This is a genomic window from Roseobacter sp. FCG-D35, from assembly GCF_033436665.1.
In the GTDB taxonomy this organism is placed as follows: domain Bacteria; phylum Pseudomonadota; class Alphaproteobacteria; order Rhodobacterales; family Rhodobacteraceae; genus JAWQFO01.
Map to the genome: position 1 here is coordinate 137,292 of NZ_JAWQFO010000008.1, position 56,039 is coordinate 193,330.

50 protein-coding genes and 1 riboswitch (2 of these 51 cut by a window edge) are annotated in these 56,039 nt (G+C 66.4%); of the genes, 32 read left to right on the plus strand and 18 right to left on the minus strand.

Annotated features, from left to right (window positions below; translation table 11 throughout):
- Window positions 1-120 carry the 3' end of a Do family serine endopeptidase gene (locus tag R5H30_RS17790; protein WP_412105151.1) on the plus strand. 1,284 nt of this gene lie to the left of the window's left edge, so the window shows 120 of its 1,404 coding nt (coding positions 1,285-1,404); its start codon lies off the left edge, out of view; the stop codon is at window positions 118-120.
- 25 nt (window positions 121-145) lie between these two features.
- On the opposite strand, the gene R5H30_RS17795 is transcribed toward R5H30_RS17790, so the two are convergent.
- Window positions 146-592, minus strand: coding sequence for an OB-fold nucleic acid binding domain-containing protein (locus R5H30_RS17795; protein ID WP_318329937.1), 447 nt, complete (start codon window positions 590-592; stop codon window positions 146-148).
- 143 nt (window positions 593-735) lie between these two features.
- On the opposite strand from R5H30_RS17795, the gene R5H30_RS17800 reads away from it, so the two are divergent.
- Window positions 736-1,059, plus strand: coding sequence for a 2Fe-2S iron-sulfur cluster-binding protein (locus tag R5H30_RS17800; protein ID WP_318329939.1), 324 nt, complete (start codon window positions 736-738; stop codon window positions 1,057-1,059).
- Window positions 1,059-1,775, plus strand: coding sequence for an FG-GAP repeat domain-containing protein (locus R5H30_RS17805; RefSeq protein ID WP_318329940.1), 717 nt, complete (start codon window positions 1,059-1,061; stop codon window positions 1,773-1,775). Before R5H30_RS17800 ends, R5H30_RS17805 begins: the two co-directional genes overlap by 1 nt.
- 4 nt (window positions 1,776-1,779) lie before the next feature.
- On the opposite strand, the gene R5H30_RS17810 is transcribed toward R5H30_RS17805, so the two are convergent.
- Both R5H30_RS17810 and purD read right to left on the minus strand, forming a co-directional pair.
- The gene (locus R5H30_RS17810) at window positions 1,780-2,652 is read right to left on the minus strand and encodes a lysophospholipid acyltransferase family protein (protein WP_318329941.1); all 873 of its coding nucleotides are present in this window, start codon (window positions 2,650-2,652) and stop codon (window positions 1,780-1,782) included.
- Between the two features lie 93 nt (window positions 2,653-2,745).
- On the minus strand, window positions 2,746-4,014 hold the full coding sequence (purD, locus tag R5H30_RS17815; protein ID WP_318329942.1) for a phosphoribosylamine--glycine ligase: 1,269 nt from the start codon (window positions 4,012-4,014) through the stop codon (window positions 2,746-2,748).
- Between the two features lie 179 nt (window positions 4,015-4,193).
- Between purD and xseA the strand changes: the two genes are divergently transcribed.
- Window positions 4,194-5,735, plus strand: a complete 1,542-nt coding sequence (xseA, locus tag R5H30_RS17820) for an exodeoxyribonuclease VII large subunit (RefSeq protein WP_318329943.1) — start codon at window positions 4,194-4,196, stop codon at window positions 5,733-5,735.
- A 19-nt stretch (window positions 5,736-5,754) separates the two neighbouring features.
- On the opposite strand, the gene R5H30_RS17825 is transcribed toward xseA, so the two are convergent.
- Entirely contained in the window at window positions 5,755-6,150 is a 396-nt protein-coding gene (locus R5H30_RS17825) for a hypothetical protein (protein ID WP_318329944.1), read from the minus strand.
- A 310-nt stretch (window positions 6,151-6,460) separates the two neighbouring features.
- Between R5H30_RS17825 and R5H30_RS17830 the strand changes: the two genes are divergently transcribed.
- The gene (locus tag R5H30_RS17830; RefSeq protein ID WP_318329945.1) at window positions 6,461-8,161 is read left to right on the plus strand and encodes an NAD(P)H-dependent oxidoreductase subunit E; all 1,701 of its coding nucleotides are present in this window, start codon (window positions 6,461-6,463) and stop codon (window positions 8,159-8,161) included.
- 85 nt (window positions 8,162-8,246) lie between these two features.
- On the plus strand, window positions 8,247-9,689 hold the full coding sequence (gene ftsY / locus R5H30_RS17835) for a signal recognition particle-docking protein FtsY (RefSeq protein ID WP_318329946.1): 1,443 nt from the start codon (window positions 8,247-8,249) through the stop codon (window positions 9,687-9,689).
- A gap of 18 nt (window positions 9,690-9,707) precedes the next feature.
- Here the strand turns inward: ftsY and R5H30_RS17840 are convergent, their stop codons facing one another.
- Window positions 9,708-10,190 carry an MgtC/SapB family protein gene (locus tag R5H30_RS17840; protein WP_318329947.1) on the minus strand — a complete coding sequence of 161 codons (483 nt, stop codon included), beginning with the start codon at window positions 10,188-10,190 and terminating at the stop codon, window positions 9,708-9,710.
- 69 nt (window positions 10,191-10,259) lie between these two features.
- On the opposite strand from R5H30_RS17840, the gene R5H30_RS17845 reads away from it, so the two are divergent.
- Together R5H30_RS17845 and R5H30_RS17850 are read left to right on the plus strand one after the other, a co-directional pair.
- Window positions 10,260-11,171 carry an EamA family transporter gene (locus R5H30_RS17845; protein WP_318329948.1) on the plus strand — a complete coding sequence of 304 codons (912 nt, stop codon included), beginning with the start codon at window positions 10,260-10,262 and terminating at the stop codon, window positions 11,169-11,171.
- A 20-nt stretch (window positions 11,172-11,191) separates the two neighbouring features.
- The gene (locus tag R5H30_RS17850) at window positions 11,192-11,800 is read left to right on the plus strand and encodes an inner membrane-spanning protein YciB (protein WP_318330008.1); all 609 of its coding nucleotides are present in this window, start codon (window positions 11,192-11,194) and stop codon (window positions 11,798-11,800) included.
- Here R5H30_RS17850 and R5H30_RS17855 read toward each other — a convergent pair.
- On the minus strand, window positions 11,770-12,660 hold the full coding sequence (locus R5H30_RS17855) for a lipase family protein (RefSeq protein WP_318329949.1): 891 nt from the start codon (window positions 12,658-12,660) through the stop codon (window positions 11,770-11,772). The genes R5H30_RS17850 and R5H30_RS17855 overlap by 31 nt on opposite strands.
- A 189-nt stretch (window positions 12,661-12,849) precedes the next feature.
- A riboswitch (SAM riboswitch) is annotated at window positions 12,850-12,926 on the plus strand.
- 73 nt (window positions 12,927-12,999) lie between these two features.
- Between R5H30_RS17855 and metZ the strand changes: the two genes are divergently transcribed.
- The 5 genes from metZ to R5H30_RS17880 all read left to right on the plus strand — a co-directional run bounded on the left by metZ (window position 13,000) and on the right by R5H30_RS17880 (window position 18,961).
- Window positions 13,000-14,181, plus strand: a complete 1,182-nt coding sequence (gene metZ / locus R5H30_RS17860) for an O-succinylhomoserine sulfhydrylase (RefSeq protein WP_318329950.1) — start codon at window positions 13,000-13,002, stop codon at window positions 14,179-14,181.
- A 113-nt stretch (window positions 14,182-14,294) separates the two neighbouring features.
- Window positions 14,295-15,398: a GTP cyclohydrolase FolE2 gene (folE2, locus tag R5H30_RS17865; protein WP_318329951.1), complete on the plus strand. Its 1,104-nt coding sequence runs from the start codon at window positions 14,295-14,297 to the stop codon at window positions 15,396-15,398.
- Between the two features lie 209 nt (window positions 15,399-15,607).
- Window positions 15,608-15,847: a DUF1127 domain-containing protein gene (locus R5H30_RS17870; RefSeq protein ID WP_318329952.1), complete on the plus strand. Its 240-nt coding sequence runs from the start codon at window positions 15,608-15,610 to the stop codon at window positions 15,845-15,847.
- 77 nt (window positions 15,848-15,924) lie between these two features.
- On the plus strand, window positions 15,925-17,373 hold the full coding sequence (locus R5H30_RS17875) for a TrkH family potassium uptake protein (protein WP_318329953.1): 1,449 nt from the start codon (window positions 15,925-15,927) through the stop codon (window positions 17,371-17,373).
- A gap of 1 nt (window position 17,374) precedes the next feature.
- Window positions 17,375-18,961, plus strand: a complete 1,587-nt coding sequence (locus R5H30_RS17880) for a 5-guanidino-2-oxopentanoate decarboxylase (RefSeq protein WP_318329954.1) — start codon at window positions 17,375-17,377, stop codon at window positions 18,959-18,961.
- Window positions 18,962-19,034: 73 nt separating this feature from the next.
- On the opposite strand, the gene R5H30_RS17885 is transcribed toward R5H30_RS17880, so the two are convergent.
- Window positions 19,035-20,798 (minus strand): trypsin-like peptidase domain-containing protein, encoded by a 1,764-nt coding sequence (locus R5H30_RS17885; protein ID WP_318329955.1) that lies wholly within the window; start codon window positions 20,796-20,798, stop codon window positions 19,035-19,037.
- A gap of 167 nt (window positions 20,799-20,965) precedes the next feature.
- Here R5H30_RS17885 and R5H30_RS17890 point away from each other — a divergent pair, with 167 nt between their 5' ends.
- The 9 genes from R5H30_RS17890 to glmM all read left to right on the plus strand — a co-directional run bounded on the left by R5H30_RS17890 (window position 20,966) and on the right by glmM (window position 32,361).
- Window positions 20,966-21,904: a glycine--tRNA ligase subunit alpha gene (locus R5H30_RS17890; protein ID WP_318329956.1), complete on the plus strand. Its 939-nt coding sequence runs from the start codon at window positions 20,966-20,968 to the stop codon at window positions 21,902-21,904.
- A complete protein-coding gene (locus tag R5H30_RS17895; RefSeq protein WP_318329957.1) occupies window positions 21,901-22,455 on the plus strand; it encodes a DUF6446 family protein in 555 nt (184 codons plus the stop codon). The genes R5H30_RS17890 and R5H30_RS17895 overlap by 4 nt, the downstream gene beginning before the upstream one ends.
- Before the next feature lie 43 nt (window positions 22,456-22,498).
- A complete protein-coding gene (locus R5H30_RS17900; RefSeq protein WP_318329958.1) occupies window positions 22,499-23,368 on the plus strand; it encodes a DUF1206 domain-containing protein in 870 nt (289 codons plus the stop codon).
- A 109-nt stretch (window positions 23,369-23,477) separates the two neighbouring features.
- Window positions 23,478-25,565 carry a glycine--tRNA ligase subunit beta gene (gene glyS / locus R5H30_RS17905; RefSeq protein WP_318329959.1) on the plus strand — a complete coding sequence of 696 codons (2,088 nt, stop codon included), beginning with the start codon at window positions 23,478-23,480 and terminating at the stop codon, window positions 25,563-25,565.
- A gap of 52 nt (window positions 25,566-25,617) precedes the next feature.
- Entirely contained in the window at window positions 25,618-28,188 is a 2,571-nt protein-coding gene (locus R5H30_RS17910) for a putative PEP-binding protein (RefSeq protein ID WP_318329960.1), read from the plus strand.
- 158 nt (window positions 28,189-28,346) lie between these two features.
- Complete coding sequence (locus R5H30_RS17915) at window positions 28,347-28,979, plus strand: cell wall hydrolase (protein WP_318329961.1); 633 nt, start codon at window positions 28,347-28,349, stop codon at window positions 28,977-28,979.
- A 105-nt stretch (window positions 28,980-29,084) separates the two neighbouring features.
- The gene (locus R5H30_RS17920; RefSeq protein WP_318329962.1) at window positions 29,085-30,005 is read left to right on the plus strand and encodes a dihydroneopterin aldolase; all 921 of its coding nucleotides are present in this window, start codon (window positions 29,085-29,087) and stop codon (window positions 30,003-30,005) included.
- Window positions 30,006-30,008: 3 nt separating this feature from the next.
- Window positions 30,009-31,022 (plus strand): dihydropteroate synthase, encoded by a 1,014-nt coding sequence (gene folP, locus R5H30_RS17925; RefSeq protein ID WP_318329963.1) that lies wholly within the window; start codon window positions 30,009-30,011, stop codon window positions 31,020-31,022.
- Entirely contained in the window at window positions 31,015-32,361 is a 1,347-nt protein-coding gene (gene glmM / locus R5H30_RS17930; RefSeq protein ID WP_318329965.1) for a phosphoglucosamine mutase, read from the plus strand. The genes folP and glmM overlap by 8 nt, the downstream gene beginning before the upstream one ends.
- Before the next feature lie 6 nt (window positions 32,362-32,367).
- Here glmM and R5H30_RS17935 read toward each other — a convergent pair whose 3' ends face one another.
- Entirely contained in the window at window positions 32,368-33,324 is a 957-nt protein-coding gene (locus tag R5H30_RS17935; protein ID WP_318329966.1) for a DMT family transporter, read from the minus strand.
- A gap of 78 nt (window positions 33,325-33,402) precedes the next feature.
- Between R5H30_RS17935 and R5H30_RS17940 the strand changes: the two genes are divergently transcribed.
- Complete coding sequence (locus tag R5H30_RS17940) at window positions 33,403-33,564, plus strand: hypothetical protein (protein ID WP_318329967.1); 162 nt, start codon at window positions 33,403-33,405, stop codon at window positions 33,562-33,564.
- Window positions 33,565-33,922: 358 nt separating this feature from the next.
- Here R5H30_RS17940 and ilvC read toward each other — a convergent pair whose 3' ends face one another.
- Window positions 33,923-34,945: a ketol-acid reductoisomerase gene (gene ilvC, locus R5H30_RS17945; protein ID WP_318329968.1), complete on the minus strand. Its 1,023-nt coding sequence runs from the start codon at window positions 34,943-34,945 to the stop codon at window positions 33,923-33,925.
- A 136-nt stretch (window positions 34,946-35,081) separates the two neighbouring features.
- Between ilvC and R5H30_RS17950 the strand changes: the two genes are divergently transcribed.
- From R5H30_RS17950 to R5H30_RS17960, 3 genes are all read left to right on the plus strand, one after another.
- Window positions 35,082-35,537 carry an Lrp/AsnC family transcriptional regulator gene (locus R5H30_RS17950; RefSeq protein ID WP_318329969.1) on the plus strand — a complete coding sequence of 152 codons (456 nt, stop codon included), beginning with the start codon at window positions 35,082-35,084 and terminating at the stop codon, window positions 35,535-35,537.
- On the plus strand, window positions 35,534-35,992 hold the full coding sequence (locus tag R5H30_RS17955) for an Lrp/AsnC family transcriptional regulator (RefSeq protein WP_318329970.1): 459 nt from the start codon (window positions 35,534-35,536) through the stop codon (window positions 35,990-35,992). Before R5H30_RS17950 ends, R5H30_RS17955 begins: the two co-directional genes overlap by 4 nt.
- An 83-nt stretch (window positions 35,993-36,075) precedes the next feature.
- Window positions 36,076-37,203, plus strand: coding sequence for an aminotransferase class V-fold PLP-dependent enzyme (locus R5H30_RS17960; protein WP_318329971.1), 1,128 nt, complete (start codon window positions 36,076-36,078; stop codon window positions 37,201-37,203).
- A gap of 74 nt (window positions 37,204-37,277) precedes the next feature.
- Here R5H30_RS17960 and R5H30_RS17965 read toward each other — a convergent pair whose 3' ends face one another.
- On the minus strand, window positions 37,278-38,477 hold the full coding sequence (locus tag R5H30_RS17965) for a UbiH/UbiF family hydroxylase (RefSeq protein WP_318329972.1): 1,200 nt from the start codon (window positions 38,475-38,477) through the stop codon (window positions 37,278-37,280).
- A 54-nt stretch (window positions 38,478-38,531) separates the two neighbouring features.
- The gene (locus tag R5H30_RS17970) at window positions 38,532-39,176 is read right to left on the minus strand and encodes a pyrimidine 5'-nucleotidase (protein ID WP_318329973.1); all 645 of its coding nucleotides are present in this window, start codon (window positions 39,174-39,176) and stop codon (window positions 38,532-38,534) included.
- A gap of 105 nt (window positions 39,177-39,281) precedes the next feature.
- On the opposite strand from R5H30_RS17970, the gene R5H30_RS17975 reads away from it, so the two are divergent.
- Window positions 39,282-39,935, plus strand: coding sequence for a GntR family transcriptional regulator (locus R5H30_RS17975; RefSeq protein WP_318329974.1), 654 nt, complete (start codon window positions 39,282-39,284; stop codon window positions 39,933-39,935).
- Here the strand turns inward: R5H30_RS17975 and R5H30_RS17980 are convergent.
- From R5H30_RS17980 to R5H30_RS17990, 3 genes are all read right to left on the minus strand, one after another.
- Window positions 39,932-41,800, minus strand: a complete 1,869-nt coding sequence (locus R5H30_RS17980; protein ID WP_318329975.1) for a glycosyltransferase — start codon at window positions 41,798-41,800, stop codon at window positions 39,932-39,934. The two genes, R5H30_RS17975 and R5H30_RS17980, sit on opposite strands and share 4 nt — an antisense overlap.
- Before the next feature lie 107 nt (window positions 41,801-41,907).
- Window positions 41,908-45,006: an efflux RND transporter permease subunit gene (locus tag R5H30_RS17985; RefSeq protein WP_318329976.1), complete on the minus strand. Its 3,099-nt coding sequence runs from the start codon at window positions 45,004-45,006 to the stop codon at window positions 41,908-41,910.
- A gap of 4 nt (window positions 45,007-45,010) precedes the next feature.
- Window positions 45,011-46,174, minus strand: coding sequence for an efflux RND transporter periplasmic adaptor subunit (locus R5H30_RS17990; protein WP_318329977.1), 1,164 nt, complete (start codon window positions 46,172-46,174; stop codon window positions 45,011-45,013).
- Window positions 46,175-46,743: 569 nt separating this feature from the next.
- Between R5H30_RS17990 and R5H30_RS17995 the strand changes: the two genes are divergently transcribed.
- The 4 genes from R5H30_RS17995 to R5H30_RS18010 all read left to right on the plus strand — a co-directional run bounded on the left by R5H30_RS17995 (window position 46,744) and on the right by R5H30_RS18010 (window position 51,398).
- Window positions 46,744-47,610, plus strand: a complete 867-nt coding sequence (locus R5H30_RS17995) for a UTP--glucose-1-phosphate uridylyltransferase (protein ID WP_318329978.1) — start codon at window positions 46,744-46,746, stop codon at window positions 47,608-47,610.
- 217 nt (window positions 47,611-47,827) lie between these two features.
- Entirely contained in the window at window positions 47,828-48,328 is a 501-nt protein-coding gene (locus R5H30_RS18000) for a FecR domain-containing protein (RefSeq protein WP_318329979.1), read from the plus strand.
- Window positions 48,325-50,121, plus strand: coding sequence for a CHASE2 domain-containing protein (locus R5H30_RS18005; RefSeq protein ID WP_318329980.1), 1,797 nt, complete (start codon window positions 48,325-48,327; stop codon window positions 50,119-50,121). The genes R5H30_RS18000 and R5H30_RS18005 overlap by 4 nt, the downstream gene beginning before the upstream one ends.
- Window positions 50,122-50,345: 224 nt before the next feature.
- Entirely contained in the window at window positions 50,346-51,398 is a 1,053-nt protein-coding gene (locus tag R5H30_RS18010) for an AI-2E family transporter (RefSeq protein ID WP_318329981.1), read from the plus strand.
- On the opposite strand, the gene R5H30_RS18015 is transcribed toward R5H30_RS18010, so the two are convergent.
- From R5H30_RS18015 to R5H30_RS18030, 4 genes are read right to left on the minus strand one after another with little or no spacing between them, the layout of a single operon-like run.
- Window positions 51,332-52,885, minus strand: coding sequence for a phospholipase D family protein (locus R5H30_RS18015; RefSeq protein WP_318329982.1), 1,554 nt, complete (start codon window positions 52,883-52,885; stop codon window positions 51,332-51,334). The two genes, R5H30_RS18010 and R5H30_RS18015, sit on opposite strands and share 67 nt — an antisense overlap.
- Complete coding sequence (locus R5H30_RS18020; RefSeq protein WP_318329983.1) at window positions 52,885-54,600, minus strand: histidine kinase dimerization/phosphoacceptor domain -containing protein; 1,716 nt, start codon at window positions 54,598-54,600, stop codon at window positions 52,885-52,887. Before R5H30_RS18020 ends, R5H30_RS18015 begins: the two co-directional genes overlap by 1 nt.
- Window positions 54,601-54,606: 6 nt before the next feature.
- Window positions 54,607-55,164: an RNA polymerase sigma factor gene (locus R5H30_RS18025; RefSeq protein WP_318329985.1), complete on the minus strand. Its 558-nt coding sequence runs from the start codon at window positions 55,162-55,164 to the stop codon at window positions 54,607-54,609.
- On the minus strand, window positions 55,161-55,325 hold the full coding sequence (locus tag R5H30_RS18030) for a NepR family anti-sigma factor (RefSeq protein WP_318329986.1): 165 nt from the start codon (window positions 55,323-55,325) through the stop codon (window positions 55,161-55,163). The genes R5H30_RS18025 and R5H30_RS18030 overlap by 4 nt, the downstream gene beginning before the upstream one ends.
- A gap of 110 nt (window positions 55,326-55,435) precedes the next feature.
- Between R5H30_RS18030 and R5H30_RS18035 the strand changes: the two genes are divergently transcribed.
- Window positions 55,436-56,039, plus strand: partial view of a response regulator gene (locus tag R5H30_RS18035; protein WP_318329987.1) — the 5' portion only. 212 nt of this gene lie beyond the right edge of the window; 604 of the gene's 816 nt are visible here — the first part of the coding sequence; it begins with the start codon at window positions 55,436-55,438; the stop codon falls past the right edge of the window.

Consider the following 56,039-nt stretch of genomic DNA (forward strand, 5'->3'; position numbering starts at 1 on the left):
CAGCTTGAAGAGCGTGTACAGGCGGCGCGGGACGCGGGGCGCAAGTCGATCCTGCTGCTGGTGCGCCGCGCCGGCGATCCGCGCTTCGTGGCATTGTCGCTGGAGGAGGCGGAGGAGTAATCCTCACGTCTTTCGGCGAAACGGTTCAGGGCGTCCCGTCGGGGCGCCCTTTTTCATGCCGCGCGACCGGGGCCGCGCCGGCGTGCGGGCGGAAGTCGGGGTCGGCCAGCAGGTCGAGCATCGGCGAGATGTCCTCGATCGTCTCGGCCAGCACGTGGGTCACGCCGTGATCGCGCTGCAGCCGACCGGTCACGCGCAGCATCCGCCCCGCGATCACCGCGCGGCGGAAGCGTTCGTAGACATGGCGCCAGACGATGACGTTCACGACGCCGGTCTCGTCCTCGAGGGTGACGAAGATCACCCCCTTGGCCGTGCCCGGGCGCTGGCGCAGGATCACCAGCCCCGCCACCGCGATGCGGGCGCCCTGCGGCGGCTCGTCGAGCCGGCCTGCGACCAGGCAATGCGGCGGACGCGGCCAGTCGGGCCGGGGAAAGGCTTGCGACAGGGGCGGGGCGGTGGCGCGATCGAGCATGAGAACAAATATAGAACATATGGACGAGCGCGCAAGTCTCGCAGCCCTCGCCTCAAAATCCCCGACCTCTCGCAAAAGGGGCTGGAATCCCCTATATGCGCCCGGTAGACAGGTACGGATCGACCGAAAGGGCAGGAAGATACATGGCGAAGATCACCTATATCGAGCATGGCGGCACCGAGCATGTCGTCGAGGTCGCGAACGGTCTGACCGTGATGGAAGGCGCGCGCGACAACAACATCCCCGGCATCGAGGCCGATTGCGGCGGTGCCTGTGCCTGCTCGACCTGTCATGTCTATGTCGATCCGGCCTGGGTCGAGAAGCTTCCCGCCAAGGAAGACATGGAAGAGGACATGCTCGATTTCGCCTACGAGCCCGACCCGGCCCGTTCGCGCCTGACCTGCCAACTCAAGGTCACCGACGCGCTCGACGGTCTGGTCGTGCAGATGCCCGAAAAGCAGATCTGATGCGCCGCGGCCCCGAGCGCATCGCCCGGGCCGCCCTTGTCATTTCCGTCCTCGCGCATGCTGCGGCGGCGCAGGAGATTTCTGCCGCCGAATACATCGAGCCGACGACGCGCTATGCCCATGGCGTGCTCGGCGACGCCATCGAGCATGGTGCCTTGCGCCTGACGTTATCGAACGGCGCACAGCGCACCCTGCGTCTGCCCGAAACCTCGGTCTTCGAGGACACCGCCCCGCGTCTGGCTGACCTCGATGGCGACGGCGCGCCCGAGGTCATCACGGTCGAAAGCAGCCTGACCCTTGGCGCGCGGCTTGCGATCTTCGATGCCACCGGCCGGGTGGCGGCGACCCCTTGGATCGGCCAGCGCAACCGCTGGCTGGCCCCGGTCGGTGCCGCGGACCTCGATGGCGACGGCCATGTCGAGATCGCCTATGTCGACCGGCCGCACCTTGCCCGGATCCTGCGGGTCTGGCGATTCCGCGCCGGCGCGCTGGAGCATCTCGCCGATTACCCGGGTGTCACAAACCACCGCATCGGCGAACGCGATATCTCGGGCGGGATCCGTACATGCGACGGAGCGCCTGAAGTGGTGCTGACCGATGCCGGCTGGTCCCGGCTGCTGGCACTCCGCTTCGACGGCGGATCGTTTGCCGCGCGGGAGATCGCATCGCGCACGACGCCTGATGATTTCGAGGCCGCGCTGACCTGTGGCGGCTGACGCGTTACGCGCTCAAGGACCGGACCCAAAGCGGGCGGCGGGTCATGTCGACAAGGCTGACCGTGGGCGCATGCCGCCCACCCAGCGCCAGTGTCGCGCGGTGCAGCAGCGCGATCCCGTCCTCCGAACTCGCCGGGAGCGCCCTGGCCGAGACCGGCTCTCCGATCGTGAGTCGGAAAGGCTGGTGGCTCTTGTTTAGTGTCTCGTGGAACAGCGCGATGTCCCGCAGGCTCGGGTGCAGCCTGTCGAAGAGGTAGAACAGCACCGAGTTGCGCGCGCGGATGTTGATGGGAATGACCGGCAGGTCGAACTTGCGTGCGATCATCGCCGCCGAGGCCATCCAGGGCCGTTCATGAAGCCGCAGTCCGCGGCGCTTCGCCAGGCGTCCGGAGGGGAAGATGACACCGATCCGACCGTCCGCGATCGCCCGTCGTGTCTGCTCCATCGTTTCGCGGGTCTTGCCGCGCGTGCGCTTTTCGTGCCGCCATTCGACGGGCACGATCATGTCGGCCATCTGCGGCAGCACGCGAAGGATATCGGAGTTCGCATAGAAGAACGCGTCGCTGCGCAAGCTGCCGAGCGCATGGTGCAGGATGATCCCGTCCGCGATCCCGGTGGGATGATTGGCAACGATCAGGGCCGGCCCGTGGCGCGGGATATGGTCCAGTCCCTCGACGATCACGTCACGGGCGAGCAAGCGGCCCATCGTCGCCATGATATCGGCTGTGTCCCGGTCGCGGAAATGCTCGGCCAGAGCCAGCGTCCGATCGTAGCCCAGCAACCGCATCAGCGCGGCGCGCGCCGGTGCGGCCCAGAGGGTATCGCCGAACAGCCACGCAGCCCGTTCGGCGATCAGCGGATCGAGGCGGTCTCGCATGCCGGCGGCATAGACCAGCCCGGCGAACCTTTTGTGACGTCTGGCAGAGTGGGACCGTGACCTCCGGGACGCTCTCCGTCAGTCCTTGGTGGTTTATCCGTCAAGTGCGCGCCAGCCGATGTCGCGCCGGCAGAACCCGCCGGGCCAGTCTATCGCGTCGACCATCGTGTAGGCCCGTTCGGCGGCCTCGGAAAGGGTGTCGCCGCGGGCGGTGACGCTCAGCACCCGGCCACCAGCCGAGACGATCCGCCCCTCGTGCTCGGCGGTGCCGGCGTGAAACACCATGTTGCGGCTGTCCTCGGGCAGCGCGTCGAGCCCGCCGATCATCTCTCCCTTGGCGTAATCGCCCGGGTAACCCTTCGCGGCAAGCACCACGGTCATCGCGTGATCCTCGGCCCAGTTGACCCGCGCCTCGGCCAGCCGTCCTTCGGCCACCGCCTGCATCAGGTCGAGCGCCTGCGCACCGAGGCGCATCATCAGCACCTGGCACTCGGGATCGCCGAAGCGCACGTTGTATTCGACCAGCCGCGGCTGGCCGTTCTCGATCATCAGGCCGACGAAAAGTACGCCGCGATAGGGCGAGCCGCGGCGCGCCATCTCGGCCATCGTCGGGCGCACGATCTCGTCCAGCGCCCGGCGCGTCACGTCTTCCGACATCACCGGCGCCGGCGAGTAGGCACCCATGCCGCCCGTATTTGGCCCGGTGTCGCCTTCGCCGACACGCTTGTGATCCTGCGCCGTGCCGACTGGCAGCACCGTTTCGCCGTCGCAGAGCACGAAGAACGAGGCTTCCTCGCCGCGCATGAACTCCTCGATCACAACCTCTGCCCCGGCCGCGCCGAAGCTGCCGCCGAACATCTCGTCGAGCGCCGCCTCGGCCTCGGCGACGGTCTGCGCGATGATGACGCCCTTGCCGGCGGCGAGGCCATCGGCCTTGACCACGATGGGCGCACCGGTCTCGCGCACGTAGACCTTGGCCGCCTCGGCGTCCGAGAACCGCGCCCAGGCGGCGGTCGGCGCGCCGGCGGCGTCGCAGATTTCCTTGGTGAAACCCTTGGAGGCTTCGAGCCGGGCGGCCTCGCGGCTTGGCCCGAAGACCAGCAGGCCGGCGTCGCGCAACCGGTCGGCGATGCCGGCGGCCAGCGGCGCTTCGGGCCCCAAGATGACGAAATCGATCGAGTTTTCCTCGGCGAAGGCCACAACCGCGGCCCCGTCGAGAATGTCTAACGCGGCGCAGGTGGCGATGGCCGCGATGCCGGCGTTGCCCGGCGCCACGATCAGCTTGTCGCATTTCGGATTCTGCATCACCGCCCAGGCCAGCGCATGTTCGCGCCCACCGCCACCGAGGATGAGAATGTTCATGCGGTCGCTCCTTCGCCCCAGCTTCGTTACGGGCACGCGCATAGCCCGGTTCGCCGCCCCAGAGCAAGGCGCAGGGCCCTTGGGACAGACTGGTGTCGCGGCAACAGACGGACGCCGAGGGGTTTCCCTTCTCCCGACGCGCTGTATAGGGTCGGCGCAACGGCAGGCGCGGACGCTTCATGGACCTCATCGACGACACTTCCGGCAATACACCCGAGTTCTCCGTCTCGGAGCTTTCGGGCGCGATCAAACGCGTGATCGAAGGCGAATTCGGCTTCGTGCGGATCAAGGGCGAGGTCGGGCGCGTCTCGCGTCCGCGTTCCGGCCATGTCTACCTCGATCTCAAGGACGACCGGGCGGTGATCTCGGGGGTGATGTGGAAAGGCGTCGCCGCACGCCAGCAGACCCAACCCGAGGAGGGTATGGAGGTGGTGGCGACGGGGCGGCTGACGACCTTTCCCGGCCAGTCGAAATACCAGATCATCATCGAGGATATCCGGCCCGCGGGTCTCGGCGCGCTCATGGCGCTGCTGGAAAAGCGCCGCACCCAGCTTGCCGCCGAGGGCCTGTTCGATGCCGGGCGCAAGAAGGCGCTGCCCTACCTGCCCGAGGTGATCGGGGTCGTCACCTCGCCCTCGGGCGCGGTGATCCGCGATATCCTGCACCGTCTGCGCGACCGGTTCCCGCGCAAGGTGCTGATCTGGCCGGTTGCCGTGCAGGGCGAGCGCTGCGCGCCGGAAGTGGCCCGGGCGATTCGCGGCTTCAACGCGCTGACACCGGGCGGTGCGCTGCCGCGGCCCGACCTTCTGATCGTCGCGCGCGGCGGAGGCTCGGTCGAGGATCTCTGGGGCTTCAACGAGGAGGCCGTGGTGCGCGCTGCCGCCGACAGCGCGATCCCGCTCATCTCGGCCGTGGGCCACGAGACCGACACCACGCTTGTCGACCTCGCCGCCGACCGGCGCGCCCCGACCCCGACGGCGGCCGCCGAAATGGCGGTGCCGGTGCGCCACGAACTGATGGCGGCGCTCGACGGATTCGGCGCACGGATGAGCCAGAGCCTGTCGCAGACGCTGGTGCGCAGGTCGCAACGCCTGCGCGACATGTCGCGGGCGCTGCCACGGCCCGACAGCCTGCTCGACGGCCCGCGCCAACGTCTCGACGCGCGCGGAACGCAGCTCGGTCCGGCACTGATCGCTGGCGTGCAGAAGCGCAAGGTGGCGCTGGCGACGAAAAGCGGCTCGCTTCGGCCCGCGGCCCTGCGCCGCGCCGTGGCCGACGAAGGGCGCCACCTGCGCCAGCTTGCCGCGCGGCTCGCTCCGGCGCTCGCAAGGCAGGTCGCCGAGCGCCGCGAGCGTCTCGACGACCGGGTAGCCCGGTTCCGGCCGGACACGCTGACGCGCGACACGGCGCGCAAGACAGAGGCATTCGCGGCGGTGTCCGGGCGGTTGGGCAAAGCGGGGGCGGCGCAGGTATCGACGCTGCGTCAGAGGCTCACTGCACTCGACCGACTGCGCGAGACACTGGGCTACAAGGCGACGTTGCGGCGCGGCTATGCCGTGGTGCGCGACGGCGCGGACCGGCTTCTGACGACAAAAGAAGCCGCGGCGGAGGCATCGGGGCTCGAGATCGAGTTCGCGGATGGCCGACTGAAACTCGCCGGCGGCAAGGTTTCGGCAAAATCCGCGGGTGGCAAGACACCCGAGCAGGGGTCGCTTTTCTGAGTGTGGTCGCGCGGCGCGCTCAGACGCCGACCTTGGGGCCGAGGCACAGCATCTCCTCGTCGAGATCCTGCGCCTCGTAAAGTTCCTGTTGGGCCGGGTCGTCCTCGAACCTTGCGACCAGCCCGGCGGCCCCTTCGCGAAAGTTCCAGCACTGCGGCTCCGGCGTATCCTCGTAGACGAAGCAGATCATCCCGGCCTCTTCGTACCAGTGGCCATCCTTGCACTCCCCGTCGAGGAACGACCAGCGCACGCGACGATTCTCGAGGTAGACCTCGGCACCGTAGGGCGCCCCGTTCTGGCTGAAGAACAGCGTCTTGCCGCGGGTGTAGGCGTCGAAATCCTCGGCCGACATGGAAGGTTCGGCCGTGGCCGGTGCGGCGAGAAGCACGAAGGCGAGGAGCGTCTGGCGGATCATGGCGCGATGTTGCCAGAACCCTTGCCGGCCCGCCAGTGACACGGGCGTGATCGTACCGGTTGCGCACAAAGGACCGAAACCAATGTCTTGATCGACTACGCTGAACCGGGCGTTCAGAACGCATGTGCGGGCGGAACAATGGCCGGTGCGCAGCCGATGCGCGCGTCATGTTCCGATCGGCGTCGGCGGCAACGCAAAGGGCCGCCGCAGTGTCGCATTTGATCGTGTCCGCGCGATCCGGGGCCTGATAGGTTGCGCCCTGTAATCATTTTGATCCGCCCGGTTTCCCGGGCGGCGGCGGAGGCGGCGAATGGCGCTGGACAACAAGTCGGGACCCGATGGCAAGGGCGTCTGGAAATCGGGCAAGGGCAGGGGGCGCACCCATCCCAAGGGCCGGCAGCTCGACGATGCAGCGCTCGAAGAGGTGCGCGCACTGCTCGGCGACCGCCCGCGCCGCCGCGACCTGCTGATCGAATTCCTGCACCTGATCCAGGATGCGCACCGCTGCCTCTCGGCCGCGCATCTGCGCGCGCTCGCGGAGGAAATGCGGCTGTCGCAGGCCGAGGTCTATGAGGTGGCGAGCTTCTACGCGCATTTCGATGTCGTGAAAGAGGGCGAGACACCGCCGCCGGCGCTGACCATCCGGGTCTGTGACAGCCTGTCGTGCGAACTGGCCGGCGCGCAGGAATTGAAAGCGGCGCTGGAACGCGGGCTTGATCCGGCCGAGGTCCGCGTGCTGCGCGCGCCCTGCATGGGGCGCTGTGACACCGCGCCGGTGCTGGAGCTGGGGCACAACCATATCGACCACGCCACGCCGGAGAAGGTCCAGGCGGCCATCAAGGCGGGCGAAACGCACGCGCGCATCCCCGACTACGAGGCCTATTCGGCCTATCGTGCCGCCGGAGGATACGACACGCTTCTGGAACTGCGCCGGGACGGCGACCCGGTGGCGCAAAAAGAGCGGGTGCTGTCCTCGGGCCTGCGCGGGCTGGGCGGCGCCGGCTTCCCGTCGGGCAAGAAATGGGAATTGGTCCGGGCCGAACCGGGCCCGCGGTATCTCGCCGTTAACGGGGACGAGGGCGAGCCGGGCACCTTCAAGGACCGCTACTACCTCGAGCGCACACCGCACCTTTTTCTCGAGGGCATGCTGATCGCCGCCTGGTCGATCGAGGCCGAAGGCGTGTTTCTCTACATGCGTGACGAGTACCCGGCGGTACTGGAAATCCTGCGGTGCGAGATCAAGGCGCTGGAAGACGCGGGGCTCGTCGAGGCGGGTTACATCGACCTGCGCCGCGGCGCCGGGGCCTACATCTGCGGCGAGGAAAGCGCGATGATCGAATCGATCGAGGGCAAGCGCGGCCTGCCGCGGCATCGCCCGCCTTTCGTCGCCCAGGTCGGGGTTTTCGGCCGCCCGACGCTGGTGAACAACGTCGAGACACTCTACTGGGTCGCGCGCATCTGCCGCGAAGGACCCGAAGTGTTGTCTTCGGTCGAGAAGAACGGACGCAAGGGGTTGCGCAGCTACTCTGTCTCGGGCCGGGTCGCGTCGCCGGGCGTCTACCTTCTGCCCGCGGGCTCCACGATCCTCGACATCATCGAGGCGGCGGGTGGCATGGCCGAGGGGCATGTCTTCAAGGCCTATCAGCCGGGCGGCCCGTCCTCGGGCCTGCTGCCGGCCTCGCACGACGACGTGCCCCTCGACTTCGACACGCTGCAGCCGCATGGCTCGTTCATCGGCTCCGCGGCCGTGGTGATCCTGTCGGACCAGGACAGCGCGCGCGAGGCTGCGCTGAACATGCTGCGGTTCTTCGAGGACGAAAGCTGCGGGCAGTGTACCCCCTGCCGCGTCGGCTGCGAGAAGGCGGTCAAGCTGATGCAGGCCGAGCACTGGGATCAGGGACTGCTGGAAGAGCTGAGCCAGGCCATGGTCGATGCCAGCATCTGTGGGCTGGGGCAGGCGGCGCCGAACCCGATCCGGCTGGTCATCAAGCATTTCCCCGAGGAAATCTGACCCGCCTGTCCGGCGGGCCGCACTTTCCCTCCGGGGGCAGAACGCCTAGATGAAGGGCGGACCCCACCCGGAGGCTTGATTTCGCATGGCATTCTTCAAGAAGCTCAAGGACCGTCTCTTCAAGTCCTCGTCGAAGATCGACGAAGGACTCGAGGCGATCGTCGAAGACGGCGGCGTCGAAGAAGAGATGACGGCCGCAGAGACCGCCGCCGGCGATCCGCCTGCCGTGCCCGACCCGTTCCCGCGCCCCACCGATCCCGCGCCGGCATCGCCGCCCGACGAGATCGTCCCGCCGTCGCCCGACGAGACGCCGCCATCCACGCCGCAGGAAATCGAGCAGCCCGACGCACCGCAGGAGATCGAGCAACCCGACGCGCCCGATCTGCCGCCCACGCCGAAGCCCGAACCGGAGCCCGAGGCGCCGCCGCAGCCCACACCGGAACCCGATCCGGTGCCGCAGCCGCCGACCCCGGAGCCCGAGCCCGAACCCACGCCGATCCCCGATCCGCTGCCGGAACCGGGACCGGACACAGACCCGACGCCCGTTCCGCCGACACCGGCGCGCGGTGGCGTCATGCCCTCGGCAGTTGCGACCATGGCGCCGCCGGTGATCGAAGACGCGCCCGCGCCAGAAAAGCGCGGGCTTCTCGACCGCATCCTCGGGCGCCAGGCGCCCAAGACCGTGGTGCGCCGCGTGCTCGACGACGACATGCTCGAGCAGCTCGAGGAGGTGCTGATCTCGGCCGACATGGGGGTCGACACCGCGTTGCGGGTCACTGCGAACATGGCCGAGGGCCGGCTGGGCCGGAAACTCTCGGTCGAGGAGATCAAGCGCCTGATGGCCAGCGAGATCGCGCGGATCATGGAGCCGGTCGCGCGCCCGTTGCCGCTTTACCCCAAGACGCCGCAGGTGGTGCTGGTCGTGGGCGTGAACGGGTCGGGCAAGACCACGACAATAGGCAAGCTCGCCAGCCAGTTCCGGGCCGCAGGCAAGAAGGTGGTCATCGCCGCTGGCGACACGTTCCGTGCCGCGGCGGTCGAGCAATTGCAGGTCTGGGGCGAACGGGCCGGCGTGCCGGTTCTGACGGCTCCGCAGGGCACCGATCCGGCGAGCCTTGCCTTCGACGCCATGACGAAGGCGCAAGAGGAAGGGGCGGATCTTTTGATGATCGACACCGCCGGACGGTTGCAGAACCGCGCCGACCTGATGGAGGAACTGGCCAAGATCGTGCGGGTGATCCGCAAGAAGGACGAGACCGCACCGCACAACACGCTGCTCGTGCTGGACGCGACGACGGGCCAGAACGCGCTGAACCAGGTCGAGATCTTCCAGAAGATCTCGGATGTGTCGGGGCTGGTGATGACCAAGCTCGACGGCACGGCGAAGGGAGGCGTACTGGTCGCGCTCGCCGATCGCTTTGGCCTGCCGATTCACGCCATCGGCGTCGGCGAGCAGGTCGACGACCTCGCGCCGTTCGACCCCGAGGAGTTCGCCGCGGCCCTGACCGGGCTCGAACTGGCGCACTGACGCGGCGCTGCCTTGGCGCTAATGCGTGCCCATCTTTCTCTCGAGCCACCGCAACCCCATCAGAACGGATACCACGATGCCAGTCGCAAGTGCGGCCAGCGGAACCTGTCCCGCCCCGCAGCAAAGTCCGATCGCCCCGGCCAGCCACATGCCGGCACCAGTGGTGATGTTGCGAACCTCGCCGCCTGAGGTGAAGATCGCGCCTGCGGCAAGAAAGGCCACGCCCGCCGTGACTGCCTCGATCAGGCGCAGCGGGTCAATCTGGGTGTCGTCACCCGATCCGAAGGGTATGGCGGCGAGGCTCTGGCTGACCAGAATGAAGAGGCAGGCGGCCATCGAGACCAGCATGTGCGTGCGCAGCCCGGCCGCCTTGCCGCGGTGCTCGCGTTCAAACCCGATAACACCGGCAAGGGCCAGCGCCGCGAGCAAACGCACCGCGGCAATCGTGATCGGAACCTCCGAAAACGATCCCGACATCTCGTTCAGAACGATCTCCCACATGGCTGACCCCCGAAATTCCTTCAATAAATCCAACGCCAAGCTGCGTGACCGGTTCCCCCGAGGTGCCGCGTGAGCGACTGGATCCTGGCCGCCGAGGGCACCGAGGCCGGTCATCGGATCGCGCTCATGCTTGCGATCATGGCGGCGGTCCTGCATGCGGTTTTCGGTGCGCTTCAGAAGGGCCGTCACGATCCCTGGCTGACGCGTGGCGCGATCGACATCTCTTACGGGGTGATGGCGGCTCCGGTGGCCCTGTTCGTGGTGCCCTGGCCCGAACCGCATATGTGGATCATCTTCGCCACCGCCTGGGTGATCCACGTCGTCTACAAGTTGCTGCAGGCCTGGGCCTATACCAAGGGCGCCTTCACGGTGGTTTATCCGGTGGTGCGCGGCACCGGGCCGCTTTTTGCCGTCTTCGGTGCCTGGATCGTCTTCGGAGAGGTCTTCACGCCGGTGCAATGGCTGGGCGTCGCAGTGCTGCTATCCGGCATCTTCGGGCTTGCGCTTTACAACATGCGCCACCTGGTCGCTGCGCGCGAAACCCTGCACGCGGCCCTTGGCCTCGCGGTGATCACCGGGCTCTTCGTGGCGCTCTACACCACCTATGACGCCTACGGTATTCGCGCCACGGCCGACCCGTTCACCTTTCTCGCCTGGTTCTTCATGATCGACGGGTTCGTGATGCCGCTGATCGCGTTGCGGCGCTGGACGGGCATGCCGCCAGACTTGCGCCCGGCCCCCGGACCGCTGATGCTGCGCGGCTTTCTCGGCGGGATCATTGCATTCTTCAGTTTCGGTGCGATCATGCTCGCCACCCGGCTCGACAAGGTGGGGGAGGCGGCGGTATTGCGCGAGACATCGACCGTGTTCGCGGCGCTGATCGGCGTCGTCTTCCTGAAAGAGACGGTGGGTCCGCGCCGCGTGGCGCTGATGACACTGATCGCGGCCGGCGCGGTGATCGTGGAAATGGGGGGGACATGACGACGGAGAAGGAAAACGAGATGGCAGGACCGCGCAAGATCAATCCATGGCTCAAGGCCGGTCTCGAGTTCGGGCCGATCCTCGCCTTCTTTGTGGCCTACCTGCGGCTCAAGGACCAAAGTTTCGTTCTGGGCGGGACCGAGTACGACGGGTTCATCCTGGTCACCGCTGCCTTCGTCCCGCTGCTGGTTGCCTCGACGCTGGTGCTGTGGCGGCTGACGGGACACATATCGCGCATGCAGGTGGCGACCATGGTGCTGGTGGTGGTCTTCGGCGGGCTCTCGGTGTGGCTCAACGACGACCGTTTCTTCAAGATGAAGCCGACGATGATCTACCTGCTCTTCGGCGGGCTGCTCGCATTCGGTCTGATGCGTGGGCAATCCTACCTCAAGTTCGTCATGGAAGAGGTGATGCCCCTGCGCGATGAAGGCTGGATGATCCTCACCAAGCGCCTGATGCTGTGCTTTTTCGGTCTCGCGGTGCTGAACGAGCTGGTCTGGCGCACGATGAGCACCGAATCCTGGGTTTACTTCAAGACCTTTGGCCTGACGCTTGCGCTGTTCGCATTCTTCATGACCCAGGGGCGGCTCTTGCAGACCTACGCGGTCGAGCAGGAAGGCGAGGGCTGAGCGCGCCGCGCGACACGTGACGCGATCCGCAGGGCCCCGGGGAGACGCGGGCGGGCAAGCGGCAGTTTCACCGGGCGGAACCGTGACCAGCGCGCGGCGGTATCGCCGGGCAATGCGGTTTGCAGCAGCGACAGCGGAAGGCTGTCGGGGCGGCGCATCAGGCGGGCATAGAACTCCATCGCGCCCGGCCTTGTGTAGGCCGACCAGTGGCTGACACGCCCCAGCGGCGGCGCGATCCCGATCCCGAGCCTCTGCAAAGCCTCGAGGCTGCGCGGACAATCCAGCTGCAACGTCAGCGCATTCGGCGCGGCGATGCCGTGGCCGATAGCGCAATCGCCGACGCGGCGGGACGGCACAAACCTCTCGAAGGCGGCATCAAAAAGATCGTTCTCGCGGCTGGTCACGTTCAGCACCTCGACCGACCTGCCTGCCGGGGTCGCCAGCATCGCCTCGGCATGGCTCTTGTGACTTGCTCCCGTCAGCAGCACGATCCGGTCAATGGCACCCCGGGCGAGGTGCGCCAGCGCCGACAGCGCGATTTCCGACCCCAGCGAATGGGCGATGACATGGACTGGGCGGTCGGGTGCGGTACCCTTCAGGTGCGCGACGATTCGGGCAAGCTGGCCCCCATGCGCCCGCGCCCGTGCATGCGCATCGCGCAGCGAGCAGCGTGCCGCCCAGCCAAGCGCGATTCCAAAGCCGCCGGTCGGGCTGCCGATCCCCAGCGCGTCGGGCCAGCTGAACCGGCCGCCCGGCGACAGCAGCGTGCGGTGCGGACAATGCACGGGGTCGCCCGGTGCGTAGCGGTAGCCGTGCAGCATGATGATGATCGGCTCGCGTCCGCCGGAGAGACGCGCCATGCTTCGCGCAAGCGGTGACTGCATGAGATGCGGGCGCAGGCCGCTTTCTGTTGCGTTGATTCTTAGCAGCGCCATGTCCCGACAACCTCAAGATGTTGTGGATTGCGATCGAATTAACCATAGAGCCGCCGGATGAAGTTTGTGTTACGCCACCGTGACGGTGTTGACCTGTGACCGGTTTGCTTCTATCGCTGCCGACGTGGCGATTTGTTACCGGATTGCGGGCCACGTGAAACAAGCCGCTAAAAGGTCACCGAACGGGACTCTCTGAACGAAACTCCTGTCGCGATGACCGCGTCTGGAGTTTTTTTGTGCCCGGTCGGGCCAAGAGAGGACATGATGAAGAACGACTGGAACAAGCGCACCCGCGCAGTTCATTCCGGCATCCGGCGCAGCCAGTACGGCGAAGTCAGCGAGGCCATCTTTCTCACCCAGGGCTTCGTCTACGATACCGCCGAGGACGCCGAAGCACGGTTTCTCGAAGCCGGTCCCGACGAGTTCATCTATGCGCGCTACGGCAACCCCACGGTGTCGATGTTCGAACAGCGCATCGCGGCGTTGGAAGGGGCCGAGGATGCCTTTGCCACCGCTTCCGGCATGGCCGCCGTCACCGGAGCACTCACGTCCATGCTCAAGGCGGGCGATCACGTGGTTTCGGCTGGGGCGCTCTTCGGCTCCTGCCTTTACGTGCTCGAGGAAGTCCTTACCCGCTTCGGGGTCGAGGTCAGTTTCGTCGACGGCTCCGATCTCGACCAGTGGCGCGCTGCGCTGCGTCCCGAGACCCGCGCGGTGTTCTTCGAATCGATTTCCAACCCGACCTTGCAGGTGGTTGATATCGCGGGCGTCTCTGCGCTGGCGCATGACGTCGGCGCGACCGTGATCGTCGACAACGTCTTCGCGACCCCGGTCTGGTCCGACGCCATCGCGCAGGGTGCGGACGTGGTGGTTTATTCGGCCACCAAGCACATCGACGGTCAGGGCCGGGCGCTGGGCGGGGTGATCCTCGGCACGCGCGAGTTCATCCGCAAGACCGTCGAGCCTTACATGAAGCACACAGGCGGCTCGATGAGCCCGTTCACGGCTTGGGTGATGCTGAAGGGGCTCGAAACGATGGACCTGCGCGTGCGCGCCCAGACCGCGAACGCGCAAGAGATCGCCGAGGCGCTTTCGGGGCACGAGAAGCTCGCGCGCGTGATCTACCCCGGCCTTGCCGATCATCCGCAGGCCGAGCTGGTCAGGCGCCAGATGGGGAAGGGCGGTACCGTGCTCTCGATCGATCTTGCCGGCGGCAAGGAGGCGGCCTTCCGGTTCCTCAACGCGCTCGAGGTGGCGATCATCTCCAACAACCTCGGCGACGCCAAGACGATCCTCACCCATCCGGCCACGACCACGCACCAGCGCCTGCCGCAGGACCAGAAGGACGCGCTGGGCATCACGCCGGGACTGGTGCGCATCAGCTGCGGCATCGAGGATAGCCAAGACCTGACGCGCGACATGCTGGCAGCGCTCGCGCGCGCCTGACCCTGCTGTCGCGGGTTGTCAGTGATCCGTCGTTCAGGCGGCGCGTATACCTTTGATGTGATGGTATTTGGCCGGCAAATGCCTACATTGGGATCGCACCCTGGGGGATATCCATGAACATTCACCTGCCTGTTCGCAATGAAGCGCCCGACCGTGAAGATGCCGAGGCGGCGCTCGAGACGCTGCGGGCCTGGGCCCGTTCGGCCACGGACGCCGAAGTCGGCGCGCTCGATCCCGCGGTCGCCAAGCTGCTGCCGGACGCGCCGGGGCAGGGCTATCCGACGCTTTCGCGGCGCTACCCCGAGGGTTTCGCGGTCGACGACGGCTACAAGTCCTCGCTGCCGGACCTGCAGAATGGTCCGTCGAGCCTGATCCGCGGGGCGCGCAGACAACTCCAGCACGTGGGCATCTCGAATTTCCGCCTGCCGATCCGGTTCCGCAACCGCGACGCGGGCGAGATCACGCTGGAAACCTCGGTGACCGGAACCGTCAGCCTCGAGGCCGACAAGAAGGGCATCAACATGTCGCGCATCATGCGCAGCTTCTACAAGCACGCCGAGCGCACCTTCAGCCTCGACGTGATGGAGGCCGCGCTCGACGACTACAAGGCCGACCTTGAAAGCCTCGACGCGCGGATCCAGATGCGATTTTCCTTCCCGATGCGCGTCGAGAGCCTGCGCTCGGGCCTGTCGGGCTACCAGTATTACGACATCGCGCTCGAGCTCGTCGAAAGCGCTGGCGCGCGCAAGCGGATCATGCACCTCGATTACGTCTACTCGTCGACCTGCCCGTGCTCGCTGGAACTCAGCGAACATGCCCGCGCCACGCGCGGCCAGCTCGCGACGCCGCATTCGCAGCGCTCGGTGGCACGGGTGTCCGTCGAGATCGACAGCGATGCCGGTTGTTTGTGGTTCGAGGATCTCATCGAAGCCTGCCGGCGCGCCCTGCCGACCGAAACCCAGGTCATGGTCAAGCGCGAGGATGAACAGGCCTTTGCCGAGCTCAACGCCGCGAACCCTGTGTTCGTGGAGGACGCCGCGCGGCTCTTGTGCGAACAGTTGCAGGCCGATGTCCGGATCGGCGATTTCCGGATCGTCGCGAGCCACCAGGAAAGCCTGCACAGCCATGACGCGGTGAGCGTTCTTGTCGAAGGCGACACCTTCGCGGCGCAAAGCCTCGATCCGAAGCTGTTTGGCACTTTGTTCCACGTCGGCTGAAGCCCCGTCGGACCCGGGACGCGCGGATCCTGTCAACCCTGGCCTGCAGGGTGACGTGGCGCCTGCGCGCGAAACGCAGCGTCACTGCGCACCGGCTATGCCGCGATGCAGCGAAAACGGAAGGCGGGTATGCAGTATTGTCGGTTCTCCCTGAAATTCAGGGGTTTATCTAAGGGACAAGACAAACAGAACCGCAATCGAGACTCACAATGGCACAGCAAGCTACCGTTCAACACTCCTCCGCGACCCAGACACTCAACGCCGCCGGCGCCGCCGTCGGACGTTTTTTCGGCGCCATCGGTCGCGCCATGATGCATGCCGCTGAATCCAACAGCCGCCTGCAGCAGGTCCGCACCCTGCAGTCGAAGTCGGACGCCGAACTGGCGCGTCTCGGCATCAAGCGCGAAGAGATCGTGACCCGCGTCTTCAGCGACCTCTACTACCTATGAGTTGACCACGCGGCCGCGCGCCCCGAGGCGGGCGCGGGCCGCTTGACAGCGCGGCGGCGCGGGGCCAAGCCTGCGCAATGCTCGACCTGCGCCCTGTCGGATACGTGATCGGATTGCTGGTGGCCGTCCTCGGCCTCGCGATGATCCTTCCGTTGCTGCTCGACATCGCAGGCGACCGGAACAACTGGTCGGTCTTCGCGCGCAGCGCGCTCATCACCATCCTGTCGGGAAGCCTGATCGCCCTGTCGTGTTCGAACGGGGTCAAGGAAGGCCTGAGCATCCAGCAGACGTTTTTGCTGACCGTGACGGTCTGGATCGCCCTGCCGCTTTTCGGTGCGATCCCCTTCATGCTCGGCGCGACCGAGTCGCGCTTTGTCGATGCCTTCTTCGAGGCGATGTCGGGGCTTACCACGACCGGCTCGACCGTTCTCGAAGGCCTCGACGAGTTGCCGCGGGGCATCCTGCTCTGGCGGGGGATCCTGCAATGGCTCGGCGGCATCGGCATCATCGTCGTGGCGATGGTTTTTCTGCCCGAACTGCGCGTCGGCGGAATGCAGATCTTCAAGTCCGAGGCTTTTGACACGATGGGCAAGATTCTGCCCCGCGCCGGCCAGATCGCCAGCCAGATCTCGACCATCTACATTGCCCTGACGATGATCTGCGTACTGACCTACATCACGCTCGGCATGAGCACCTTCGATGCCACGGTGCATGCCCTGACCACCATCTCCACCGGCGGCTTCTCGAATTACGATGCCTCTTTCGGCACCTTTTCCGGTCGCATGGAATATGCCGCATCGGTATTCATGATCCTCGCAGCGCTGCCTTTCGTCCGCTATGTCCAGCTGATCAACGGGCACGCCCGCCCGATCTGGCGCGACACGCAGGTCCATGCCTTTCTCGGTACGATCGCCGTTCTGGTCTTCGTCATGGCCCTCGTGCTGACCAACATCTTTCCGCACCACTGGGAACAGGCGGTGCGCGAGTCGCTGTTCAACATCACCTCGATCATGACCGGAACCGGTTATGCCTCGGTCGACTACATGGGGTGGGGCCCGTTCCTGATCTCGCTGTTCTTCTTCGCAGGATTGATCGGCGGTTGCGCGGGCTCGACCGCCTGTTCGATCAAGATCTTCCGGTACCAGCTGCTTTTCGCGTCGATCCGCATGCAGGTCCGCAAGATCCGCTCGCCCAACGGGGTGTTCGTGCCGCGCTTCAACCGCCGGCCCATCACAGAAGACGTGCTGAGTTCGGTGATGTCTTTCTTCATGTTCTTCGTCCTGACGCTCGGCCTCGTCGCCGTTGCGCTCAGCCTGACGGGCCTCGATTTCATCACCTCGATCTCGGGGGCCGCGACCGCCTTGGCCAATGTCGGCCCGGGCCTAGGCGACCAGATTGGTCCCGCAGGCAATTTCGCGGGTCTGAACGACACCGCGAAGTGGATCCTCGCCTTTACGATGTTGGTCGGCCGCCTCGAGGTCATGGCCGTCTACGTTATCTTTACCGTCCGCTTCTGGAGAGCCTGACATGACCAACCGCCCGCTCGGCGCACAGATTTCGCACATGCTGAAGGCGCGCGGCGTCGACGTGATCTTCGGGATCCCCGGTGTTCATAACCAGGAAATGTACCGCGGAATCGAGGAAGCGGGCATCCGGCACGTCCTGGCGCGGCACGAGCAGGGCGCAGGGTTCATGGCCGACGGATATGCGCGGGCCAGCGGCCAGCCGGGGGTGGTCTACGTCATCACCGGGCCGGGCCTGTGCAACATCATGACGCCGATGGGGCAGGCCTATTCGGACAGCGTGCCGATGCTGGTGATTTCCTCCTGCCTCGACGAGACCTCGGCACGGCGCGGCCAGCTGCACCAGATGAAAGACCAGCGCGCCGCGGCCGAAACCGTCTGCGACTGGTCCGAGGAGGCGCGTTCCGCCGAAGCGGCCTATGGGCTCATCGATCGCGCGCTGGCGGAGTTCGAGACCTCGCGGCCGCGGCCGAAACACCTTCAGGTGCCGATCGCGCTGCTCGAGGCGCCCGCCGACGACGCACCGGCGCGTCCAGAGCTTGCCGATCTTCCGTCCATTCCGCCGTCCGCCGTGGAAGTGGTTGCCGAGCGGTTGCTGGCGGCAAACCGGCCGCTCTTCGTCTTCGGTGGTGGTGCCGCGCAGGGGGACGCGGCGGCGGCATCGGTGCTGCGCAAGGCGGGGTCGGGCTCCTTCACCAGCTACGCGGGACGCGGCATCGTGCCCAAGGACGATCCGCTGCATTTCGGTGCGGCGCTGGCGCGACCGACCAGCGCCGAGGTTTTCGCGAAGGCTGACCTCGTGATTTGCGTGGGCACCGATCTGGCCGAGGTCGACCTCTGGCGTGACGCGCTCGGGCAGGATTGCGCGGCGGTGATCGTCAACCGCGATCCGGAGGTTCTCGCGGCGGCGGCGCCCGGTGATCTGGGGATCGCGGCGGATGCGGCGGCGTGGCTGGCGGCCCTCGATGCCAGGCTCGATACGCGCTCGGAAGCATCCAAATGGACAGCACAAGAGGTTGCGGACTGGCGCGCGCGCTGGCGCGCCGAAGTCGAGGCCGAGCGTCCCGGCATCTTGCCGGTCGCCGATGCGCTGCGCGCCTGCCTGCCGCAGGATACAATGATCTTTTCAGACATGACCCAATTCGCCTATTCGGCCAAGGAGGTCTGGCCGATGGACCGGCCCGGACACTGGCATCATCCCTTCGGCTTCGGCACGCTGGGCTACGCGACGCCGGCCGCCATTGGCGGCGCCGTGGCGCGGCCGGGCCTGCCGTCGATGGCGATCATCGGCGATTACGGATTCCATTACACGATGCAGGAGCTTGGCGTGGCGGTCGAACTGGGTCTGCCGCTGCCGATCGTGCTCTGGGACAACGGCAAGCTCGGAGAGATCGAGGCCAGCATGGTCAGCGCACAGATCGCACCGAACGCCGTCGTGGCGCGCAACCCGGATTTCTGCAAACTCGCCGAAGCCTTCGGTGCGCGCGCGGCGCGTCCCGAAAGCCTGAACGCGATGCAGGACGCGGTGCGCGCGGCCTTCGATGCCGACGGGCCGACGCTGATCCACCTGAACGCGGAGCTGCTCGGCTAGCCGACCGGCGCCGGAATCTTGCAAGATTCCGGACCGTTTTCCGTGTCGGAAAACGCCGCCCCGTGGCCGAGGGTCAGTCCCAGCAGCTCACCAGCACGGTCATGCCCTGGCCGCGGGAGGTGATGTCGTAGGCGTCGAGACCGGCCGTCTCACTGCCTGTCGCCGCTGTCAGACCCGCGCGCCGCATGACCTCGGCGATGGCCCCGCCGGCCAGCGCAAAGCTCACGTCTTCTGGCAGTTGCTGGGCGCCGCCCGCGCGCGGAAGCAGCATCCCCAGCACGTTTCCGCTGGCGTCGATCACCGGCCCGCCCGCGTCGCCGGGCAGGGGGGCAAGGTCGAGCCGGCTTATCTCTTCCTCGCCGCGCAGGCCGCGCAGCTCGGCAAGCGTTCCGAAGGTCATTGTCGGCGCATTGAGCGCGTCCTCGAACGGGTAACCCGCCACCGCGACCTCGGACTGGAGACGCGGCGGCACCGGGCTGAACTGGGCGATACGCGAGGGCGCAAGCCGCTGGGACGGGCGCAGGATGGCGATCCCGCGCCCGCTGTCCTCGGCCGTCACCGTGGCCTCGTAATCCTCGTCGAGCGTGATCCGCGAACAGCTCTGCACCGCCTCGGAGGTCGTCACCACCGCCCCGGCGCCGTCCACGAAGAAGCCCGAGCGCGACAGGCGCGGCTTGCGGATGCGAAGCCCCGAGACCAGGTCGATCTGCTGGGCCGCATCGGCGCCCGCGGCGGCGTCGAGCACCCCGTCGATGCGCGTGAAGCTGCGCCGCATCTCCGCGACCAGCCGCTCGCGGCGTTCTTCGTCACCGGCCGGCCAGACCAGCGTGAAGCCCTTGATCCGACCCCCTTCGAGGCTGACATGGGTTTCGCTGATCCGCGTGGCGTTCTGCCCGACAAGGCTGAAATCGCGATCGGATTTCTGGCGCGGGCCGTTCAGCGGAACGATCTCGAGCGTCTGCATGATGTCGTAGAGGCCATGCAGCGTGTCGCGGTCTCCCTCCTGGCTGATCAGCAGCACCAGCGCGTCGATCTCACCCTTGGCATCGAAATGCGCGAAGGGCGGCTCGTAGCGCGAAAACGCGACGACCTCCTTCGGGATCAGTATCTCGATCCCGGTGGCGGTTTCGCGCAGCGGTTCCAGCCCGAGTCCGTCGAGCACGGCATTGTACTGACCCATCAGTTCGTTGCGCTGGGCCGTGGTCAGGATCCCGGTGACCTCGTGCGCGTTGGCGGCCTGCCAGGCCGCCATCGAGCTGCGCGTGCCGCGTCCGAACTGCCCGTCGATGGCTGCATTGTAATGTCCGGCCCATTGAAGCGCGGTCTGAAGGCCGCGGCGCTCGGCCTCCGACAGCAGCCGCTCGCTCGCGCGGGCTTCCTGGGGTGTCTCGTCCGCCGGAGCGGGCGGCGAAGCGGGTTCGGCGACGGTAGCGGTGTCAGGCGCGTCCGGCACCTGCGGCGCGGTCCCTTCGGGCGGCGCGATCACGCCGCGGTCAAGCACGTTGGCTCCCACGGGCCAGAACTGCCGGCGGTAGGCCGAGCTTTCCGCTATGTAGCTGTCGCGCGGGATCAGACCCTCCGCACGGTAAACCCGCAACACCTGCGCCGCGTCGCTGGGGGCGTAGGGCCCGAGCGCGACCCCGTACCAGCCGGTTCCGAGGTCGAAGCCGTTCACATCGGCCAGCCGCGCGGCATAGTCGCGCGCGCGCTCGGTGGCTTCCGCAAGGCTCGGCTGTGCCTCGATCTGGACCCAGACCGGCGCCTCGCCGGACTGGGCATGCAGCGTCCGGGTCAAGCCCAGCACAATCATCACCGCAAGGGCAATCAGTCGCATCATGTCCGGGCCGCCTCTGCTCGTCTCTATTTTCGCCAGATAAGCAGGAAATCTTTTCAAAGACCATAAGTCCCGGTTGCCTCCGCGCGGTTATAGGCCCGGCTGTTGTAATTGACCCCGCCCGGTCCGGCGCATAGGTAGTCGCCCAGATCACCGCAGGAGCCTGCCCCATGCCCGACGCCGCAAGCGCACCGCGCTCGTTCCAGGACATCATCCTGAAGCTGCAGACCTATTGGGCCTCCAAGGGCTGCGCGATCCTGCAGCCCTACGACATGGAAGTGGGCGCCGGAACCTTTCATCCCGCGACCACCCTGCGCTCGCTCGGCAGCAAGCCCTGGGCCGCGGCCTACGTGCAACCCTCGCGCAGGCCCACCGACGGGCGCTATGGCGAGAACCCGAACCGGCTTCAGCACTATTACCAGTACCAGGTCCTGATCAAGCCGAGCCCGCCCGATCTGCAGGCGCTTTATCTCGGCTCGCTCGAGGCGATCGGCATCGACATGGACCTGCACGACATCCGCTTTGTCGAGGATGACTGGGAAAGCCCGACGCTGGGCGCCTGGGGACTGGGCTGGGAAGTCTGGTGCGATGGCATGGAGGTGAGCCAGTTCACCTATTTCCAGCAGGTCGGCGGGCATGACTGCCACCCGGTGTCCGGGGAACTGACCTACGGGCTGGAGCGGCTGGCGATGTACGTACTGGGCATCGACCACGTCATGGACATGCCCTTCAACGATCCCCAGACCCCGATCGCGCTCAGCTACGGCGACATTTTCCGGCAGGCCGAGGAGGAATACGCGCGCTGGAATTTCGACACCGCCGACACGCAGGTGCTGCTGCGGCATTTCGAGGAGGCCGAGGCCGAGTGCCGCGCGATCCTCGATCGGCCCGCCGAGGATCCCAAGACTGGCAAGCGCATCGTCATGGCGCATCCCGCCTACGACCAGTGCATCAAGGCGAGCCACGTCTTCAACCTGCTCGACGCGCGCGGCGTGATCTCGGTGACCGAACGGCAGGCCTATATCGGACGGGTGCGCGCGCTGGCCAAGATGTGCGCCGATGCCTTCGTCGAAACCCGCGCCGGGGGCTGGACTCCCGAGGCGGCATGAACGGGCGCATCGTCGGGCTGGGCGTGCTTGCGGCGGCCGGCGTCGCCGGGGCGGCGCTTTACTACTTTCAGGTCTACGGATTCTACGAGGACGTGACCGACGAGGCCGGAACGGTACAACTCGTCGCGAAGGACACCGGCGCGACCGAAGCCATCGAGACTGCGGATTTCCGTGCCATCGACGCCGACAGCTCGCCGATCCGCTTCCGGGCCTGCTTCACCACCGAGGCCGCTCCGGAAACGCTCGATGCGCGCTACGAGCGTGTCGAGGACGCGGTTCCGCGCAACGCGCCGGGCTGGTTCGATTGCTTCGATGCCGAGGCGATCGCGGCGCGGCTCGCCGACGGGACGGCGCGGGCCTACCTCGGTCAGAAAAACGTGCACTACGGCGCCGATCGCATCGTCGTCGTGACCGAGGATCGGCAGGGCTTCGCCTGGAACGAGCTCAACAACTGCGGCGAGAAGGCCTACGACGGCACGGTCATCGGCGAGGATTGTCCGGAGCATCCGGCGACCGGGACCGCGGTCGATGAGGCCGAAGCCGGGAACTAATTCGCATGTCGGCGCTTGTCCCTGCACAGGAGGACGCGCACTGATGGCTCAGAACGACGACGCACCCGGCTGGGTGATCCCCGTGATGCGGACGGGCTACGGCGCCCGCGGCGTGACCTACATCATCCTTGGCGTCCTTGCCTTTCTCGCGGCCTGGACCGGCGGCGACGCCGAGGGCACGCGCGAGGCCCTGGCCAAGCTGCGCGACATGCCCTTCGGCCTCATCGGGCTCTGGCTGATCGCGCTGGGCTTTTTCTGCTACGCGATCTGGCGCCTGATCTGCGCCTTCTACGATCTCGAGGATCACGGCACGGACGCCAAGGGCCTGATCGCGCGCACCGGGCAGACGGTGACCGGACTGATCCATGCCGGCCTGGGTATTTCGGTTGTGCGACTGGCAACGGGGTCATCCTCCGAAAGCGCAGGCGACGGCGGCGGTGCGCAAAGCGCGACGTCCTGGGTGCTGTCGATGCCCTTTGGCAAATGGATCGTGATCGCGGTTGGTCTCATCACGATCGGCGCCGGCATCTACTATGGCTGGAAGGGTATTGCCGAGAAATACAAGGAGCACCTGCGCTGCACCTCGCTGACCGAGCGTCTCGACCCGGTGGTGAAGGCCGGACTGATCGCGCATGGCGTGGTCATCGCACTGATCGGGACGTTCCTGATCTACGCCGGGCTCAACACGGATCCCGGTCAGGCTGGCGGCATCGGCAAGGCTTTCGACACGGTGCGCAGCCAGCCCTATGGGCAGTTTCTTCTGGGCGCTCTAGGCATCGGGACCGTCGCCTTTGCGATCTACTGCTTCATCGAGGCCATCTACCGCTTCGTGCCGCGTCTGGCCGAGCCCGACCTGACGTCGCTGGCGGATGCGGCCGAGGGACGCGTACGGGCTGCCGCGCGGTCGCTTTGATCCGCGCGCAAATTCCGCGCCCCGCATCTGGACCCTCGCCAATGCCTTCGTTATCCACGCGCTGACGTGATGACCGCGCTGCGCGGTACAAGCCAAGGCGAACTCCGACATGAAGGACCTTCTGATCGAGCTTTTCTCCGAGGAAATTCCCGCGCGGATGCAAACCCGCGCGGCCGATGACCTGCGCAGGCTGTTTACCGACGGTCTGGTCGAGGCCGGGCTGACCTATGCGTCGGCGGCCGCCTTCTCGACGCCGCGCCGCCTGGCACTCACAGTCGAAGGTTTGCTGGCGCAGAGCCCGGCGACCCGCGAAGAGCGCAAGGGGCCGCGGGCAGATGCGCCTGAAAAGGCCGTCGAAGGGTTCCTGCGTGGGGCGGGGCTGACGCGTGAGCAGGTTGAGACGCGGGACACGCCCAAGGGGCCGGTGCTTTATGCCGTCATCGAGAAACCCGGACGCCCGGCCGCCGAGATCATTGCCGAGGTGCTCGAGCGCACGATCCGCACCTTCCCCTGGCCGAAATCCATGCGCTGGGGTTCCAGCAGCCTGCGCTGGGTTCGACCACTGCACCGCATCCTGTGCATCCTCTCCGACGAGGGGGGAGCGGAGGTCGTGCCGCTTAGCATCGACGGCATCGAGACCGGGGACCGGACCGAAGGACACCGCTTCATGGCGCCGGAGCCGTTTTCCGTCGCGAGTTTCGACGACTACGCCGCAAAGCTGAAGAAGGCGCGTGTGGTGCTCGATGCCAAGGAACGGGCTGACGTGATCTGGCACGACGCCACCAACCTCGCCTTCGCTTCGGGCTTGGAGGTGGTCGAGGATGCGGGGCTTCTGGCCGAGGTTGCGGGGCTCGTGGAATGGCCCGTGGTGCTGATGGGCGAGATCGGCGTGGACTTCCTCGACCTGCCGCCCGAGGTGCTGCAGACCTCGATGCGCGAACATCAGAAGTTCTTTTCGGTGCGCAACGCCAAGACCGGCCGCATCGAGCGCTTCGTGACCGTGGCCAACCGCGAGACGGCCGACAATGGCGCGACTATACTCGCCGGGAACCAGCGCGTGCTGTCGGCGCGTCTTGCGGATGCCAAGTTCTTCTGGGAGAACGACCTGCGCGTGGCGCGCGACGACATGAGCACCTGGCTGCAAGCCCTTGATAGTGTGACGTTCCACAACAGGCTCGGCTCGCAGGGCGACCTGATCCGGCGCGTCTCCGCCCTCGCGCGGGAGATCGCGCCGCTCGTGGACGCCGACCCGGACGAGACCGAGACCGCCGCGCGTCTTGCCAAGGCCGACCTCGCCTCGGAGATGGTCTACGAATTTCCCGAACTTCAGGGGGTTATGGGCCAGTATTACATCAAGGCTGCCGGTGGGTCCGAAGCCGTGGCCGCCGCTGCTCCCGGCCACTACGCGCCACTCGGGCCCTCGGACGCCGTGCCTGTCGATCCGGTCTCGGTGGCCGTGGCGCTGGCCGAGAAGATCGACAAGTTGACCGGCTTCTGGGCCATCGATGAGAAGCCCACCGGCAGCAAGGATCCTTTCGCGCTGCGCCGCGCGGCGCTGGGGGTCATCCGGATCGTGTTGGAGAACGACCTGCGGCTCGACCTGCGACAATCTTTCCGATCGCACATGAATGCGCATCCGCCCGGAGAGGGTGACGATCTGGATGGGAAGACGGATAACCTTCTAGGCTTCCTCCATGACCGCCTCAAGGTCTACCTGCGCGATCAGGGCGTCCGGCATGACGTGATCGACGCCTGCATCGCCTTGCCGGGCAGCGACGATCTTGCGCTTCTGGTCAAGCGCGCGAAGGCGTTGCAAGAGGTGATCGGCACCGAGGACGGCGAGAACCTGATTCAGGGGTTCAAACGGGCCAACAACATCCTGACCCAGGCCGAGGAGAAGGACGGGGTCGAGTATTCCTTCGGCCCTGACGTCAAGTTCGCCGAAGGCGCGGCGGAACGCGCGCTCTTCGCCGCGCTCGATGCGGCGGAGCCACGGATCGCGGACGCGCTGAAGGCGGACGATTTCGCGGGCGCCGTGTCGGCGATGGCGACCCTGCGCGGTCCGGTCGACGCCTTCTTCGAGGAAGCGCAGGTCAACAGCGACAACCAGACCATCCGGCGCAACCGCCTGAACCTGTTGCACCGCATCCGGACAATCTGCACCTCGGTCGCGGACCTGACGCGGATCGAGGGCTGATACAGTCATTCCCGCGGCTTTCCGGACACTTGTAAAGGGAAGGTGACGGATTATGCTGCGGCGACAACATGCAGGTGCTGCAGTGCCGAACGATCCCGATACCACCCTCGTGACCGCGACCGCCCCGATCGCCAATGCCACCCACGGCGGCCGGGCCAAGTGCCTGCAACGTCTTGTCCGGCTTGAACTGCCCGTGCCGCGCACCGTGGCGCTGTCCTTCGACGCGGTGCACCGCATCGCGGACGGGCAGATGCCCGACATCGGCTGCATCGTCTCGCAGTTTCCCGAAGGCGCGCTGCTCTGCGTGCGCCCGTCCTCGGAAGACCCCGATTGGGGCGGGCCCGGGGCGATCCTGAACATCGGCATGAACGAGGCGCGCCTGAAGGAGTTGTCACGCCGTCTGGGCGGCGAGGCTGCCGAGGCACTTTTCGCGCGGTTCGTCCAGGCCTATGCGGTGCATGTCGCGCGGCTTGACCCCGATCTCTTCGACGAGGTCGAGGGCGCGAACGTGTCGGAATATCTGCGCGCCTACGAGGCCGAACTCGAAGAACCGTTCCCGCTCGACGCCGGCGAACAGCTGGCCGGTGTGCTGCAAAGCATGGCGCGCGCCTGGAGCGGGACCTCGGCGCGTCTACTGCGGCAGGCCAAGGGTGCACCGGCCGACGCGGGGCTCGGTCTCGTGGTGCAGGAGATGGCGCTGGGCCTCGGCAAGGGCGAATGCGGCTCCGGCGTCCTGCAACTGGTCAACGGCGACACGGGTCTGCCGCAGATTACCGGGCGATACCTGAGCCAGAGCCAGGGCCGGGATGCGTTGCGTAGCGACACCGAGTCGCTCTACCTCACGCGCGATCCGCGCGGGCCGTCGCTGGAAGAGCTCGCGCCCGAAGCCTTCGAGGCGCTGAAGGAACATGCCGCGCTGATGCGCCGGCGCCTGCGCGAAGAGATGCAGGTCGAGTTCGCGATCGAGAACGGGCGGCTCTTCATCCTTGACGGGATGCGCGTCGCCCGCTCGAGCCGGGCGGCGGTACGCATCGCGGTCGATCTTGCGGAAGAAGGGATCATCAGCCGGCAAGAGGCGCTGATGCGGGTGCCGCCGCGCACGCTGACCGAACTCCTGCACCGCCAGGTCGATCCGCAGGCCAAGCGCGACGTGATCGGACGCGGAATCGCCGCTAGCCCCGGAGCGGCCACGGGCCGGATCGTCTTTTCAGCCCCCGACGCGCAGGCGAGCGCGGCCCGTAACGAGCCCTGCATCCTTGTCCGGCGCGAAACCAGCCCCGAGGATATCCGTGGCATGCACGCCGCGCAGGCGGTTCTAACTGAGCGTGGCGGTATCACCAGCCACGCGGCGGTGATCGGGCGTGGCATCGGGCTGCCCTGCGTCGTCGGCGCCTCGAACATGCGCTTCAACATCGCCAAGAAACAGCTCGTGGCGCCCGATGGTCGTGTCTTCGGCGAGGGCGACACGGTGACGATCGACGGCTCGCGAGGGCAGGTGTTGGCCGGCGCGCCGACCTTGCGTGAGGCAGCACTCGACGAGACCTTCCAGAAGCTGATGGAGTGGGCCGACGCGGCCTGCGACATCGGCATTCGCGCCAATGCCGACACGCCCGACGATGCGCAGACCGCGCGCAATTTCGACGCGCAGGGCATCGGGTTGTGCCGGACCGAGCACATGTTCTTCGAACCCGGCCGCCTGACGGTGATGCGCGAGATGATCTTTGCCGCCGGGTCGGAGGATCGCCGGGCGGTGCTCGAACGCCTGCTGCCAATGCAGCGTGCCGATTTCACCCAGCTTTTCGAGATCATGCAGGGCAAGCCGGTCTGCATCCGCCTCTTCGACCCGCCCCTGCACGAGTTCCTGCCGGCGGACCGCGCGGGGCAACGCGATCTGGCCGAGGCGCTGGGCTTGCCGCTCTCGGACGTCGTGCGCCGCATCGAGGCGATGAGCGAGTACAACCCGATGCTGGGTCTGCGCGGGGTCCGTCTGGGGGTCACGGTCCCCGAGATCTACGAAATGCAGGCGCGGGCGATCTTCGAGGCCACCATCGACGCCAGCCACGCGGGCGAACCGGTTGTTCCGGAAATCATGATCCCGCTGGTCTCGGCCCGGCGCGAGGTCGAACTGGTGCGCACCGCCATCGATGCCGTGGCCGTCTCGGTGCGCAATCAACGTGACCGCGACTTCACCTACAGGCTCGGCGTGATGGTCGAGACGCCGCGCGCCGCGCTGCGGGCCGGCGAGATCGCCCAGCACAGCGCGTTCCTGAGCTTCGGGACCAACGACCTTACCCAGATGGCCTATGGCCTGTCGCGCGACGACGCCGGCCGGTTCATGTCCGACTACGTCCAGCAGGGGGTCTTCCCGGAAGATCCCTTCCACACGCTCGACACCGAGGGTGTTGGCGAGTTGCTGAAACTCGGTGCCGAGCGCGGAAAGGCGGCGCATCCGGACATCGTGCTGTCGATCTGCGGGGAGCACGGCGGCAACCCCGAATCGATTGCATTCTGCCGTTCGGCAGGATTCGACTATGTCTCCTGCTCGCCTTTCCGGGTTCCTGTGGCGCGACTTGCTGCCGCACAGTTGGCAATTGCCGACCATCTCGCCATCAACATGGTGTAGGCCCCAGGTTTACGCTAGGAATATCTTGCTTTTTCCCGTGTTCCGTGTTGCGCGAGAGTACGCTCATTCGCCGATTCCATACGCCCCCGAACTTTACGTGCTCCGGTCGGTTCGGTAAGCGGCCCCGATTGAATTGACCAAGGGGTGTTGAAATGGGAATGGGGCGTTTGACCCGGGCGGCGCTGTGCGTGCTGACCGCAGGATTTCTGGGTGCCGGGGCCGTTGCGGCCAACCAGGTGGAACCGTTGCTCGAACAAGAGCGCTTGGGGCTGAACGCGGTGCCGCAAAGCCGGATTCAGGACTTCGTGCGCCCGCCGACATCCAAGCCCCAGCCTGTGAACTATTCGCGGACGTGGCTCGATGCGCAGCCGGATCCCAAGGGTGGGCCCGAAATGCGCTGCCTCGCCGAAGCCCTTTATTTCGAGGCGCGCGGCGAGACGGTGAAAGGCCAGTTCGCCGTGGCCGAGGTGATCATGAACCGCGTGAAGTCCACGCGCTTTCCCGGCTCGGCCTGCGCGGTGATCAACCAGGGAACCGGCAAGAAGTTCCAGTGCCAGTTCACCTACACCTGCGATGGCCACAAGGAGGTCATCCGCGAGAAGAAGGCTTTCGAGCGCGCCGCCAAGATTGCGCGGCTGATCCTCGACGGGCATGCGCCGCGTCTGACGGACGGGGCCACGCATTACCACACCAACAAGGTGAGCCCGCGCTGGAGCCGGGTTTTCACGCGCACCGCGTCGATCGGCGTCCACATCTTCTATCGCGCAGGCGTCCGGACCGCCTCGAACTGACGCATTCGGGGCGTGGTCCGTCGCAAGGCAGGCTGATAAGCTGGCGACGCGGTCCATCGTGGCCGTGTCCGTTCCCGCCGGGGACAACCAGCAAGGGGCCGTCCGATGACTTCCGAAATCCGCCTCGCCTTCGCGCATCCCTCCGAGCGCTCGGAGGCGACGGCCGCGGCGCAACCGCTCGACCGGATCTCGGTGCGGGATCATACCGTAGAGGTCGAGATCGGCGCCTTTCAGGCCGAACGCGGCGTCACCCAGCGGGTCTGTTTCAACATCGTCGTCGAAGTGCAGCCGCTCTCAGGTCCGGTCGATGACGACGTTGACCGCATCCTGTCTTACGACCGGGTCACCGAGGCGATCGCGGCGGAACTGGCGGCCGAGCGGATCAACCTGCTGGAGACGCTGGCCGAACGGGTGGCCGAACGCATCCTCGCCGAACCGCAGGCGATGCGGGTCTTCGTGCGTATAGAAAAGCTTGACCGCGGACCGGGTGCGCTGGGCGTCGAAATTGTGCGCGCGCGCGACCGGGCAAGGCTGGTCAGCGCCGAAGGTGACGCGCCACGTCCCGAGCTTGTCTACCTCGACAACGAGGCCATCGCCTCGCCGCGCCTCGGCGGCTGGATCGACCAGCTCGAAGCCATGGGCCGGCCGGTCGTATTTTGCGTCGGCGCTGCTGATGCGCCCGCGCCCCAAAGCGACCACCGCATGGCCCAGAGACGCATCGACCTGCTGGCTATCGAGCAGAATGCCTGGGTGCTCGCCGGTCGCGATCCACGCTGCGTCGTGGTTTCGACGCGGACCGAGCTCGACTGGGCAATGAAGAACGGCCGCATGAGCGTCTGGGCGCCGTCGAAAATCGTGCTCGATGCCGTCGACGGCCCCTCGGCACAGCCCCGCGACGCGGTCGCGCTTGCGACATGGTTCGCGGCCACCCTCGAGGCGCAGGAAATGCTGATCATCGGCGACAGGGCGCCCGCTGACGCCTCCGTACTGTTGCGCCGCGTTCCTGCCGATCAGGCCCGGCTCTGACGGATGACGCGCTACTATCGCCCGCTGGTGCAATCGGGTCCTGCGCGCCCCGAAACGGCGCTGGCGCTTGCCGGTGGACCCTGCTGGTTCAGTCATGTCGAGGTGCTGGACCGCACAGCCCCGCCGAACGTGATGGCGGCGGACGCCTTGCCCGACGACTGGCGCGCGGCCCTCACGATGCCCCGGCAACCCATTGCCGGGCTCACGCTGGACCGGCCGCGCATCATGGGCATCCTCAACGTCACCCCGGACAGTTTTTCTGACGGCGGCCTGCATGACACGGTGCCCGGCGTCCTGCGCGGTGCGGATGCGATGCAGGCTGCGGATATCCTCGATATCGGCGGCGAATCCACGCGCCCCGGGGCGGAAACCGTCCCGGACGCCGAAGAGATCGCCCGCGTCGTCCCGGCAATCACGGCGCTGCGTCAGGCCGGACACCGCCAGCCGATCTCGATCGACACGCGCAAGACCGCCGTGGCTCATGCCGCGATCGAGGCCGGGGCGGACATGGTCAACGATGTGGCCGGGTTCACATTCGACGCCGGTCTCGCGCCGCTTTGCGCGCACCACGGCCTGCCGGTCTGCGTGATGCATGCGCAAGGTGACCCGCAGACCATGCAGGCCGACCCGCGATATGACGACGTGCTGCTCGACGTCTACGACTGGCTGTCGGACCGTATCGCCGTGCTGGTCGGGCAGGGCATCCCGCGCGAGCGGATCGTCGCCGATCCGGGGATAGGCTTCGGCAAGACCCTCGACCACAACCTTGCGCTCATTGCCCGGCTGAGCCTTTTTCACGGGCTCGGCGTGCCCCTGTTGCTCGGCGCGTCGCGCAAGCGGTTCATCGGAACCATCGGCAAGGCCGAGGCGCCGCGCGACCGGATGCCCGGATCGATTGCGGTTGCGATCGCGGCCTTGCAACACGGGACACAAATCGTGCGCGTCCACGACGTGGCCGAGACCGCACAGGCCATTGCGCTCTGGCGCGCGAGCGTGGCAGGAGAGGCGCATGAGTAAGCTTTTCGGTACCGACGGCGTCCGCGGGACGGCCAACATCCACCCCATGACGGCCGAGACCGCGCTGCGCATCGGCGCAGCCGTGGGCCGCTACTTCCGACCTGACGCCTCGGGCGTTCACCGGGTGGTGATCGGCAAGGACACGCGGCTGTCGGGCTACATGTTCGAGAACGCCCTAACCGCGGGTCTAACCTCGACCGGCATGAACGTTCTGCTGCTGGGTCCGGTGCCGACCCCGGCGGTGGGCCTTCTGACCCGCTCGATGCGCGCCGATCTCGGGGTGATGATCTCGGCGAGCCACAACCCCGCGGACGACAACGGGATCAAGTTCTTCGGCCCGGACGGGTTCAAGCTCTCCGACAAAGTCGAGGCCGAGATAGAGGCGCTTGTCGCGGGCGGCGTCGAGGCCACCGAGGCGCAGGACATCGGGCGGGCCAAGCGCATCGACGACGGGCGCTTTCGCTACATCGAGCGCCTGAAATCGACTTTCCCGCGGCAGGTCCGGCTCGACGGGCTCAAGGTCGTGATCGACTGCGCCAACGGGGCGGCCTACCGGGTCGCGCCCGAGGCGCTGTGGGAACTCGGCGCGACCGTGGTGCCGGTGGGCGTCAGCCCGAATGGGCGCAACATCAACGATCATTGCGGCTCGACCCACCCCGAACTCGCGGCGGAATCCGTCGTGGCGCACGGCGCAGATGTCGGCATTTCGCTTGACGGTGATGCCGACCGGGTGATCCTGATCGACGAGAAGGGCCAGGTCGGCGACGGCGACCAGCTGATGGCGCTGCTGGCGGCACGCTGGGCCGAGGAGGGCCGGCTGCGCAACGACGCGCTGGTGGCAACCGTGATGTCGAACCTCGGGCTTGAACGCTTTCTCGAGGGACGCGGGCTCAGGCTGGAACGCACGGCGGTCGGCGACCGATACGTGGTCGAGCGGATGCGCGAAGGCGGCTACAATCTCGGCGGCGAGCAGTCCGGACATATCGTGATGACCGATTACGCCACCACTGGCGACGGCCTGATGGCGGGCCTTCAGTTCCTAGGCGAGATGGTCCAATCAGGACGCCGGGCGTCAGAACTTCTGCAAAACTTCGAACCGGTGCCGCAGCTCCTGAAGAACGTGCGCTACGCCGATGGCCAGACGCCGCTCGAGGCCGGTCCGGTCAAGCAAGCGATCGCCCAGGCCGAGGCCGATCTCGGGCAGGGGGGCCGCCTGCTGATCCGCAAGTCGGGAACCGAGCCGCTTGTGCGGGTGATGGCCGAACACGAGGATGACGCGCTCATGCGGCGTGCCGTGGATTCGGTGATCGAGGCGGTGGCCGACGCGGTTTCGGTCTGAGGCGTCCTACTGCAGTGGCGGTTGCCGGCTGCCATCGGTCTCGCGCGGGCGGTGGCCGAAGAGCCGGGTCAGAGCGCCGTACTGGCTGAGACCGACACCGACGAGGATCAGCGTCATCGCCAGCAGCAGAGAGCGGGGCATCGGCTCTCCGAGGACCACAGCCCCGAGGATCACCGACCAGACCGGAACCTGGTAGTTGGTCAGCGACATGAAGACCGGCCCGGCGCTGCGCACGACCAGCACCCGCAAGAGATTGGCGCCAGCGGTCGGCACCAGGCCCAGAAAGCCGATCAGGCCCATCGTCCAGGCATCGGGCAAGGGCGGCGGCCCTTCGACGGCAAAGGCCACGGGTATGACGACGGTGGCACCGACCAGCAGCAGGACGGTTGCAAGACCGATCGGATCGGCATCGGGCAGGCGTCGCAGCAAGATCGAGCTGACGGCATAACACGTCGCCACGCCAAGGCAGGCCGCGCGCCCCGCGAACTCGCGCGATGATCCGCTGGAATCGAAAGCCTGCCCGCCGATCAGGACGCAGACTCCGACGAACCCGATGAGAAAGCCGGCGAACTTGCGCCAGCTCAGGGTCTCGCCGGGAACGAGGAAATGCGCGAGCGGCAATACGATGAGCGCGACCGCCGCCATCGACACGCCCGCGAACCCCGACGTCACGTATTGCTGTCCCCATGAGAGCAACATGAAGGGAACGGCGGAGCTCAGCGCCCCGATGAGCCCGAGCGCGATCCAGTCGCCGCGCGGGACCGCGGCCCGGAACAGTGGCGCCCCGCGCGCCTGCCAAGCGGCAAGCATCAGCAGCGCCGCAAAACCGATCCGCCCGGCGGCCAGCCAGAACGGCGTGATGCCTTCCAGCGCAAGCTCCATGACCATGAAGGTGCCACCCCAGGTCAATCCGAGGATCCCGACCATCAGCCAGCTTTGCGCGGTGATGCGAGGCGCGGTCATCGGGCGCGGCATATCGCGCCCCGGAACCTTGGCGGCACGGCCCGAGTTTGTCGGTACCGAAGCCCGAGGAGATCCGGAATGGACATCGTCACCTTCTGCATCGCGCTGTCGCTTCTGGCCGTCGTCGCCGGATCATCGATGATTGCCGTCGCGGCTGTCGCGCGCAATGCGCGGGAGACCAGCGCGGCGCATCGCACGACACGAGCGCAGACATTCAAGCGTCGCGCGAAATCTGCCTGACAAGGCTCACGCGAAAATATCGCACATGTCTCGACAGTTCGAGACAATTGGTCAGCGAGGCGCGACCCGAAATTCACTTTTTCCAAGTTTTTCCCCGATACTTCGCAAGAAAACCGCCGCACAGCCCGTTCGCCGCCGCAATGTCCGGACCTGGTCCATCATGCTGCCGCAGTCGGATGGTCAGTAGAGCACAGTCCCATTGGCCTTAATGGTCGAAGGGTCGCCTGCCCGGTGGTGCCGCTCGTGCCCCTGGCGGGCGATCCTCGCAGCCAAGGGAATTTAACGAGTGCTCCTGTTGTGTAGGAATGGCCCGGCCCGCGCCGGGCCATTCTCATTTGGAGGGTGTTCTCGCTCCGCGTCAGTTCTTGGCCTTGTCGACCATCTTGCCGGCGGAGATCCAGGGCATCATGCCGCGCAGCTTCTCGCCGACCTCTTCGATCTGGTGGGCATCGTTCATCCGGCGCGTGCCCTTGAAGAACGGTTGGCCGACAGCGTTTTCCTGCATGAAGTCACGCACGAACTTGCCGGTCTGGATGTCGCGCAAAATTGCCTTCATTCGCGCCTTGGTTTCGTCGTAGGGCAGGACCCGCGGGCCCGAGACGTATTCGCCGTATTCCGCGGTATTCGAGATCGAGTAGTTCATGTTGGCGATGCCGCCCTCGTAGATCAGGTCCACGATTAGCTTCACCTCGTGCAGGCACTCGAAATAGGCCATCTCCGGGGCGTAGCCGGCCTCGACCAGCGTCTCGAACCCCATCCGGATCAGTTCCACCAGACCGCCGCACAGAACCGCCTGCTCGCCGAAAAGGTCGGTTTCGCACTCTTCCTTGAAGTCGGTTTCGATGATGCCCGAGCGTCCGCCGCCGATGGCCGAGCAGTAGGACAGGCCGATTTCCAGCGCCTTGCCCGACGCGTCGTTGTCGACCGCGACAAGGCAGGGCACGCCGCCGCCCTTGACGTACTCGCCGCGCACCGTGTGGCCGGGGCCTTTGGGCGCCATCATGATGACGTCGACACCTTCCTTTGGCTCGATCAGGCCGAAGTGAATGTTGAGGCCGTGGGCAAAGGCGATCGCCGCACCTTCGCGGATATTGTCGTGAACGTACTTGCGGTAGGTCTCGGCCTGCAACTCGTCGGGCATGGTAAACATGATCAGGTCGGCCCAGGCCGCCGCCTCGGAAATGCCCATGACCTTCAGGCCCTCGCCTTCGGCCTTTTTCGCCGAGGGGCTGCCGTCGCGCAGAGCCACGACCACGTTCTTGGCGCCGCTGTCACGCAGGTTCAGCGCATGGGCGTGGCCTTGCGAGCCGTAGCCGAGGATGGCCACCTTCTTGTCCTTGATGAGGTTCACGTCGCAGTCACGATCGTAGTAGACGCGCATCGGAATATCCTTTTCTTGCTGGTCGTCGTTCGCGGGCAGATTACGGTCTGGACGCGGGATTGCCATTGCGCCGCGTAGAAAAGTCGCGCATGAAATGCATCTGTCATGCGCAAGATAAGAGGTCTGTGGAAAATTCATGCTCGACGACCTCGATCGCCGCATCCTTCGGTACTGGCAGTCCGAACCGTCGCTGTCCCCGGCCGAACTGGCCGATCGCTGCGCGACGAGCCCGGGCACATGCGCGCGCCGCATCGCGCGCATGCAGGAGAGCGGCATCGTACGCGGCGTCTCGGCGGTCATCGACTGGGCGGCGCTGGGCTTCGGCGTCGAGGTGTCGTTGCGGGTGACGCTCGACAAGACGCAGGCGCGCGCCTTCGACGAGTTTCTCGAGGCAGCCCGCGACGTCCGCGAGGTCACCGAGATCCAGACCTTCCTCGGACGTGTCGACGTGCGCTTGCACATCATCGCGCGCGACATGGCGCACTATCAGGACATCTACCGCCATCGCGTCCTGACCTTGCCGCATATTGCCGACATCGAGGCGCTGATGCTGGTCTCGCGCCTCAAGGACGCCGAAAGCCTGCCGGTATGATCGACCTGGACGAAATCGACCGCGACCTGCTGCGCGAGTTGTCGCGGGATGCCACGCAGAACGCCGGGGCGCTGGGCCGCAGGCTCGGCCTGTCGCAGCCTGCGACGTGGCGGCGGATCCGGCGGCTCGAGACCGCCGGGATCCTGCGCGGCCGACGCCTGCATCTCGATGCCGAGGCTCTGGGGTTCGGGGTGACCGTGTTCCTCGGCGTCAAGCTCGTCACCAAGGGGCAGGTCGATCTGGGGGACTTCGAACGCGCGGTCAGCGCCATTCCCGAGGTGCAGACCGTCGAGCATGTTCTGGGTCTCTACGACTACCGCCTGCGCGTGGTGGCCCGCGACATTCCCGATTTCGAGCGGATCCTGCGCCGGCGCATCATGACCCTGCCGGGAGCCGGTGCGGTCGAGGCCAACGTCCTTCTCAACGAAGAGCGGCGGCCCGGCCCGATCGGTTGATCTCTGACGCGGCACTGTGCGCGGGGCTTTGCCTTTGCGGCGCAAGCGGGTAGGACAGCCGCAGCCAGACAGGAGGTTTCACCATGCCCGCACTGCTCGATACCATCGATCCCGAAGGGCTCGAGGAATTTTCGGTCGTCTTCACCGACCGCTCGCTCAACCACATGAGCGCGGCGTTCCAGGAGGTCATGCGCGACATTTCCGAGACGCTGCCCGCGGTCTACAAGGCCCATGCGGTCGCGGTCGTGCCGGGCGGCGGCACCTACGCGATGGAGGCCGTGGCGCGGCAGTTCGCGCGCGATGCCGAGGTACTGGTCGTGCGCAACGGCTGGTTCTCCTATCGATGGAGCCAGATCATCGAAACCGGCGGGCTGACCGCATCGGCGACTGTGATGAAGGCCCGGCCCGCGGGCAATTCCCATCCCGCACCCTTCGCACCGGCACCGATCGAGGAGGTGGTGGCCGAGATTCGCGCCACGCGGCCCCAGGTCGTCTTTGCGCCGCATGTCGAAACCTCGGCCGGGGTGATCCTGCCCGATGACTACCTGTCGCAACTGGCCGCGGCGGCGCATGAGGTCGGCGCGTTGATGGTGCTCGACTGCATCGCCAGCGGCTGCGCCTGGGTGGACATGGGTGCGCTCGGCATAGACGTGCTGATCTCGGCGCCGCAGAAGGGCTGGTCGGCCGCCCCCTCGGCCGGTCTGGTCATGCTGTCGGAGCGTGCATCGGACCGTCTGGCCGAGACCAGGTCGGACAGTTTCGCGGTCGATCTCGGCAAGTGGCGCGCAATCATGAAGGCCTACGAGGACGGCGGCCATGCCTATCACGCGACGATGCCGACGGATGCGTTGCGCGGCTTTCGCGACACCATGCTGGAGATGAAGGCACACGGCTTCGACAGGCTGAAGGAGGCGCAGTGGCGGCTCGGGGACGGGGTGCGCGCGATGCTGGCGCGCCGCGGCGTCGTGTCGGTTGCCGCCGAGGGCTTCGGCGCGCCGGGCGTCGTGGTCTGCTACACGGCCGACCCCGAAGTGCAGTCGGGGCGCAAGTTCGCAGCGCAGGGCATGCAGATCGCTGCCGGGGTACCGTTGCAATGCGACGAGCCGGAAGATTTCCGAACCTTCCGCATCGGGCTTTTCGGGCTCGACAAGCTTTATGACACCGATGCCACGCTGGCGCGACTGGAACGGGTGGTCAACAAGGTACTCTGACCGCCGCGGAACACACTCGTTTTCTTGCAAGAAAACGGGCCGGAAATTTCCAAATTTCCGGGGCGCCCTTTGGTTCAGCGCAGGCCGAGACCCAAACGCATGAGCTCGCGCCGGACCGGGGCTGCGCCATGCAGCAGGTCGATCCCCAGTGCGCGAGCGTCGCGCAGCCCGGGCCCGCCGGCCTGGCTTGCGCGGTTGAGCAGCGAAATGCCCTCGACCCGCAGGCGCACGTCGCCGATGCGCGCGGCGTGATAGGCATCGAGCATCGCGCGGTCGCCGAGCCCCTCGGGCCGGGCCTCGGCAAGCTCGAGCAGGGCCGCGATGTCGGCGAGGCTCATGTTCAGTCCCTGCGCCCCGATCGGTGGCACCACATGGGCAGCCTCGGCGATCAGGGCGAGGCGCTCACCCGAGAGCCGCGTCGCGCGCTGGCTGACGATCGGCCAAACCGAACGCTCCGTCAGCAGTTGCAGCGGTCCGAACAGATGGCAGCTGCGTTCCGTCATCTCGGTCTCGAAATCGGCGACGGGCATCGCGGCGAGGTCGGCCGCGCGGGGGCCGTCCTCCATCCAGACGACGGCAGAGCAGGGCAGGCCGTCGCGGTCCGGCAGCGGCACCAGCGTGAAGGGGCCGCCCGAGCGGTGGATCTCGGTCGAGACCCCGTCATGCGGGATCGGGTGGCTCACCGCAAAGGCCAGTGCTTTCTGACCGTAGCGCTTGGTCGCAACATCGATGCCCGCGGCGCGGCGCATCGCCGAGTTTCGCCCGTCTGCGGCGATCACCAGCCGGGCCGACACTGCGGTTCCGTCATCGAGGCCCACCCGGGCGCCGGCCATGCGGGTGAAGAGCGACGTGGCGCCCACACCGGGCCGGAAGGACACGTTCGCCAGGTCGTCCAGCCGCGCCAGCGCCTCGCGGCGCAACAGCCAGTTCGGGAAGTTCCAGCCGAAAGGTTGATCGGAAATCTCCGAGGCGGCGAATTCGCGGATCGTGCGCGGCGCGGGCTCGGCACCACCGGCATCAACGATTCGCATCACCTTGAGCGGAGCGGCGTTGGCGTCGAGCCGCTCCCAAAGACCCGCAGCCTCGAGCAGAGACCGGGCCGGCTGCAACATCGCGGTCGAGCGCAGGTCGGCGCCTTCGGCCTCTCCCGATGTGACAGGGGGGGCGGGATCGACGCAGATCACGTCGAACCCGGCAGTGCCGAAGGCCGCGGCCGCAGTGAGCCCGGCGATGCCGCCGCCGCAGATCAGGATGTCGCAGGTCTCTCGGGTCATCGCGTGTCTCCTTGACCCACGATTTAGGCGCGGGCCGCTGCCGCGTCCAGTGCGTCAGATGAGCCGGGCGAGAAACCCGCCGAGGTCGTCGGTGTGAAAGTGGATATGGTCGCCATCGCCCCGCGCCTCGGCCACGTGGACGGTCCGCATCCCCAGTGCATGCGGCACCAGCAGGTTGCGCGGATCGTCCTCGAACATCGCGGCGCGCGCCGGGTCGAGCCCGTCGGCGGCAAAGACCTTGTCGAAGGCAGCACGGTCGGGTTTGGGGTGGAAATCCGCATGCTCGACGCCGTAGACCCCGTCGAACAGGCCCCCAAGCCCGCGCGCCGCGAGCACACGCTCGGCATAGGGCGCGCAGCCGTTGGTGTAGACGATGCGGCGGCCCGGCAGCGCGGCGATCTGCGCGGCAAGAAGCGGGTCGGGGCTCAGCGCGGTCAGCGGAATGTCGTGGACGTCGCTGAGATAGGGCGCCGGATCGACGCCGTGCTCGCGCATCAGCCCGGCCAGCGTGGTGCCGTGGGTCATCCAGTAATGCTTGCGCAGACGGTCGGCCTCGAGCGCGTCGACGCCGAGCGCCTGCATCACGTAGCGCGTCATGCGGACCTCGATCAGGTCGAAGAGGCGCGCCGAAGGCGGGTAGAGTGTCTGGTCGAGGTCGAAGACCCAGGTGTCGACATGGGCGAAGGCGTCGCGGGGCATGGCGCTGCTTTAGGATGGAGCGCGCGGTTGCGCAAGCCACGGCCGGTCTTGCAGGCTGCGCGCCGGCATCGCTACTGTGGCCGGACCTGGCAAAGGGGGAAGACCATGGCGCTGCAGAAGCCGCAGCAGGCAGATGCCTATTCGCTGATCCTCGAGGCGATCGACGCGGGCAGCTACCGCCCTGGCGACCGGCTGGTCGAGAGCGAGTTGGCGGACCGGTTCGGGGTCTCGCGGACGCCGATCCGCGAGGCGTTGCAGCGCCTCGAGACGCAGTCGCTGCTGGTGAGGGACGGGCGCAGCCTGATCGTGGCCTCGCTCGATCACAACCAGATGGCCGAGCTCTACGTGGTCCGGGGTGAGCTCGAAGGGCTCGCGGCCCGGCTCGCGGCGCGCCATGCCACCGAGGAGGAGGTGCGCGTGCTGCGCCAGATGGTCGAGGAGGACGATGCGCTGACCGAAAGTCCGGCCGCGCTGGCACGCGCCAACAGGCGGTTTCACAAGCAGATCCATCTCGCCTCGCACAACCGCTTCCTGGTGCAGCAGCTCGATCTGGTGCATCGCTCGATGGCGTTGATGGACACGACCTCGCTCGCCGCGACCGGGCGGGGCAAGGGGGCGCAGACGGAACATGACGCCATCGTGCGCGCCATCGAGGCGCGCGACGAGGCGGCGGCGGACACGGCCCTTCGCGCCCATATCTCGGCCGCTTTCATGACGCGGTTGCAGATCGACGCGGCGCGGCGGCAGGAGGAGGGCTAGGCCGGGTGTGGCGATATGCCGTGCTGGGTCTTGTCCCAAAAGAACGGGGCGCGCAGCAGCTCCCACAGGGCCTTGTAGGCGGCCAGCGCGCCGAGGGTGAAGTAGAGCATCATCGTGGGCACGATCGGCATCAGGTGCCGGTGATCGCGGTCCGAAACCGCGACCAGCCCCATGGCGAGGTTGATCAGCTCAGCCATTGCGAAAAGCACCGAGAGCGTCGTGACGGCGCCCCAGCCGAGCGTTGCCTCGATCGGGTGGCCGCCGCCAAGGAATGTCAGCCAGAGCGACCACAGGAGCGGCGCGCAGGCGAACTGCGAGAAGGTCGCCAGGAACATGCCCTGCACGCCGAAGAATCGCAGCGGTCCCAATTCGTGCCAGAGCCGAAGCGGATGGCGCATGTGAACCATGTAGGTGACGAGAAACCCCTTGAGCCAGCGCGAGCGCTGGCGCACCCAGGCCCAGGGGCTGCACGTGGCCTCTTCGCGGGTGACGGTCGGCAGCAACTCGGCGACATAGCCGCGCCGCGCAAGGCGAAGCCCGAGATCGGCGTCCTCGGTCACGTTATGCGCGTCCCATCCGCCGAGCCGTTCGAGGATATCGCGGCGGAAGAACAGCGTCGTGCCGCCTAGCGGGATGACGAACCCCAGCCGGGCGAGCCCCGGCAGCATGATCCGCCACCAGGTGGCATACTCGATGGCAAAGCAGCGCGACATCCAGTTGGTGCGGGCATTGTAGTAGTCGAGCCGCCCCTGCAGGCAGGCGACGTCGGGCGGGGCTGCGTTGAAACGGGTCACGACGCGTTCGATCTGGTCCGCCTCGGGCCAGTCCTCGGCGTCCCAGACACCGACGATGCTGCCTTGGCAAAAATCGAGCGCGTAGTTGAGCGCACGCGGTTTCGTGGTCAGGCCGCCCGACTCGGGCACTTCGACGACGCTCATCCAGTGCGGCAGTTGCGTCGCCGCGATGGTGTCGCGGGTGACGGTGTCGCCTTCCTCCAGCACCAGAACGACCTCGAGCAGGGACTTGGGGTAGGTCAGGCGCGACAGCCGTTCGATGAGCACGCCGGCGATCTCTCTTTCCCGCAGCAGCGGCACCAGCACCGACACGCAGGGCATGCGGAAGGGGGTGACGGCAGCGGGTTCCGGCGCGCGATCCTCGATCCGTAGCTGACCCAGTTGGCTGGCCAGCGCCGCCGCCTTCAACCCGGTGGTCATCAGGAGCGTCAGCGTGGCGAAGATCATGCCGACGGTCACGGTCCAGAGCGGGGCCAGCAGCACCGCCGCGGCGAGCATCGACGCCAGCACGCCGGCCTTCAGCGCACGGCGCGCGTGCCGGTCGGCCCAGCCACGGCAGCTTTCGACGGCTGCGACCCGGCGCATCGCCTTCGCCGCCAGTTCGCGCCCGTACATCCGGCTCAGGTGGGCTCTGATCTGGGCGGCGTCGGCCACGATCGGCACCATCGCCGGACCGTTGCGGCCCAGTGCGATGCGGAACAGGTCGAAACTGAGCGGCCGGCTGGTGGCGACGTAGAGCTTGCCCTCCATCTCGCGCCACGGAAGCACGCCATGTTCCAGGCAGAACGTGGCCGCGAGGCAGCCTTCAATGCCGATGGACGGCGGATGGGTGTCAAGATCGACGCGCGTCAGCCCGGACTGCCGGCACAGGGCGCGCAGCACGTCGTCGCGCGCCAGCAACCCTTCGGACACCATAATTTCGCCCAGCGGCGCGTCGACGAAGTTTTGCATCTGCAAGGCGTGGTCGAGGTCGGCCGGGTCGATCAACCCTTCGTCGACGAGGTGCCGGCCCAGCGGCGTGTGCGCGCGCGCGGGATCCGAGTCGGGAATCTGCACCAGCAGGTCGTTCATCCACGAAGGCCCTTCGTCCGAAATCGCGTCGAACGGTGTCAGAACGGGGTTAATGTCGCGTTACGCGACACCGCAGCGACGCGGCAGCACACGTTCCGCGCGGGCGGTCAGACCGCCTTTTCGGCGGCCTCGAGTTCCTGCGCGAGACGCTTTTCCTCCGCCGCCCGCGGGCTCGAGAAGCCAGCGAGCAGCAGGTAGGCGACGGGCGTCAGGTAAAGTGTCGACAAAGTTGCAAGGCCGAGGCCGCCGACGATGACCCAGCCGAGCGCCTCGCGCGCCTCGGCGCCCGCCCCGGAGGACAGGATCAGCGGCACGCCGCCGAACACGGTCGAGACCATCGTCATCATCACCGGGCGCAGCCGCACGGTGGCGGCCTCGAGGATGGCATCGGCCACCTCCTTGCCGGCATCGCGCAGCTGGTTGGCGAACTCGACGATCAGGATGCCGTTCTTGGCCATGATCCCGATCAGCATGACCAGCCCGATCTGGCTGTAGACGTTGAGGCTGAGCCCGGTGAAAAGCAGGGCGAAAACGGCGCAGGCAAGGCCGATCGGCACAGTCGCCATGACCACGACAGCCGAAACGAAGCTTTCGAACTGGGCCGACAGCACGAGGAAGACGACGAGGATCGCGAAGCCGAAGGTGATGAACATGCCCGAGTTGGTCTGGTCGAGCGTCGCCGCCTCGGCCAGCGGCACGATGCGGTTCTCCTCGGCGAGGATCTCGTCGGCGAGGCGCTCGACCTCGGCCATCGCATCGCCCAGCGACATCTCGGGCGTCAGGCCGGCGGAGATCTCGACCGAGCGGTTCTGCCCCTCGCGGTCGAGTTCCGGCGCGATCGGGCGCTCCTCGAGCCGGACGAAACTCGACATCGGCACCATCTGCCCGCTGCCGGTCTGCACGAAGACGTTTTCGAGATCTCCGGGATCGTTCACCGGATCGGAGGTCGACAGCATCTGCACGTCGTAGCTGACACCTTCGATGAATACCGAGCCGATCGAGTTGCCGTCGAGCACGGCCCGCAGCGCCGCGCCCAGCCCGGTGATGTCGATGCCGAGATCCGAGGCCCGCGCGCGGTCGATGTCGATGAAGATCTGCGGTTGCGTGGTCTCGTATTCGAGCCGGACCTGACCCAGCCCCGGGTTTTCCTGCATCCGCGCGACCAGCCTGTCCGAGACCGAGGCCAACTGCTCGTAGCTGTCGCCCGTGACCGCGAAGCTGAGCCCGCGTCCGGCGCCGCGAATGCCGAGGCTGTTGGGCTGGATCGCGAAGGCGCGCACGCCGATGATGCCGCGCAAGGCCGCGTTGATCTCGCCCACGATCTCCTGCTGGGAGCGCTCGCGCGCGTCCCAGCGGGCGAGAGTGAAGACCATGAAACCGCGGTTCTCGGCGCCGAAACCGGTGATCGAGAACACATTGGTGATCTCGCCCGCGTCACGCTGAGTCTGAACGGCATCCTCGATCTCGCGCATCTTCGCGGTGGTGTATTCCAGCGACACACCCTGCGGCGCGGTGACGCTTAGAAGAGCCACGGCGCGGTCCTCGGGTGGCGTCAGCTCTTGCCGGATGCCGCTGGCGACGAGATAGGCGGTAAAGGCGACGATGCCGGCGACCAGGACGATTACCAGAGGCACCGAAAGTGCCGCGCGCAACGTTGCGCGATAGACCCCGGCAAGGCGCCGCCCGAGCCAGGCCACGGGCCCGCGCGCGTCCTGCGTCGGGGCGTCGCGCAACAGCCGGCTCGCCAGAACCGGGCAGAGCGTCAGGGCGACGACCGAGGACAGCATGACAGCGATGGCCAGCGTGAACCCGAATTCGCGGAACAGCCCGCCCGCCTGGCCAGGCAGGAAGGACAGCGGCACAAAAACCGCGGCCAGCGTCGCCGTGGTTGTCACGACTGCAAAGAAGACCTGCTGCGTGCCGAGAACGGCGGCCGCGCGCGGCCCAAGGCCGTCGGCCCGGCGCCTGACGATGTTTTCCAGCACGACAATGGCGTCATCCACGACCATTCCGGTCGCCAGCACCAGCGCCAGCAGGGTCAGGATGTTGATCGAAAACCCGACGAGGTAGATCGCGGCCAGCGTGCCGATCAAGGCCACGGGAAGCGTCAGGGCGGGGATCAACGTGGCACGCACATCGCGAAGGAAGACGAAGATCACCGCGATCACGATCGCCACAGCAATGCCCAGCGTCTTGACGACCTCGTCGATGGACCCCTGGATGAAGATCGCGTCGTCCGAGGTCACGAAGATCTCGATGTCCTCGGGCAGCGTCGCGTCGAGTTCCGCCACGACGGCCCGGACAGCGCGCGAAATCTCGAGCGTGTTCGACGTCGCCTGCCGGATCACCCCCATGCCCATTCCCAGCTGACCGTTGGCGCGCAGCACGGTCTCGTTCGGGGCAGGGCCGAGGGTCACCCGCGCCACGTCGCTCACGGTCACGTTGTCTGAGATCTTGAGGGCCTCGAAGGCCTCGGGGGAGGTCACCGTCGCCGTCGTGCGCACGCTGATCGCCTGCCGCTCTCCTGCCAGATCACCCGCCGGGGCGTCGAAAGCCACGTCCGACAGAGCGTTGCGCAGATCCGCCAGCGACAGGCCCCGGCTGGCCAATTCCAGCGGGTCGAGATCGACCCGGAAAATCGGTTCGCGGTCGCCGTAGATTTGCAGGTCGGCAACCCCGGCGATCGAAATGAGTCGGTCCTCGACGCGTTCGGAAACGATCTGCGTCAATTCCTGCGGCGAGCGCCCCGTGGATGTCACCGCGATGCGCATGATCGGGGACGCATTGGCATCGGCCTTCACGATCTCGGGCGTTTCGGCGTCATCGGGCAGTTGATTGACGATGCGCGAGACGGCGTCGCGCACATCGGTCGCGGCGATGTCGATGTCGACGCTTTCCTCGAACTCCACCGTGACGCGGCTGCGCGCGTAGCGTGAGTTCGACGAGATCGAGCGCACGCCCGACACCCGGCCCACGGCGCCCTCGATGCGTCCCGTAAGCTCCTGGTCGACCGTTTCGGGCGAGGCTCCGGAGAATCGCGTCGTCACCGTCACGACGGGCCTGTCGACGTTCGGAAGTTCGCGGATCTCGGCGCCGAAGAGACCGGCGATGCCGGCCAGCACGATCAACGCATTGAGCACGAAGGCCAGGATCGGGCGGCGCACGAAAAGCGCCGTTCCGGAGCGGGAGGAGGCGTTGGGCGTCATGGGCTTAGAGCCGGGAGGTCGGCAACCCGACCTCCCGTGCCTCGCTGCGCTCGGCGATAGCGACGTCGGATCCGGGCCGGAGACTCTGGACACCCTCGATCACCACCGGCTCTCCCGGTTGCAGATCGGCCTCTATCAGCACCGCGTTGCTGTCGCGCTGCAGGATCTGCACCGGCACGCGCGCGGCCTTTTCCGCGCGAATGACCCAGACGAAGGCGCCTTCGCTCGACCACTGCACCGCCAGCGGATCGACCGAAATCCTCTCGTCGCCGGGGAAGGTCAGCGCGACCGAGAAGGCCATGCCGACGCGCAGCCGGTCGGCATCGTTGGTCACGCGCCCCTGAACCCGCATCGTTCGGCTGGCGCGGTCGACGACGGTGTCGATGGCGCTGACCTCGCCCTCCAAAGTCAGGTCACGCAGACCTAGCGGGGTCACATCGACCGGCATGCCGACGCTCATCTGCCCGATCACGCGTTCGGGCACCCGGAAGTCGATTAGGATGCGTGACCGGTCTGTGATGGTCACGATTTCCTCCTGCGCCGCGATCCGTTCGCCGACATCCACGTCGACGATCCCGACCCAGCCGGCAATCGGGGCGACGATGCGGCGCTGTTCGAGGTCATAGGTCGCCTGGCGCAGTTCCAGCTCGGCCGTGCGCAGCGCAAGCTGCGCCTCGCGCGCACGCACTTCGGTTACCGCGCCGGTGTTCTCGAGCCTCGCGACCCGCGCGGCGTCGTCCCGCGCATTCTCCAGCACCACCTGCGCGCGTTCGACGGCGATGGTCTCGGCCTCGTCGTCCAGCCGGACGATGACGTCGCCGGCCTCGACACGGCCCCCGGCGCTGAGCGACAACTCGGTGATCCGTCCCACGGCTTCGGACCTCACGGTGACCGCGCGCAGGGCACGCCCGTCGCCGATGGCGGTCACACGGTCCGCGACCGTGCGGTTCGTCACCTCTGCCACGACCACCGGCACCGGCCCGCCACCGCCCCAACCGCCGCGGGCGCCGTCGCCGGTCGCGTCGCCGTCGGCGTCGATGCCCAGAACGTCGAGAACGCCGAGCCGATCGAGTAGCGGCATTGCGGCCGGAACGTAGGCAATCCAGAGCGCGAGCGCAGCGGCCAGCACGGCGAGGCTCAGGAACGATTGAAGAAGGAAAGGTTTCAAATGGACTTGCCCGATGAACGAAACGCCTCTTGGAAAGATATCACTTCACGGCAAAAGTCACGCCTTTCCAACACCGCGGACGGTGTTGTCCGGAGCAAGTTGGATCATGAGCGGGCGAGAAATGCTGTGACGCAGCATCAGAACGGGCGAGCGACGGTACGAACTGATGCAATTTTCGGCACGCGGCAGGTTTCCGCGCGCGCACGCCCCACTTTCCGCCGAACGGGAGGTTGTCTGGGTGCTTGATCCGTGCCTTTCTCATAAATATATGAAAATAATTAGCAAATAATCATGAGCTCCGAAAATGACATGGCTCCGTATGCTGGAAAGACCCGCTAAAGGAGAGCCCAGCTTTCAGCTTCAACCCTGCGGCCTTTGACAGCGCGCGTTCGGGATGCTGAATTGGCGATGCTGCATCGCAACATGGTGAAACCAATTGAGAACCGGCCGCGTTACTAATCAATCGACATCGCGGCGACGCGCAAACAATAGCAGGGAGTCTACAGGTAATGAGTGACAACAGGGTGCGGACGGCGATTTTCCCGGTGGCCGGTCTGGGGACGAGATTCATGCCGGCGACGAAAGCGACCCCGAAGGAGCTCTTGCCGGTTATCGACACGCCGCTGATCCAGTATGCCATCGAAGAGGCGCGCGACGCCGGTGTCGAGCGCATGATATTCGTCAGCCATCCCTCGAAATCAGCCATCGAGCGGCACGTCCGCGACGACGTCGGCCTGCGCGAGATGCTGCGCGGCCGCGGCAAGACAGGGCTTGAACAACGCCTCAAGGATGCGGCGATCGACGAGCAGCGTCACGACGTCGTCTTCGTGATGCAGGATGAACCGCTCGGACTTGGCCACGCCGTCCTGCTGGCACACGAGCACGTGCTGCCGGGGCCGGTGGCGGTCATCCTGCCGGACGATCTCATCCTCGGGGGCCGCGGCTGCCTTGCGGAGATGATCGACGCCTACGCTTCCTGCGACTCCGGCCATCTTGTTGCCGCGATGGACGTCGATCCGGAGACGGTTTCCAGCTACGGAATCCTGTCGCCGCTGACGCAGGAGGGGGCGTTCGTGAAGTCGAATGCAATCGTTGAGAAACCCAGCGTGGACGAGGCGCCCTCGAACAGCGCAGTCGTCGGGCGCTACATCCTGCATCCGGACATCTTCGACGCGCTGTCGACCCAGGAAGCGGGCGCAGGCGGCGAGATCCAGCTGACCGATGCAATCGCGCGCGGCATCGCAGAAATCGGGCTGTCGGGGTTCCGGTTCTCCGGTATCCGCTTCGATTGCGGATCGAAGCGCGGGATGCTGGCTGCGGCGCTGCACATCGCCCGGCGCGATCCCGATCTCGCTCCGGTCCTGAGCGAATTTCTCGACTCGGCCGAGCCGGGCCGGAGCGACCGCTTCTTTGCCGCCGACAAAACGGTTGCCTGACGTCACGATCACCGCTTTTGACCGCCCCGTTGTGAAACGCCGGGTTAGACAGTAGCCGGACGGTCTGAAGGGATGCGAAGAAGGTGCGGGCTCTCCGCGCCTTCTTTGCGTTCGCGGGTCTGGATCGGGCTTTTGGGCCGATGCGCGCGATGCTAGAACCTCCGTCGAGGCCGGGGAGAGGATTGTTGCCCGGCCGGGCATTCGCGAGGTGAATTTCATGATCCCCATTCGTTTTGTCGCCGCGGCGCTGGCTTCTGCCCTGATCGCGTCGCCGGTTCTGGCGCAGGTTCCGGCGGGATGTGCCGTCACGGCCGCCACTGACCCCGACCGCTCGGTTCTGACCTGCGAGGGCGGCCTTGTCGTCGAGATCGAGGCCGCGACGCAGCTTGGCCTTGTCGCTGCCGATCCACGCCGTCTCTCGCTGGAGGACGGCGCGATCCTGGTGCAGTCGCAGCCTGGATCCGGCCCCCGGCAGGTCCGCACACCGCATGCCATTGCCGCCGTGCGCGGCACGGTCTTCGCTGTCGACGTTGCGGACGAGGCGACATCTGTCTTCGTCGTGGAAGGAGCCGTCTCGGTCCAGCAGACACGGGCAGGCGGTGACGACGTGCTTCTGGAACAGGGCGAAGGCGTCGACGTGACCCCCGGTGAAGCCCTCGAGGTCAAGACATGGGGCGCGGCGCGCGTCGCCGCGCTGCTGGCGCGCTTCGGCAGATGAGCAGGCGGGCGGCATGGTGGCGCGCCGGTCTGGCCGCCGTCCTTGCCGCCTGCTGGGCCGCTGCCATCGCATGGCCGCACCTGTCGTCCCGGCCCGGACCGGTCGACGGGCTGGAGGCCATATTGACCGACCTGCGGCTGGTCAGCTTCGGTCGGCAGCAACCGACCGGCGAGGTGATCATCGTCGCCATCGACGACGCCGCCCTCGCGGACCCCGACTTCGGCGCGCTCGACGGGCGTGCGCGGCTGGCCCGGCTTGTTGCGGCGATCGGCGCGGCGGGGCCACGAGCCATCGGGCTCGACGTGATCCTGGCCGATCCGGGAGACCCGGAGATCGATGCGGAACTCTCCCGGATCCTTGGCGAGACGCAGGCAGTGATCGCCGCGGGGGCGGGGTTCGACGGCGACGCGCCATCCGTTGGGCCGCCTAATGTGCTGGGGCCGCAACCCGTCTTCGCGAAGGTTGCCCCCGTGGGCTTGGTCAACCTTTCGACGGACCGTAACGGGACACCGCGCCATGTCCCGATGGTCATGCCGACGGACGCCGGTCTGATGCAGTCTCTGGCGCTGCGCGTGGCTGCGGCGCGCGCGGGCAGCGTAGTCCGGGTGGGGGCCGCGAGCGTGAGTGTCGGAGAGAATGAGGTTCCGCTGGATACCGGATCCCAGATGCCTTTGCGCCTGCTGGGACCGTCCGGAACGATCCCCACGGTTGGCGCACTCGATGTGCTGTCGGGCGCGGCCGGTCCGATGCTGGAGGATCGCGCCGTGCTCGTCGGGTTCACGGCCACGGCCTTCGGCGACCGCTTCGCCACGCCCTTCGGGCAGGACATGCCCGGGGTCGAGGTCATCGCCACCGCCGTGAACCAGCTTCTGGGCGGCGAAGCCCTGCGGCGCGACACGACAACCCGGCGCATCGACCTTGCACTCTCGATGTTTCTGGCGGCCAGCGTCGCTGCAATCGTGGTCTGCCTGCCACTGGCGGTGGGCGTGCCGGTCGCGGCGGGCCTTGTGCTGGCGGGCCTCGCCGGCACCTGGCTTTCGTTCGCAGGCGGCATCTGGCTCAGCGCGGGCCTGCCGATGGCCATCTGTCTTCCGGTCATTCTGGTCGCGGGCACCGCGCGGCATCTTTACGAGCGCCGCGAGGCGGCGCGGACAACGCGCGGGATGCACGCGCTGAAGGCGTTTCAGTCGCCGGCACTCGCCGACCTGATCGCAAGCGATCCCGCTTTTCTTCGCAGCCCGGAAACCCGCGATCTGGTGGTGTTGTTCGTGGATCTGAGCGGGTTTACCGCGCTCTCGCAGGCGCTGGGCCCGGACGCGACGCAAACCTTCCTCAAGCGGTTTCACCAGGTCACGACCGATATGGTCGAGAGCCACGACGGCGTCGTGCTGAATTACATGGGCGACGGGGCGATGGCGGTCTTCGGTCTGAAGGGCGACCCGGTTCCGGCGGCCCGGGATGCGCTTGCCTGCGGCTTCGACCTCGTCGCTGCGATCGCCACGCTAAAGGCGACAGGGCAGGCGACCGGGTCGCGCGTCGGGATACATGCCGGTCCGGTGATCCTGTCGCGGCTCGGCGGCGCGCGCCAGCAGCAGGTCACGGTCACCGGCGATACCGTCAACCTGGCGAGCCGGTTGATGGAAGTCGCCAAGGACGCGGGCGCGAGCATTGCTGCCACCGGGGAGGTGCTCGCACGTCAGGGTGGACCGGAGCCGAGGCCGCCTGACACAAGCCTCTCCTTGCCGGTCCGCGGGCGCATCGGCATGATCGACGCGCATCTTTGGCGCGCGTAATCGCAGAATCGCTCGCCCATGGCGGAACCATTTGCCCCGTCGCGCGTTTGACCACGAGTTTCCGGCTTGGTGCGAAGTCCTGTCTATCCCCAAGACCAGCGCCGGGTCGGGAATTCGCCTCGACCGAGCGCCACGGAACCGCGAGACAATTGCAAGATCCCAGGGCGACGATTTGGGACTGTCATTGCCGTGAACGAAAATACCCATGAAATGAGCGGAGCCGAATGATCCGGATTAGCCTGGCGATCCTCGCCACCGTCGTCGTGTTCGTGACCCTCCGGGAGGCCTCGGAATTCTTTGCGCCGGTGATCGCGGCGATGGTGACCGGTGTCGTTCTCTCGCCCTTGGCCGACGGCATGGATCGGTTGGGCTTTCGGCCTTCAGTTGCCACCTTCTTTTCCGCCGGACTTGCGGTAGTCGTCATCGTCGCGATCATGTTCTTCATCGAGCCTTACGTCAGCCGTGCGATCGCTCGCGCGCCAGTGATCTGGACCGAGTTGCGCGAAGCGGTGCAGACAGTGCGCGCAATGCTTCTGGGTCTAGACGAAATCGCGAAGGACGTGGCGGAAGCAGTCGATCCGGACGCCGCCGAAGACGCCGCTCCCACCACCGGTGCGACCGATGCGATTCCGAAAGTGACCGATGCGCTGTTCTTCGCACCCGCATTCGTCGCCCAACTGATGATCTTCATCGGTGCGTTCTACTTCTTCCTGATGACGCGCAAGGACATCTACGCCTGGCTCGGGAACTCCATCGAAGGTCTCAAGAACGAGGATTTCATCACCGCCGAACGCCGGGTGGCCCGGTACTTTTTGACCATCGCCTCGATCAACGCGACATTTGGACTGCTGGTCACCGGTGTCATGCACGCCTTCGGAATGCCAGGCCCCGGATTCTGGGGGCTCATGGCCTTCCTGCTGAACTTCATCCTCTATCTCGGCCCGATCATGCTGGCCGGTATGCTGCTCGTCGCGGGTCTGGTCGTGTTCGACGGCGCGATCAGCGTCGCACCGGCAGCCGCCTACCTGCTGATGAACGCCACCGAAGGTCAGTTCGTGACCCCGGCGCTGGTCGGGCAGCGCATGGCGGTGAACCCTCTGGTGGTGTTCCTGTTCCTGGTGTTCTGGATCTGGATGTGGGGCCCGCTGGGCGGCATGGTCGCCATCCCTATGCTGATCTGGATGATCTCGCTGACCGAGGCGGCGCTGGGTCAGACCATCTCTTCCGGAATGCCCGGCAAATTGCGCCCGAACCTTCTGGCCGGACGCGATGCGTAGGGCAACATAAAGCCCACGCGGTCTTCGGGGGCGAGCCGGGCGTTGCTGCGCGCCCGTTCGCGCCAGGCGATCTGCGCAGTCTTCGGGTCGAAGAATTCCGGGCCGGCATCCGGGCCGAGCCAATGCGAGAAGAGGCGCTCCCGGAAGCGCACGATCGCTCCGGGATCGTCAAGCCGGATCCCAGCCTCGGTGTCCCATTTCAGGCTGCGGCCGTTGAGGTTGGCCGACGACACGATCGCCTCGGTGTCGTCGAAGACCGATACCTTGGCGTGCACGTAGACGAGCGGTGCGTCGTAGAGCGTGGCACGGCCGGTCTCTGTGCCGCGACGGGGTTGCGCCGGCGACACGAGCGTCATGCGATCGCCGAAGCCGGTCATCAGGATGTCGACGCATTTGGCCTGCAGATACTCACCGTAGCGCGCGTCACCGCCGGAGCGGTTTTCGAACGCCACATCGTCCGGGGCGGCGGGAAGCACGAGAATGAGCGTCAGGTCGCGGTTTTCGTCGGCCCGCTTGGCAAAGTGCTTGGCCAGGCGCGTGTCGCGGAAAAACTGGCTTTCGAGATAGATTAGACGCCGGGCACGCGATACGGCAACGCGATGCGCGCTTTCGATCTCACGCAGGCAGAAGCGCGGGGAAAGGTGCAAGAAACCGCTGTCGCGTCGCTGCGAGAGCGTGCGCAGGACATTGGGCAGTTCGGGCGGCGTGGCCCCAGCAGTGCTGGCTTCGAAGGTCTTCAGGTGCGCATGGGCGTCGGCGACCTTGGGTCCGCCGCGCACCAAGACCTGGACGTCATGCCAGGTCTGGTCCGCCGGCTCTTCGTGTTGCTTGGAATCGTATCGACGCTCGTCGAGGTCGAGGCCGCCGATGTAAAGCACCTCCTGGTCGAAGACGGCGAGCTTCTGGTGGTGGGTGACCGGGACCAGCCTCGGCAGCACGCCGTGGATCAGCCGCAGCAACCCGCGCTCGAGCTTCATGTGCCGCCAGAGGTACGGGGTGCGCTCGTAAAACCGCTGTCTCTCGCGGGTCGGAAGATCGTTGATACGCTTCGCAGTGCCCGAAAGCTCCTTTCGGCTAAGCGGCCAGAAGCCTAGGCAGGACAGCCAGCCGACCCGTGCGGGGTGCATCGCCACGCGTGCCTCGAGGTTTTCCGGACGCCCGGAGGCTTCGCCCGCGGCCACGAGCGAGCGCAGGCTTTCCCAGCTGACCCGGTGCATGTCGGGCAGGGCGATAGGATCGAAGTCGTTCACGATGATCGTCAGCCTGACGCCCTGCGCCAACTTGTGCGCGATCAGGTCGAACCATGTCTTGCCGATCTCCCGGGCTTCAGACGAACGCAGCTCGGTCCAGGGGTCGAAGATACGGAACGACAGGATCGCTTCGCGCCGCGTGGCGAGAAACGCCCGCTCGAACGCGGGGTAGGCCTCGGAGGCGGTGATCAGAAACTCGACGTCCTTCCCGTCGCTGCTGGCGGTTTCGCGTTCCATCAGAAATCCATCACCTCCGGCGTGAAGTCGGCTGCCTTGAACGTGACCTTTACGCGATAGGTATCCTCGGTCTCCTCCAGCTTGACGTCAGCCCCGAGCTGGATCCCGAAAGCGTTGATGAGTTGCGTGCCCATGCCCGTACCTTCGAACTCGCGGCTTTCGCCGATGGAGTTGATGAACTCGAAGCGGCAGGTCCGGTCCGCATCCGCCTTCAGGCTGACCGAAATGTGCGGGGTCTGACCCGGCTTCGCACCAAAATACTTCATCGCGTTCGTCGCGGCTTCGGCCGCCAGCAACGACATCGGCACGGCCTGGTCGGGATAGAGGCGGATCGGTTCAATATCGGTTTCGAGCCGGACGTCGTCGTGATCCGTCGTGCCGATATCGATGGAGCTTTCGACGATCTCCTGAACCAGATGGCCGACATCGACCTGTCCGCCGGTGGAGGTCTGGTAGAGATCCCGGTGGATCGTGGCGAGGCTGAGCACCCGATCCTGGATCCGGCGCAGCACGCGGGCGGTTCCGGCATCGTCGGTTTCGCGGATCTGCATGTTGATGATCGACGAGATGAGCTGGAGGTTGTTCTTGACGCGATGGTGGACCTCCTTGATGAGCGCATTGCGGCTGCGTACCGCATCCTCGAGCTGCGCCTCGTCACGCAGGATCGAGTCGGTCATCATCAGGAACGCGTTCTGGATTCGCTGGACTTCGCTCGGGATGCCCACCGATTTGGGCTCGGGCGGCATCTTCCTGGAACGGGCGAAATCGGCCATTTGCACGCCAAGGCGGCGCACGTGGCTGGTGACAAGGCGGTGGATCGAAAACAGGGCCACTCCGAGAGAGGCCAGCCACATCAGTGCCGGAAAGAGCGTTGCCGGTACCGCCCAGCTGGCCTCGGTCGCCAGTTCACGCTCGTTGTCCCAGATCCCCATGACGTAGATCGCGTCCTCGTCGATCGGGACCACCGCGAAACTGTGGTAATCGCCGTTGCGATCGTTGGCGGTGAAGGCCTGCGCCGGTTCGCCGATCAGACTGTCGAGAGTGACGTTGCTGGGCAGCCGGAAGGGGGCAGTCTCAAGCCCCTGGGCCGCGGTCAGCAACTCTCCGTTATTGTTGAACGTGATAATGTCGATCAGCGCGCCGGAGGGATCTTCGAACCTCTCGGTCTGCAGCGGCGTGTGCGGAATCGAAACCTGAATGAACCCGATAAGGCGACCGCCGGGTGACCTGACCGGCTGCGAAACCGTCATGAGCGACGTGGCGGTTCCACCGGCTTGACTTTCTATGAAAATGCGCGGCTCTGCGCTCTCGACAGCGTCGTCGAAGTCCGCGTAGGTCGAAAAATCCAGCAGCTTGCCCGAGGAAGAGCATGTCATGATGCCGGACACCGGCAAGAACCCTGCAAAGCTGAAGCTGGGCGAACGCTCGACGAAGTCGGACATGATCGCAACGCAGCCTTCGCGCTCGTCGGCGATTTCAGGCAGCAACGCCGAAAGGCCCTGAGCCGCTCCGAATGCACGCTGGATCACGAGCCGCTGTTCAAGTGCGGCACTTTCGGTCAGCACGAGCAGGGCCAGCTCGGCATTCTCCTGCGCCTTTTCGGAAACGCTTTGTGTTTGGCTAATCGCGATCAGGCCGATGGGCAGCAGTGCCAGCGACATCAGACCGAGCATGCGAAACCGCAGGCTGTGATACCACTTGGCATCCATCTGCATGGGAAATCACCTGGCCACTTTACCTCCGTCCGTCAGGACGGCCATGGTCGCTCCGTCGGTCAGCTCCATGGGGCTGTCCGAATCCAGCTTCAAAATTTCGGCGAGGCGCGCGCGCCCGCGGTTGACACGGCTCTTGATCGTGCCGATCGCAACGGAACACATGGTTGCCGCTTCCTCGTAGGAAAACCCCGAGGCTCCGACCAGGATCAGCGCTTCTCGCTGCTCGTCGGGAAGAAGTTCGAAAGCCTGACGGAAGTCCTGCAAATTCATCCGGCCGTCGTGATCGGGTTTCACCGACAGGCTTGCTGTGAACACCCCATCGACGTCGGGAACCTCACGGTTCAACTTGCGGCGGCTCGAATAGTAGGTGTTGCGCAGGATGGTGAAGAGCCACGCGCGCATATTGGTGCCGGCCTGAAACTTGTCGATGTTCGTCCACGCCTTGACGACCGTGTCCTGCACCATGTCGTCGGCCGTCGCCCCGTTGCGCGTCAGGCTCAGGGCGAACGCCCGCAAGGCCGGAAGATGATCAACCAGCTCGTCTCTGGCATCTGCGGTGGTCATTTGGAGTCCTTGGCCTCCGCGTCCTGCGCCTTGAGCACGGCAAGCAGGTCCTTGAACTTGTCGGGAAGCTCTTCCTGAACGAGGTCCGAATAGACAAGCTTGAGGTTCGCGTCGATAATAGACGCGACCCTGTCGGACGTTTCGTCCTTCTCTGAGGTCATAAGCACTCTCTGGAACTCGACTTTTTTCGTCTTTATCACAAGGTTTGCGGAACCAAACACCCCTCCGCCCGTTTGGTTCCAGAAAAAAATTCGAAAAAGGCCAAAACAACATGTCTCAAGCGAATGAAACCCCGGACTTTTCGGATCAGATCGCGGGCCAGTTGCCCTATCTGCGCCGCTATGCCCGGGCGCTGACCGGTACCCAGTCGAGCGGTGACAAATATGCCGTCGCAACGCTGGAGTCGATCCTCCAAGACCGGTCGGCAATCGAAGAGGCGGGATCTGTCAGGGTAGGTCTGTTCAAGAGCTTTCACGCGATCTGGGTCAGTTCCGGCGCGACCATGGAGCCCGTCGACGACGACGGCCCGGTCGCCCGCGCCCACAGGCACCTCGCAAGCCTGGAAAGCAATACGCGCGAGGCCCTGCTGCTGTCGACGATCGAGGATTTCTCGATTTCCGAAATCGCCGAGATCATGGGCACGGATCGCGACGAAGTCCGCCACCTGATCGAGACCGCGCGGCACGACATGAAGGATGCGGTCGCAGGGCGCATCATGATCATCGAAGACGAGCCCATCATTGCGGCCGACCTCAGGGATATTGTTTCAGACCTCGGCCACGAGGTCGTCGGCATCAGCCGCACGCGCGATGCGGCGGTCGAGATGGGCAATCGCGAACAACCGGACCTCATTCTCGCCGACATCCAGCTTGCCG

Bases quoted from the DNA above. Each gene is read 5' to 3' on its own strand.
- R5H30_RS17885 (WP_318329955.1), bottom strand. From the start codon at position 20,798: ATGATGCGACTGATTGCCCTTGCGGTGATGATTGTGCTGGGCTTGACC.
- R5H30_RS17880 (WP_318329954.1), top strand. From the start codon at position 17,375: ATGACCAACCGCCCGCTCGGCGCACAGATTTCGCACATGCTGAAGGCG.
- R5H30_RS17875 (WP_318329953.1), top strand. From the start codon at position 15,925: ATGCTCGACCTGCGCCCTGTCGGATACGTGATCGGATTGCTGGTGGCC.
- R5H30_RS17960 (WP_318329971.1), top strand. From the start codon at position 36,076: ATGCCCGCACTGCTCGATACCATCGATCCCGAAGGGCTCGAGGAATTT.
- R5H30_RS18010 (WP_318329981.1), top strand. From the start codon at position 50,346: ATGATCCGGATTAGCCTGGCGATCCTCGCCACCGTCGTCGTGTTCGTG.
- R5H30_RS17850 (WP_318330008.1), top strand. From the start codon at position 11,192: ATGGCAGGACCGCGCAAGATCAATCCATGGCTCAAGGCCGGTCTCGAG.
- R5H30_RS17870 (WP_318329952.1), top strand. From the start codon at position 15,608: ATGGCACAGCAAGCTACCGTTCAACACTCCTCCGCGACCCAGACACTC.
- ftsY (WP_318329946.1), top strand. From the start codon at position 8,247: ATGGCATTCTTCAAGAAGCTCAAGGACCGTCTCTTCAAGTCCTCGTCG.
- glyS (WP_318329959.1), top strand. From the start codon at position 23,478: ATGAAGGACCTTCTGATCGAGCTTTTCTCCGAGGAAATTCCCGCGCGG.
- R5H30_RS18025 (WP_318329985.1), bottom strand. From the start codon at position 55,164: ATGACCACCGCAGATGCCAGAGACGAGCTGGTTGATCATCTTCCGGCC.
- R5H30_RS17890 (WP_318329956.1), top strand. From the start codon at position 20,966: ATGCCCGACGCCGCAAGCGCACCGCGCTCGTTCCAGGACATCATCCTG.
- R5H30_RS17940 (WP_318329967.1), top strand. From the start codon at position 33,403: ATGGACATCGTCACCTTCTGCATCGCGCTGTCGCTTCTGGCCGTCGTC.
- folE2 (WP_318329951.1), top strand. From the start codon at position 14,295: ATGAACATTCACCTGCCTGTTCGCAATGAAGCGCCCGACCGTGAAGAT.
- R5H30_RS17900 (WP_318329958.1), top strand. From the start codon at position 22,499: ATGGCTCAGAACGACGACGCACCCGGCTGGGTGATCCCCGTGATGCGG.
- R5H30_RS17935 (WP_318329966.1), bottom strand. From the start codon at position 33,324: ATGACCGCGCCTCGCATCACCGCGCAAAGCTGGCTGATGGTCGGGATC.
- R5H30_RS17980 (WP_318329975.1), bottom strand. From the start codon at position 41,800: ATGAACGACCTGCTGGTGCAGATTCCCGACTCGGATCCCGCGCGCGCG.
- R5H30_RS18020 (WP_318329983.1), bottom strand. From the start codon at position 54,600: ATGCAGATGGATGCCAAGTGGTATCACAGCCTGCGGTTTCGCATGCTC.
- R5H30_RS17795 (WP_318329937.1), bottom strand. From the start codon at position 592: ATGCTCGATCGCGCCACCGCCCCGCCCCTGTCGCAAGCCTTTCCCCGG.
- R5H30_RS17805 (WP_318329940.1), top strand. From the start codon at position 1,059: ATGCGCCGCGGCCCCGAGCGCATCGCCCGGGCCGCCCTTGTCATTTCC.
- xseA (WP_318329943.1), top strand. From the start codon at position 4,194: ATGGACCTCATCGACGACACTTCCGGCAATACACCCGAGTTCTCCGTC.
- R5H30_RS17995 (WP_318329978.1), top strand. From the start codon at position 46,744: ATGCCGGCGACGAAAGCGACCCCGAAGGAGCTCTTGCCGGTTATCGAC.
- R5H30_RS18005 (WP_318329980.1), top strand. From the start codon at position 48,325: ATGAGCAGGCGGGCGGCATGGTGGCGCGCCGGTCTGGCCGCCGTCCTT.
- R5H30_RS17840 (WP_318329947.1), bottom strand. From the start codon at position 10,190: ATGTGGGAGATCGTTCTGAACGAGATGTCGGGATCGTTTTCGGAGGTT.
- R5H30_RS18030 (WP_318329986.1), bottom strand. From the start codon at position 55,325: ATGACCTCAGAGAAGGACGAAACGTCCGACAGGGTCGCGTCTATTATC.
- R5H30_RS17810 (WP_318329941.1), bottom strand. From the start codon at position 2,652: ATGCGAGACCGCCTCGATCCGCTGATCGCCGAACGGGCTGCGTGGCTG.
- R5H30_RS18015 (WP_318329982.1), bottom strand. From the start codon at position 52,885: ATGGAACGCGAAACCGCCAGCAGCGACGGGAAGGACGTCGAGTTTCTG.
- R5H30_RS17970 (WP_318329973.1), bottom strand. From the start codon at position 39,176: ATGCCCCGCGACGCCTTCGCCCATGTCGACACCTGGGTCTTCGACCTC.
- folP (WP_318329963.1), top strand. From the start codon at position 30,009: ATGACGCGCTACTATCGCCCGCTGGTGCAATCGGGTCCTGCGCGCCCC.
- R5H30_RS17855 (WP_318329949.1), bottom strand. From the start codon at position 12,660: ATGGCGCGTCTCTCCGGCGGACGCGAGCCGATCATCATCATGCTGCAC.
- R5H30_RS17965 (WP_318329972.1), bottom strand. From the start codon at position 38,477: ATGACCCGAGAGACCTGCGACATCCTGATCTGCGGCGGCGGCATCGCC.
- R5H30_RS17985 (WP_318329976.1), bottom strand. From the start codon at position 45,006: ATGACGCCCAACGCCTCCTCCCGCTCCGGAACGGCGCTTTTCGTGCGC.
- R5H30_RS17825 (WP_318329944.1), bottom strand. From the start codon at position 6,150: ATGATCCGCCAGACGCTCCTCGCCTTCGTGCTTCTCGCCGCACCGGCC.
- R5H30_RS17800 (WP_318329939.1), top strand. From the start codon at position 736: ATGGCGAAGATCACCTATATCGAGCATGGCGGCACCGAGCATGTCGTC.
- ilvC (WP_318329968.1), bottom strand. From the start codon at position 34,945: ATGCGCGTCTACTACGATCGTGACTGCGACGTGAACCTCATCAAGGAC.
- purD (WP_318329942.1), bottom strand. From the start codon at position 4,014: ATGAACATTCTCATCCTCGGTGGCGGTGGGCGCGAACATGCGCTGGCC.
- R5H30_RS17910 (WP_318329960.1), top strand. From the start codon at position 25,618: ATGCTGCGGCGACAACATGCAGGTGCTGCAGTGCCGAACGATCCCGAT.
- R5H30_RS17915 (WP_318329961.1), top strand. From the start codon at position 28,347: ATGGGGCGTTTGACCCGGGCGGCGCTGTGCGTGCTGACCGCAGGATTT.
- metZ (WP_318329950.1), top strand. From the start codon at position 13,000: ATGAAGAACGACTGGAACAAGCGCACCCGCGCAGTTCATTCCGGCATC.
- R5H30_RS17830 (WP_318329945.1), top strand. From the start codon at position 6,461: ATGGCGCTGGACAACAAGTCGGGACCCGATGGCAAGGGCGTCTGGAAA.
- R5H30_RS17950 (WP_318329969.1), top strand. From the start codon at position 35,082: ATGCTCGACGACCTCGATCGCCGCATCCTTCGGTACTGGCAGTCCGAA.
- glmM (WP_318329965.1), top strand. From the start codon at position 31,015: ATGAGTAAGCTTTTCGGTACCGACGGCGTCCGCGGGACGGCCAACATC.
- R5H30_RS17975 (WP_318329974.1), top strand. From the start codon at position 39,282: ATGGCGCTGCAGAAGCCGCAGCAGGCAGATGCCTATTCGCTGATCCTC.
- R5H30_RS17895 (WP_318329957.1), top strand. From the start codon at position 21,901: ATGAACGGGCGCATCGTCGGGCTGGGCGTGCTTGCGGCGGCCGGCGTC.
- R5H30_RS18000 (WP_318329979.1), top strand. From the start codon at position 47,828: ATGATCCCCATTCGTTTTGTCGCCGCGGCGCTGGCTTCTGCCCTGATC.
- R5H30_RS17920 (WP_318329962.1), top strand. From the start codon at position 29,085: ATGACTTCCGAAATCCGCCTCGCCTTCGCGCATCCCTCCGAGCGCTCG.
- R5H30_RS17955 (WP_318329970.1), top strand. From the start codon at position 35,534: ATGATCGACCTGGACGAAATCGACCGCGACCTGCTGCGCGAGTTGTCG.